The following is a 53071-nucleotide window of genomic DNA, read 5'->3' as shown; positions in this document are numbered from 1 at the left end:
CTAAACAGCGACGATCCGCAACAGGTCTGAATCAGTGGCCAGGGCGTCCGGAACGACGGGGCGGCCATTCCTTCCGAGCCACCGCGCGGCAGACATGCCATCAGCCACACCCCATCGCCCTGGGCATCCGGGGCACCAACCCCGAACAACATCAACCTTAGGGAACTGCCATGCGCACACCGCTCTCCGGCCTGGGCGTCGCCGCCCTGGCCGCCGTCACCCTCACCGCGCCGGCGCACGCCGAGGGCGCGGTGCTCCACGCGGGCTCGGCCACCGCCGTGCCCGGCAGCTACGTCGTCAAGCTCAAGGACGCCGTCGCGGCCGAGGCGGTGACCGCCCGGCTCGACGGCCGGGTCACCCGCTCGTTCCCCGCGCTGCACGGCTTCGCGGTCACGATGACCGCGAAGCAGGCCCGCCGCCTCGCCGCCGACCCGGCGGTGGAGTACGTCGAGCAGGACCAGGTCGTGCGGGCGCACACCACCCAGCCCAACGCGCCGTTCGGCCTGGACCGGATCGACCAGCGGGCGCTGCCGGTCGACACCGCGTACAGCTACACCTCGACCGGCGCGAACACCCGGGCCTACGTGATCGACACCGGCATCCGGACCACGCACACCGAGTTCTCGGGCCGCACCTGCGCGGGCTACGACGCGATCGACAACGACAGCGTGCCGCAGGACGACAACGGGCACGGCACGGCCGTCGCGTCGCTCATCGTCGGCACCGTGAACGGCGTCGCCAAGCAGGGCCGGGTGTGCGGCGTGCGGGTGCTCAACGGGTCGGGCAGCGGCACGACCGCCGGCGTGATCGCGGGCATCGACTGGGTGGCCCGCAACCACGTCAAGCCGGCCTCGGCCAACCTGAGCCTGGGCGGCGGCGCGTCGACCGCGATGGACGACGCGGTGCGCCGGCTGATCGCCGCGGGCGTCACCGCGTCCGTCACGGCGGGCGGCAGCAACGGCAACGCCGCCAACAACTCGCCCGCCCGCGTGACGGAGGCCCTGACGTCCGGCTCGTCCACCAACGCCGACGTTCGCGCGTCCTTCTCGAACTACGGCGCGGTGGTCGACGTCTACGCCTACGGGACCGGCATCACCGTCGCGTGGAACACCGGCGACACCGCGACGAACACGCTGAGCGGCACGTCCCTGTCCACCGCCTACGTCACCGGCGTGACGCTGCGGTTCCTCCAGCTGAACCCGGGCGCGACGCCGGCCCAGGTGCACGCCGCGGTGGTCGACGAGGCCACGCCGCTGTCCTGGGGCCGGCTGCTGTACTGGTCGCCCACCCGGTGACCTGCCGCCCGGGGGCCGCCGGGTGACGCGCCGCCCGGCAGCCCCCGGCAGCGGACGCGGCCGGTGCCGCGCTACTGCCCGGCGAGCTGCTCCCGGGTGAGGTGGGTCGACGGGGCGAGCTCGTGGCGCATCACGAGCTCGCCCCCGTCCACCTCACCCGTGTCGGTGAACCTGAACGCCGCGTACAGGCCCCGGGCCACCGCGTTGCCCGGCACCACGCTCAGCACCAGCTCCGCCCGACCCTCCGACCGCGCCACGTCGGCGATCGCGGCGAGCCCCCGGCGGCCCAGGCCGCGGCCCTGCGCCCGCCGGTCGATCATGAACCGCACGATGTGCAGCTCCCGCGGCCGCTCGCGTTCCAGCAGCGTGAAGCCGACCAGCCCGGTCTCGCCGACCAGCGCGAGCGGCTGCATCCTCGGGCGGTACACCCACGCGTCCGCGATCGACTTGAGGTTCGTCGCGACGAACGCGCGCTGCTCCTCGTGCACCTCCAGCCCGATGACGGCCTGGTAGTTCTCCTCGGTGACCGGTTCCAGACGCATGTCGGGACGGTAGCGCCGCCGTTGCGCCACCGCTTCCGGAGTGTGGGAACCCGCAGGTCACGCGGTTTATTGACGCAGCAGGTTTAACGTCAATTGTTCACTCTTCCGGATGAACGTTCCAGGTGCCTACCTTGTGACTGTCAGCGAGGGCAAGGTGGCCCACCGTCACCCCCGAGCCCTGCACAGCTCCTCGGGTGCGTCGGGGCCACCGTTCGAAGAACGGAATCCGCATGCGACAGTCACGACAGGTCCGGTTCCTGGCCGGGGTCGGGGCGACGGCGCTCGTCGTCACCGCGTCCTCCCTGTTGGCCGCCCCGGCGCAGGCCGCCGAGGGCGAGATCCGCGCCGCCGACGCCGCCCACAAGGTCCAGAACCACTTCATCGTGAAGCTGAAGGACGGTTCGTCGGCCTCCGCCGAGCGGCTGGCGGGCCAGTACGGCGGCAAGGTCGACACCGTGTTCCGCAGCGCGATCAACGGCTTCGCCGTGTCGCTGCCCGAGGCGGCGGCCAAGCGGCTCGCGGCCAACCCGGCGGTCGAGTACGTCGAGCAGGACCAGGTCTTCACCATCCAGACCACGCAGACCAACCCGCCGTCGTGGGGCATCGACCGGATCGACCAGCGCAACCTGCCGCTGGACTCGTCCTACAGCTACACCTCGACCGGTTCGGGCGTGAACGTCTACGTCATCGACACCGGCGTGCGGATCTCCCACAGCACCTTCGGCGGCCGCGCCCGCAACGGCTACGACGCCGTCCAGAACGACAGCGTCGCGCAGGACGGCAACGGCCACGGCACGCACGTCGCCGGCACCATCGCGGGCAGCCAGTACGGCGTGGCCAAGGGCGCGACCGTCTACGCCGTGCGCGTGCTGAACGACGCCGGCAGCGGCACCACCGCCGACGTCGTCGAGGGCATCGACTGGGTGACCAACAACCACGTCAAGCCGGCCGTGGCCAACATGAGCCTCGGCGGCGGCGTGTCCACCACGATCGACTCGGCCGTGAGCCGCTCGATCTCGGCGGGCGTCACCTACGCCATCGCGGCGGGCAACAGCAACGCCAACGCGTCGAACTACTCGCCGGCCCGCGTGGCCGCCGCCATCACGGTCGGCGCGACCACCAACACCGACGCCCGCGCCAGCTACTCGAACTACGGTTCGGTGCTGGACATCTTCGCGCCGGGCTCCTCGATCACCTCGTCGTGGAACACCAGCGACACCGCCACCAACACCATCAGCGGCACCTCGATGGCGACCCCGCACGTCGCCGGCGCGGCGGCCCGCTACCTGCAGAACAACCGGTCGGCGACGCCGGCCCAGGTGTCGAGCTACCTGGTCGGCCAGGCCACGCCCAGCGTGGTCGGCAGCCCCGGCAGCGGTTCCCCGAACCGCCTGCTGTACCTGGCGCCCAGCGCCTGATCGCACCGCGCGCACACCGGAGCCGTCCCCCGGCAGGGGGGCGGCTCCGGCCGTTCACCAGGGGCGGCGCGCCGCCGCGGGGAAACCTGGTGGCGTCGCCCACCACGCCGTTGGCTAGCCTTGACGACCAGTCGTCGGTCGAGCCGACCCCCAGAAGACCCGAACACCGAGGAGAGCAGTTCCCGTGATGCGCACGCACGAGGCCGGGAAGCTCCGCGCCGAGCACGCCGGGCAGTCCGTCACCCTGACCGGGTGGGTGGCCCGCAGGCGCGATCACGGTGGGGTGATCTTCATCGACTTCCGGGACGCCTCCGGCGTGGCGCAGGTCGTCTTCCGCGAGGGCGAGATGGCCGAACGCGCGCACAAGCTGCGCTCGGAGTTCGTGATCAAGGTCGTCGGCGACGTGACCCGCCGCCCCGAGGGCAGCGAGAACCCCGACCTGCCCACCGGTGACATCGAGGTCTACGCCACCGAGCTGGAGGTCCTCAACGAGTCCGCGCCGCTGCCCTTCCAGCTCGACGAGCACCTGGAGGTCGGCGAGGAGGCCCGGCTGCGGCACCGCTACCTCGACCTGCGCCGCAGCGGCCCGGCCAAGGCGATGCGACTGCGCAGCGAGGCCAACCGGATCGCCCGCGAGGTGCTGCACGCCGAGGACTTCGTGGAGGTCGAGACCCCCACGCTGACCCGCTCCACCCCCGAGGGCGCGCGCGACTTCCTGGTGCCGGCGCGGCTGCGCCCCGGCTCCTGGTACGCCCTGCCGCAGTCGCCGCAGCTGTTCAAGCAGCTGCTCATGGTCGGCGGCCTGGAGCGGTACTACCAGATCGCCCGCTGCTACCGCGACGAGGACTTCCGCGCCGACCGGCAGCCCGAGTTCACCCAGCTCGACATCGAGATGAGCTTCGTCGAGCAGGACGACGTGATCGAGCTCGGCGAGAAGATCATCTCCGCGCTGTGGCGGGGGTTGGCCGACCACGAGATCGCCCGGCCGTTCCGCCGCATCTCCTACGCCGAGGCGATGGCGAAGTACGGCACGGACAAGCCGGACCTGCGCTTCGACCTCGAGCTGACCGAGCTGACCGAGTACTTCAAGGACACGCCGTTCCGCGTGTTCCAGGCGCCGTACGTGGGCGCGGTCGTCATGCCCGGCGGCGCGTCCCAGCCCCGCCGCACGCTCGACGCGTGGCAGGAGTGGGCCAAGCAGCGCGGCGCGAAGGGCCTCGCGTACGTGCTGGTGCAGGAGGACGGCACGCTCGGCGGCCCGGTCGCCAAGAACCTGTCCGACGCCGAGCGCGACGGGCTGGCCAAGGCCGTCGGCGCGAACCCCGGCGACTGCGTGTTCTTCGGCGCGGGCGACCCGGACGGCGCGCGGGCGCTGCTCGGCGCGGCCCGGGTCGAGATCGCGCACCGGGTCGGCCTGGTCGACCCGAACGCCTGGTCGTTCGTGTGGGTCGTGGACTTCCCGATGTTCGAGGCGGTCGACAAGATCGGCGACGACGTCGCCGTCGGCAGCGGCAAGTGGACCGCGCTGCACCACGCGTTCACCTCGCCGACGCCCGAGTGGATCGACCGGTTCGAGGAGGACCCGGGCCACGCCCTGGCCTACGCCTACGACATCGTCTGCAACGGCAACGAGATCGGCGGCGGGTCGATCCGTATCCACCGCGCCGACGTGCAGCAGCGCGCGTTCCAGGTCATGGGCATCACGCCCGAGGAGGCGCAGGAGAAGTTCGGCTTCCTGCTCGACGCCTTCAAGTACGGCGCGCCGCCGCACGGCGGCATCGCGTTCGGCTGGGACCGCATCGCCATGCTGCTCGGCGGGTACGACTCGATCCGCGAGGTCATCGCGTTCCCCAAGAGCGGTGGCGGCTACGACCCGCTGACCGCCGCGCCCGCGCCGATCACCCCCCAGCAGCGCAAGGAGGCGGGCGTCGACTTCAAGCCCGCGCCGGAGAAGGCCGGCCAGTAGCGCCGTGCTGCACCTGCGGGCCATCTGCCCGGCCGGGCGCGCGGACGGGGTCCTGGCCGCGCTGCGCGAGCACGCCGGCGTCACGCACGTCGTCGTGCTGCGCGGCGCGGCCGTCGAACCGGCAGGCGACGTGGTCGAGGCCGACGTCGCCCGGGAGGCCGCCGACGCGGTGGTGGCCTCCCTGTGCGAGCTGGGCGTGGACCGGGACGGCGGCATCACGCTCGCGCAGGTCGACACCGCCCTGTCCGACGCGGCCGACCGCGCCGAGGAGGCCGCGCCCGGCGACGGCGCGGACGCCGTGGTGTGGGAGGAGCTGCTGGCCCGCACCGGCGAGGAGTCCCGGCTCAACGCCACGTTCCTGGCGTTCCTGACCATCGCGTGCCTGCTCGCGGCGGTCGGCGTGGTGACGAACTCGCCGATCACGATCGTCGGTGCGATGGTGGTGGGTCCGGAGTTCGGCCCGCTGGCCGCCTTCGCGGTGGGCCTGGTGCTGCGGCGGTGGGACCTCGTCGGCCGCGCCGCGCTGGCGCTGGCGGTCGGCTTCCCGGTGGCCATGGCGATCACCGCGGGTGCGGCGTTCGCGGGGTCGTTCACCGGGCTGTTCAACCGCGACATGGTGCTGTCCGCGCACGAGGTCGACTTCGTGTTCCAGGTCGGGCCGTTCTCGTTGATCGTGGCGCTCCTCGCCGGCGCGGCCGGGATGCTGTCGATGACGTCCGCCAAGTCCGCCGCGCTCGTCGGCGTGTTCATTTCGGTCACCACCGTGCCCGCCGCCGGCTTCGCCGCGGTCGCCGCCGTTCTCGGTGAGTGGGACATATGCCTCCAGTCGGTTGCGCAGTTGGCGGTGAACCTCACCGGGGTCGTGATGGCGGCGGCGCTGGTCCTGGCGCTGCGCAACCGCCGCGGCGCGGTCCGCGACCTGGGACGACCCCTCGCCGGCGGTTGACCGCGGGCCGTTTTCCACAAAAGGTGGAGCAGGGCGGCCCGTGAGCACTACCGTCACGGTGCCCGGACGGGTTCTGTCAGGACGGTCGGCACCGGGAGTAGGGTCGGAGGGGATGAGCTTGGAGATCACCGCCGGCCCGCAGGACATCGACGACGCCGCCCCCTCGGAGCTGGACGACGCGGTGGCGGCGGCCCAGTCGGTGTTGAGCAAGAGGTTCGGCGCACCGGTCCGGCTGGCCGACCCCGAGGACCTCGGGGGAGCGGGCCGGTCCGTGGTCGCGCGCGTCCGGGTGGCCCACACCCCGTTCTCCCTGCCCCGCACGCTGGTGGTCAAGCGCTACCCGTCGCCGGTCGCCGACCGCGACCCGTTCGCGCACGAGGTGGTGAGCCACAAGCTGCTCACCGCGCTGCCGTCCGAGGAACGCCTCACCCCCGAGCTGGTGGCGCAGGACAACGCCAAGCGGCTGGTCGTGCTGGAGGACCTCGGCAAGGCGCCGCGGTTGGCCGAGAAGCTGCTCGGTTCCGACGCGCGGGCCGCCGAGCGCGGGCTGCTGTCGTGGGCGCACGCGATGGGCCGGCTGCACGCGACGACCGCCGGGCGGGACGCGGACTTCGACGCGCTGATGCGCCGGCAGGGCTCGCAGTGCTGCGCCGACCCGATCGTGGTGGACGTGCACACCGCGTTGGCGGGGCTGCCCGGGCTGCTCGTTGAATCGTTGGAAGTCGACACGCCCGAGTCCGTGCGCGGGTACGCCGAGCAGGCCGTGCGGGGGTTCGTGACGTCGCGGCGCAGGGCGTTCAGCCCGTCCACGTCGTGCCCGGACAACCACCTCGTGACCAGCAAGGGCGTGCGGTTCCTCGACTTCGAGGGCGGGTGCGTGCGCGACATCGTGCTGGACGCGGCGTGCCTGCGGGTGCCGTTCCCGTCGTGCTGGTGCGCCTACGGGCTGCCCGCCGGCATGTCGGAGGCGATGATCGCGGCGTGGCGGGCCGAGGTGTCGTCGGTGTGGCCGGAGCTGGACGACGACGCCGTGTTCCTGCCGCGCCTGCTGGAGGCGCAACTGCTGTGGGTGTGGCTCGGCACGTGGCGCGGGCTGCCGGGCCTGGACTCCGCCCTGCCGTCCGGCCACCGGCCGCTGGACTCGCCGCCCAGGGTCGTCGTGCTGACCGCCCGGTGGGTCCGGCTGCGGGCCGACGCGCTGGCCGCGGGCGTCGACCACGTGGCCGCGCACGCCGACGCGGTGATCGCCGCGCTGGTGGCGAGGTACGGCGCGCGGGCCGCGCAACTCCCGCTGTACCCGGCTTTCCGGTAGCGGTCGGCTGGTGGTTCCCGGGACGTCCCCGGCCCGTCACGTGCCCGCGCGATCGTCTCCGCGTGACCAAGACGGTGCGCAGCCTGGTGGTCCTCGGTGACTCGACGACGGTGGGCGTGGGCGATCCCGTGCCCGGCGGGTGGCGGGGCGTCGGCCCGCTGCTCGCCGCCGCCTTCCCGCGCGCCCGGTACCTGAACGTCTCGTTCACGGGGGCGCGGGTGGCTTCGGTGCGGTACGAGCAGCTGCCGAGGGCGCTGGGAGCGCGACCGGACGCGGCCGTGGTCCTCGTCGGCATGAACGACACGCTCCGCTCCGACTTCGACGCCCGCCGGCTGCACGTCGACCTCGACGCGGTCGTGCAGGCGCTCGTGGCGGCCGGCTCCGCGGTCGTCACGGTCCGGTTCCACGACCACAGCCGGGTGTTCCGCCTGCCGGGGGCGTTGCGACGCGCGCTGCGGGCCCGCATCGAGGAGCTGAACGGCATCGTCGACGCGGTCGTGCGGCGGCACGGCGTCGAGTGCGTCGACCTCGACCTGCTGGACGGGGCCTACTCGCCCGCCACCTGGGCGGTGGACCGGTTGCACCCGTCGGAGCTGGGGCACCGGCGGCTGGCGGCGGCGTTCGCCGAGCGGTTGGCGCGGGCCGGGTGCGAGGTGCCCGGCCACGTGTCGCTGACCTGCACGGGCGGGCTCGCCACCACGCCGCTGCACCACCTCGGCTGGCTGGTGGTGAAGGGCATCCCGTGGCTGTGGCGGCGGGGCCGCGACCTCGTCCCGTACGCGGCCACGATCGTGTACCGCTCCTGGGCGGGCCGCCCCGAACCGGTCCGCTACGTCGCGACCGAGGCGGTGGTCGCGCCGACCACCGCCTCGCCGGGCCTGGGTCAGCCGAGCCTGTAGACCGTGGTCCCGCCGACCGTCGTGGCCGGGAAGTTCGCCGCGACCCACTCGCCGATGTCGCCCTCCCCGCGCATGCCGCCGGTGACGAAGTAGCCGACCCGCCCGTCCGCCACGTACCGCTGGAACTCCTCCAGCGTCGGCGCGGGGTCACCGCCGCTCCACCCGCCGATCCCGATCACGGCCTTGCCCGAGGCCAGCGACAGCTCCGCCGCGCCCTGCGCGCTCACCGTCGCCGCGGCCCACGTGCCGGTGGTCCGCCGCAACAGCTCGACCACCTCGTCGGACGCCTGGCCCATCGGCCCGCGCCCGCCGCCCCCGTCCACCGAGTAGGAGGCGGGGCCGGACATCGGGATGGACCCGGAGTGCGGGGTGGCGGCGGTCGCCACGCCGAACGCCGCCGTCGCCAGCGCCGAGGTGACCAGCGCCGGCACGGCCACCCGCCGCACGCCCATCACGACCGCCGTGGCCACCAGCACGGTCACCGCCGCCACGACCCAGCGCAGCGCGGGCAGCCACTCGCCGAACCGCTGGAGCAGCGCGAAACCCCAGAACCCGGCCGCCGCCACCACCGCCGCCAGCGCGACCCGCGCCGCGAGGTGCCTGCGGCCGCGCCACAGCTCCCGACCGGTGATGGCGACGAGCGCGGCCACGCCCGGCGCGACCGCCACGGTGTAGTAGGGGTGCGTGATGCCGCTCATGAGGCTGAACACGACCCCGTTGCCCAGCACCCAGAGCCCCCACATCACCAGCGCCGCGCGGGTGCGGTCGGTGCGCGGCAGCCGGCGGGTGAACCACAGCCCCGCCACCAGCCCGACCAGCGCGGCCGGGAGCAGCCACGAGATCTCGGCGCCCATGCTCGCCCCGAACAGCCGCCCGATGCCGGTCTCGCCGCCGAACCCGAGGTTGCCGCCACCGCCCGCGCCGCCGCCGGCGACACCGCCGAAGATGCGGCCCAGCCCGTTGTAGCCGACGGCCAGCTCCCACAGCGAGTCGTTCGACGACCCGCCGATGTAGGGCCGGGAGTCCTTCGGCCACACCTCGACCAGCGCGATGAACCACCCGGCGGACGCGGCCACCGCCAGGCCCGCGCCGAGCAGGTGCAGCAAGCGCCTGGGCAGCGTGGTCGGCGCGGCCAGCAGGTAGGCGGCGGTGAACGCGGGCAGCACCAGGAACGCCTGCCCCATCTTGGCCAGGAACGCGAACCCGATCGCCACGCCCGCCAGCGCGAGCCACCACCCCGACCCCTTCTCCACCGCCCGCACGGTGCAGTAGGCGGCGGCGACCATCAGCAGCACCAGCAACGAGTCGGGCAGGTTGAACCGGAACACCAGCACGGCCACGGGCGTGATCGCGAGCGCCGCGCCCGCGATCAACCCGGCCACCGCGCCGGACGTGCGCTTCACCGCGGCGTACAACAACCACACCGCCAGCACGCCCTCGACCGCCTGCGGGGCCAGCGCGGTCCAGCTGGAGAACCCGAAGACCCGCGCGAACAACCCGCTCACCCACAGCGCGGCGGGCGGCTTGTCCACGGTGATCACGCCACCGGCGTCCAGGCCGCCGAACAGCCACGCCGTCCAGCTCTGCGCGCCGGCCTGGGTGGCGGCGGCGTAGTACCCGTTGCCCCAGCCGGACGCGGTGATGTCCCACAGGTAGAGCACCGCCGTGCCGGCCAGCAGCACGACGAGCGCGGGCGTGGTCCAGCTCCGGCGCGGCGGTGGCGCGGCCGCGGTCGGTGCGGGGGCCGTCAGGGTTGCGGTGGTCATGGCAGCGGTCCCTACGGTCGGCGGTGTGGTCATGACGTGGCCCGGCGCGGGCGGAAGACCCAGTTGCGCAGCAACAGGAACCGCAGCACGGTGGCCAGGAGGTTGGCCCCGACGACGGCGGCCAGCTCGGCCGTCCCGCCGGGTGCGGTGAACGAGTGCAGCGCGGCGAGCGAGCCGCTGGTCAGCGCGAGGCCGAGGCCGAACACGAGCAGGCCCTCGAACTGGTGGCGGCCCGCGCCGCGCCGACCCCGCACGCCGAAGGTGAACCGGCGGTTGGCCGCGGTGTTGGCGATCGCGGTGACCAGCAGCGCCACCAGGTTCGCGCCCTGCGCGCCCAGGCCGCCGCGCAGCGCCACGAACAGCAGCAGGTACGCGAGCGTGCTGATCACGCCGACCGCGCCGAACCGGACGAGCTGGCGGAACAACCCGGCCGGCACGCCCGGGGTCCGCGGCTCCAGCGGTTGCCTGCCCAGCTGCCCGCGCAGCTCGCCGATCGGGATGCGGCCGGTCGCCAGGCCGCGGGCCACGCGCGCCACGCCCTTCAGGTCCGCGACCGCGGTCGACACGACGTCCACCCGGCTGTCCGGGTCGTCCACCCAGTCCACCGGCACCTCGTGGATGCGCGCGCCGGCGCGTTCGGCGAGCACCAGCAGCTCGGTGTCGAAGAACCACCCGGTGTCCTCGACGTGCGGCAGCAGCCGGTGGGCGACGTCGGCCCGGATCGCCTTGAACCCGCACTGCGCGTCGGTGAACCGGGTGGCGAGCGCGCCGTGCAGGATCAGGTTGTAGCAGCGGGAGATGAACTCGCGCTTCGGCCCGCGCACCACCCGGGCCCCGCGCGCGAGCCTGCTGCCGATCGCCAGGTCCGAGTGGCCGGAGATCAGCGAGGCCACCAGCGGCGCGAGGGCGGCCAGGTCGGTGGACAGGTCCACGTCCATGTAGGCCAGCACGGCGGCGTCCGACGCGCCCCACACGGCCTTGAGCGCCCGGCCGCGGCCCTTCTCCGCCAGGTGCACCGCGGTCACCGCGGGCAGTTCGCGGACCAGTTCCTCGGCGACGGCACGGGTGCCGTCGGTGCTCGCGTTGTCGGCGATGGTGATCCGGAACGGGTAGGGGAACGTCCCCGCCAGGTCGGCGTGCAGCTTGCGCACGCAGGGCGCGAGGTCGCGCTCCTCGTTGTGCACGGGCACCACCACGTCGAGCACGGTGGTCGTCGTGATCGTGGTCATGAGGTCACCCTCGGGCGCCGGGCTGGGCGGTTCGTGTGTCATCGCTGTGCGCCGGCTGTGAGGTCGTAGACGTCGACGCCGTCCACGGTCGTGGCGGTGAACGCGTCCGCCACCCACTCGGCGATCCGCTGGGCGGCGTCGCTGCCGGTCTCGGCGGGCATGAGCGCGCCGCCGAGGAAGTAGTGCACGCGCCCGTCGCGGACCAGCTCCCGGAAGCGCTCCAGCGTGGGCGCGGGATCGGTGCCGTTGAACCCGCCGACGGCCATCACGGGCTCGCCGCTGCCGAGCTGGTAGCCGGCCGCGTTGTTCGACCCGACGGCCGCCGCCGCCCAGGTGAAGCCGTCGCCGTCGCGCAGCAGCGCCACCAGGTCCGCTCCGGGCGTCGGCGCGTCGAGCAGGCCGCCCATGCCGCCCATGCCGCCGCCGCGGAAGGTGGTGGACCCGCCGCCCGGTCCCCGGAACACCGCGCCACCCGGCGCGTTCCCCCACGCCGGTCCCGCGCTGGGGATCGCGCCGGAGTGCGGTGTCGCGGCGGTGGCCACGGAGTACGCGCCCGGTCCGAGCAGCGCGGCGACCACGGCGACCGGCACCACCGCGGCGGCGGGCGCGACGGCGGCCAGGAACAGCCCCACCGCGCCGACCAGGCCGAGGACCAGCACGACCGCGGCCAGCGCCGCGGACCAGTCGAGCAGCAGCAGGTAGCACTGGAGCGCGGTCACGGCCAGCGCACCCGACAGCGCCGCCGCGGCGACGGGCTCCTGCCTCCTGCGCCACAGCGCCACCGCGCCGATCCCGATCAGCGCGCCGATCGCGGGTGCGAGCGCCACGGTGTAGTAGGCGTGGATGATCCCGTTCATGAAGCTGAACACCGCGGCCGTGACGACCAGCCAGCCGCCCCACAGCGCGAGCCCGACCCGTTCGCCCGCGCGGGCCGCCCACCACCCGGCGACCAGCAGCACCAGCGCCGTCGGCAGCAGCCAGGCGATCTGACCGCCCATCTCGTCGCCGAGCAGCCGGCTCCAGCCGCCCGAACCCCACCCGCCGCCGCCCACGCTGCCGACCTCGTCGCCGGTCAGCCGGCCGAGCCCGTTGTAGCCCAGGGCCAGCTCCAGCACGCTGTCGGTCTGCGAACCGCCGATGTAGGGCCGCGACCCCGGAGGCACCAGCTCCACCGCCAGCACCCACCAGCCGCCGGCGACGACGACCGCGCCGAGCGCCGCGCCGAGGTGCCACACCTTGCGCCCGACCGCCGCCGGCGCGAACACCAGGTACACCAGGCCGAACGCCGGCAGCACCAGGAACGCCTGGAGCATCTTGGCCAGGAACGCGAACCCCACCGCCGCACCGGCGAGCACCAGCCACCGCGCGGAGGCCCGCTCGGTGGCCCGGACCGCGGCGTACGCGCCGGCGACCAGCAGCAGCACCATCAGCGCGTCGGGGTTGTTGAACCGGAACATCAGCACGGCCACCGGCGTGAGCGCCAGCACCGCGCCCGCGATCAACCCGGCCGCCTCGCCGGCCGTGCGCCTGACGGTGGCGTGCAGCAGCCACACGCTCGCCACGCCCATCAACGCCTGCGGCACCAGGATGCTCCAGGCGTTCACGCCGAACAGCCGCGCCGACAGGCCCATCACCCAGGTCGCGGCCGGCGTCTTGTCCACGGTGATCGCGCCCGCCGGGTCGGTCGCGCCGAAGAACCACGCGCGCCAGCTCTGGGCACCCGCCTGGGCGGCGGCGGAGTAGTAGGCGTTGGCCCAACCGGAGTCGCCCAGCCGCCACAGGTACAGCACCGCCGTGCCGGCCAGCAACAGCAACAGGGGTAGTCGCGCTCGCATGCGGTCGAGCCTGTCGGCGGACCCTGGGCGGTCCTTGTGCCGCGCCTGTGAGCCGGCTGTGCGCGGTCCCGCGGCGGGATCAGCGCGGCAGGTGGACGGTGAACGTGGTGCGGCCCGGCCGGCTCGCCAGCCGCACCGACCCGTCGTGCGAGGCGACGACGGCGGCCACGATCGACAGCCCCAGCCCGGTGCTGCCCGCCGCCCGCGAGCGCGAGGTGTCGCCCCGGCTGAACCGCTCGAACACCTCGCCCTGCAACCCCGCCGGGATGCCGGGTCCGTCGTCGCTCACCGCGAACCGCGCCCCGCCCTCCACAGTGGACAAGGTGGTGGTGACCGTGGTGCCCGGCGGCGTGTGGGTGCGCGCGTTGGACAGCAGGTTCGCCAGCACCTGGTGCAGCTTGTGCCCGTCACCGGTCACCCACACGGCGTCCGGCGGCAGCTCCAGCCGCCACTCGTGGTCCGGCCCGGCGATCCGGGCGTCGCTCACCGTGTCGACCACCAGCCGGGACAGGTCGACCGGCTCCCGCGCCAGGGGACGGCCCGCGTCCAGCCGGGCCAGCAGCAGCAGGTCCTCGACCAGCGACGTCATCCGCACCGCCTCGGACTCGACCCGGCGCATCGCGTGCCCGATCTGCTCGGGCACCTCGTCGGACGTGCGGCGGGTCAGCTCGGCGTAGCCGCGGATCGCGGCCAGCGGGGTGCGCAGCTCGTGGCTCGCGTCGGCGACGAACTGCCGGACCCTGGTCTCGCTCTCGTGCCGGGCCGCCAACGCGCCGCCGACGTGCCCGATCATCCGGTTCAGCGCGAGACCGACCTGGCCGACCTCGGTGTCGGGGTCGGCGTACTCGTCGGGCACCCGTTCGGCCAGCGCCACCTCGCCCTGGTGCAGCGGCAGCTCGGCGACCCGGCTCGCGGTCGCGGCCACCCGTTCCAGCGGGCGCAGCGTGCGGCGCACGATGAGCGCACCGGCCAGGCTCACCGCGACCAGCCCGGCCAGCGCCACGCCGCCGACGACCCACGCCATCCGCGTCACCGTGGCGTCCACGTCGGCCATCGGCAGGCCGGTGATGAACTTCGACGCGTTCGGTGCGGTCGTCGCGACCATCCGGTAGTCGCCCAGGTCGTCGCCCAGCCGGATCGTGTGGGGCCTGCCGTCCGCGGGCACCGACTGGACCCGGTCCGCCACCTCGGGCGAGAGCATCGTGCGGTCGAGGCTGCCCGGGTTGATCAGCTCGCCGCTCGTGCCGGCGCCGTGCTCGATCACCACCAGCGTGCCGGGCCCGAACCCCGGCCCGTCCAACGGGTTGTGGACCACGCCCGGCGGTGGCCGCGGGGCGTTCTGCCGCACCTTGGCGGCCGTGTCGAACAGCTCGCTGTCCAGCCGGGCCACCAGGGTGTCGCGCAGCGCGAACCCGGTGGCCACGCCGATGATCGCGCAGACCACGGCCAGCAGGACCACCTGGGCGACCACCAGCCTGGTCCGCAGCGGCCACGCGCCGCGGCCCGGCGGGCGGTCAGGACGAGGGCTTGAGGACATAGCCCGCGCCCCGCATGGTGTGGATCATGGGCGTGCGGCCCGCGTCGATCTTCTTGCGCAGGTAGGAGATGTACAGCTCCACGATGTTGGCCTGGCCGCCGAAGTCGTAGCTCCACACCCGGTCCAGGATCTGCGCCTTCGACAGCACCCGCCTGGGGTTGCGCATCAGGAACCGCAGCAGCTCGAACTCGGTCGCGGTGAGGTCGATCGCCGCACCGCCGCGGCGCACCTCGCGCGTGTCCTCGTCCAGCACCAGGTCGCCCACCACCAGCTCGGTGCCCGCGCTCGCCTCGGTCACGCCGGTGCGGCGCAGCAGGCCGCGCAGCCGCAGCACGACCTCCTCCAGGCTGAACGGCTTGGTCACGTAGTCGTCCCCGCCCGCGGTGAGCCCGGCGATCCGGTCCTCCACCGCGTCCTTCGCGGTCAGGAACAGCACCGGCAGGGCCGGCAGGTCCGCGCGCAGCCGGCGCAGCACCTCCAGCCCGTCGAAGTCGGGCAGCATCACGTCCAGCACCACCACGTCCGGCCGGAACTCGCGGGCGGTCCGCACGGCGGACGTGCCGTCCAGCGCGGTGCGCACCTCCCAGCGCTCCATGCGCAACGCCATGGACATCAGCTCGGCCAGGGTGGACTCGTCGTCGACCACGAGGACCCGCACCGGACTGCCGTCCGGGCGGCGCAGTTCCGGGGAGTTCCCCGAAGCGGACACTGGGCGCATGCTCCCATCGTGAACCCGGCCCTTGAGCCGGACCTGTGCCGATCCTGTGTACCACCTGTGAGGCGGGCCGACCCGTCGCGGGCACGCACAGGCCCAGCCCAACGGCCGCACAGCCGGCTCACAGGCTCGGTCGCGATCGTGGTCGCATGACTACCGAAACCGAGCAGCAGCACCCGACCTGGGGCGAGGAGCCGCCACCGCAGGCCGCCGCCACGGGACCAGGCTGGAACGGCCGCAAGACCGTCGTCGCGCTCGCGATCGCGGTGGGCATCGCCGCCGTCGGCGGGGGCGTCATCTACGCGGCGAGCAACTCCGAGGCGGCCCAGGGCGGCATGCGCGGCCCCGGCGGCTACGGCATGCGCGGACCCGGGTTCACCATCATGGGCGGGCCGTTCGGCGACACCCAGCACGGCGAGTTCCAGAACGGCGAGGTCACCGAGGTCGGCGACTCGTCCATCACGGTCAAGAGCACCGACGGGTTCAGCAGCACGTACCGGATCGACGGCGACACGAAGGTCAACGGCGGCAACGGCGGTGTCGACGACCTGGAGGAGGGCGACCACGTCACCGTCGTCGCCTCCGAGGACGAGAACGGCGAGGCCACCGCGGACTCCATCATGAAGGGCGACGTGATGCGCGGCGGCCCGCAGCAGCGGAGGGGCGACGGCCAACCGCCCGGCGACGGGCAGCAGGGCACCCCGCCGACCCGGTAGAACTACCGCATGACCCGACTGGCGCTCTCGGCGCTGCTGGCGACCCTGGCCCTGCTCGGCGTCGCGACCCCGGCGTCGGCGCACACCGAACTGGTGTCCAGCGACCCGGCCGACGGCGCGACCCTGCCGCAGCGGCCGACGCGGCTCACGCTGACGTTCACCGAACCGGTGCCCGCCGAGAGCGCCACGGTCACCGTGGTCGGCCCGGACGGCGCGGCCTGGCCGACGGGCGAGATCACCGCCCAGGGCCCGGCCCTCGTCGTCCCGCTGGCGGAGACCGGCTCGCCCGCCGGCCGGTACGCGGTGTCCTGGCAGGTCGAGTCGCTCGACGGCGACTTCGTGGACGGCGCGGTGGCGTTCACGCTGGCCGCGCCCGCCCCGCCGGCCGCCACCACACCCGCCGCGCCGCCCGCGGCCACCTCGACCGACGCGCCGGCGTCCGCGACCACCACCCGGACCACCGCGCCCGCCGCCACGACCACCGCCGCGCCCACCGAGACGACCGCGCCCGCCGCCACCCCGGGGGCGAACGACGGCGGCGTGCCGCTGTGGGTGTGGGTGCTGGTCGTCGCGGTGCTCGCGGTGGTCGGCATCGCCGTCGGCGTGGCCCTGGCCAGGCGGGCCCGGGGCCAGGCGGCGGAGGACCGCGCCGAGTAGTCGGCCACCACTGGCTCCCGTGGGCTACCGGAGCGGCCGGTGGGTACTCCAGGGCGGTGACGACACCCGAACCCCCGGCGGGGGAGCAACCGTTGCCGGACGTCCTCGGGCCGGACCTGGAGGTGCTGTTCTGCGGCATCAACCCCGGCCTGATGTCGGCCGCCAAGCGGCAGCACTTCGCCCGTCCCGGCAACCGGTTCTGGCCCGCGCTGCACCTGTCCGGGTTCACGCCCCGGCTGATGGGCCCGGCCGAGCAGGACGAGCTGCCGCGCTACGGCCTGGGCATCACGAACCTGGTCCACCGACCGACCGCGCGGGCCGACGAGCTGACGCCGGAGGAGCTGCGGGCGGGCGGGGAGCGGTTGACGGAGCTGGCGCGGCGGCACCGGCCGAAGGTGGTGGCGGTCGTCGGCGTGACGGCGTACCGGGCGGCCTTCGGGCGCAAGGCGGCGGCGATCGGCCCGCAACCGGAGTCGATCGCCTCGTCGCGCCTGTGGGTGCTGCCCAACCCCAGCGGCCTGAACGCGCACTACCGGCTGGCCGCCCTGGCCGAGGTGTTCGGCCGGCTGCGGTCAGAGGTTGCGCAGGCCGACTAGCACCCGTTCCAGCAGCGTGAAGTCCGGCCCGCCGGGCGCGGCGGCGTTGTCGTGCGCCGCCACCACGCCCATGGCGATCAGGTCGCCGAGCAGCACCCGCACCACGCCCAGCGGCACGGCCAGCAGCGCGGACACCTCGGCGACCGACCGGGGCCGCGCGCACATCTCCACGATCGACCGCTGCTCGGCCGTGGTGTCGCGCATGGCGACCGCGATCCCGTCCTCCTCCAGCGAGATCAGGGTCTCCAGCCGCAGGTCGTAGTCGGGGGCCGTGCGGCCACCCGTCCACGCGTAGGGGCGGACCAGGGGACCGGAGAACTCCTCCGGGACGGGCTCCGGCTCCGGGGTCGGCGGGGTCGGCGGGGTCGGCGGTTCGTCGTAGTCGTAGGGTGCCTCCAGCGGCGCGGTGTCCTCCAACGGCTCCTGTTCGTCGAGGCTGCGCCGCAGCGCCGCCGAGCCGAACCGGGCGCCGGTGGCGCCGACCTCGCCGCGCAACGACCTCCTCCGGCGGGGTGGCTCGGGCGCCTCCGCCGGTTCCTGGTCGAGACTGCGCTGCAACGCGGGGGAGCCGAAGCGGGCGCCGGTCGTGCCGACGTTCCCGCGCAGGGACCGGCGGCGTCTGCGCCCGCCGCCGGTCGGCTCCGGATCAGAGCTGCCTGTGCTCACGATTCGGGAACCTAGACCGAACCACGTCCGGCCGATGACGGTCGTGTTTCGAGTCCGTGCAATCCTCGTTAACCGCGCCGCGCGCGGCCGGGCGGTGGGGCCTGGAGGATGATGGGACGATGCGCATCCGCGAGGTCGAGATCTCCGACGACATGATCAGGTTGGGCCAGTTCCTCAAGCTGGCGGGCCTGGCCGACAACGGCGCGCACGCCCGTGACCTGGTGGAATCCGAGGAGGTCACGGTGAACGGCCGGCTGGAGACCCGGCGCGGGGCCCAGCTGCGCGGCGGTGACGTGGTCGCCGTCGGCGGCGAGAAGGCCCGCCTGGTTACCGGTCGTTAGCACCCCGTCGGCCGGCCGCGGTCCCGCGGCCGGCCCGGCCCGGTCTCCGCGTCACAGCGGCGGGGTGCCCTGGCGGCGGTAGGCCCACTCCTCGTGCCAGCAGTGCGGGTAGACGCCCCGCCGGAAGTAGGCCGCCACGCCGTCGATCGGTGCCGCCGCCCGGTCGTGGTAGAGCAGCCAGTACGGGATCGCGGTGGCCACCACCCAGTTCACCGCCACCAGCGGCAGGTAGAGGGGACCGAACAGGCGCGCTTGGAGCACGTGCACGGCCTCGTGGTCGTCCACGCCCATCGCCACGCCGGCCTGCACCGGGCCCACCGTGGTGGCGAAGCCCTCGATCACCCCGTCCCGCAGCCCGAGCGTGCCGCGACCCCGGCTGAACGCCTCGTCCACCCGGTTGCCCCGGGCCAGCGCGCACGCCAGGAACACCGCTCCCGCCACCGTGTTCGGCAGGCTCCACGTGGCGTCCACCACGGCCAATCCGACCCCGCGCCACCCGCGCGGGTACAGCCGGGTCCGCCACGCCCACGCCCCGTGGAACGCCACCGACAACCCGCCGACCACCCACACGACGACCACGGGGCCATTGTGACCCCGAAAAGTGGCGACGGTCACTCCGGTCCGGTCGGCCCGGGGGAAATGCCCCACACCGGTCACCCGAAGTGCCCGAGCCGTTGCGCCGAATAGCTGCCCGCACACCGTGAAAGGGTGACCCCGACCCGCCGCGCTGCGGTCCCGCCGTCCCCGCCGGACCCCCTTTCCGGCCGTTTTCGGGCGCAGCTTCGACCGCCGTCGAAAACCCCCTGTAACGGATTGGGGCCCGCGTTCGATGAACGTGCCCGCGCGCTCGCGCGGCCACCCTCCGGCCACTGTGGACCGTGTGACCCCTCCCGGTGACAGGACATTTCCACAGCGCAAGTCGGTGACCCGAAGTCACGCGGCGACTCGCCTGGGTGTAGGCCAACTGTCGCACCGAGGAATGTCCACCAGGTGGACGTTCACTGTGTGTGTAACGCGCGCCGAGGGTTGGGCGAATGACGGTTTGGCTGGGCGAGAAATCACCGGTCGAAACAATTGCCGTACACACGCGGGTCCGTCGGGGATGCCCTGCGCACGTGCACGTCCGAGCCGGCCCAACCCGGGGGTTAACCACGATGAGCGAGCAGGTCCAGCCCACGCGACGCAGACCCGTCGCGGGTGCCGGCGACACCTACCGCACCACCAGCCCCACCGTCGGCAGCTGGGAACCCGCCTACCGCTACGGCGTGATCGCCGCCGACGTCCTGTGCACGGTGCTGGTGGTCGTGCTCGCCGGCTTCGCGCTGTCGGCCCGCCACGCCTCCTTCGCGCCGCTGCCGCTGGTCGCGCTGGAAGCGGTCACCGTCGCGGTGGTCGTGGGCTCGCTGTTCCTCAACCGGGTGTGGAACCCCATGGTGCTGGGCCAGGGCGCGGAGGAGTTCCGCCGCCTGGGCCGCGGCCTGTTCGGCTCCGTCGTCGCGCTGGGGCTCGGCGCGCTCGCGGCCGACCTGCCCGGCGCCCGCCTGTGGGTGTTCGTGGTCGGGCCGGCCGTCGCGCTGGTCGCCTTCCCGGTCCGCTACCTGCTGCGCCGCCCGCTGCACCGCGCCCGCGGCGAGGGCCGCTGCCTGCTGCCGGTGCTCGCGGCGGGCAACATCGACACCGTCAGCGACCTGATCGGCCGCACCCGCCGCGCGCCGCACCTGGGGTGGCGCGTGGACGCCGTGTGCACGGTCGACGGCCGCGCCGAGATCGGCCTGGAGCTGGAGGGCGTGCCGGTCGTCGGGCGCTTCGGCGAGCTGGGCGAGCAGGTCCGCCGCGGCGGCTACCGGATCGTCGCGGTCACCGCCGACGCCTACTGGACGCCCCGCCGGCTCCAGCAGCTCGCCTGGGACCTGGAGGGCACCGGCACCGAGATGGTCGTCGCGCCCGCCCTGATGGACTTCGCCGGACCCCGCCTGCACGTCACGGGCGTGCTCGGGATGCCGCTGCTGCGGGTGAGCGAACCGTCGTTCACCGGGTTCCGCCGCGTGGTCAAGACGGCGGTGGACAAGGTCGGCTCGGCCCTGCTGGTCGCGCTGCTGGGCCCGGTGCTGCTGGCGGTCGCGGTGGCGATCATGGTCGACACCAGGGGTCCGGTGCTCTACCGGCAGCGCCGCGTCGGCAAGGACGGCGTGCCGTTCACCATCGTCAAGTTCCGCACCATGGTCACCGACGCCGACGCGCTGCGCGCCAGGCTCGAAGCGGTGAACGAGGGCGCGGGCGTGCTGTTCAAGATGCGCCGCGACCCCCGCGTCACGACCGTCGGGCGGTTCCTGCGGCGCTACTCGCTGGACGAGCTGCCGCAGCTGTTCAACGTCCTGGCCGGGACGATGTCGCTGGTCGGCCCCCGGCCGCCGCTGCCGGAGGAGAGCGCGAAGTACGGCCCGGACATGCGCCGCCGGCTGCTGGTGAAGCCCGGCCTGACCGGCCTGTGGCAGGTCTCCGGCCGCAGCGACCTGTCGTGGGAGGAGTCGGTGCGGCTCGACCTGCGCTACGTCGAGGAGTGGTCGCTCGCCCTCGACGCGTTGATCTTGTGGAAGACGATCCGAGCCGTGTTCGGCGGTCAGGGCGCCTACTGATGAGGAGTGAGATGGACCAGCCGATCGGCATCGCCGTCATCGGCGCGGGGTACTGGGGGCCGAACCTGGTGCGCAACGCCCAGGCCACCCCCGGCCTGAACCTGCGCTACCTGTGCGACCTGGACGTGGAGCGGGCCCGGCGCGTGCTGGGCGACTACTCCACCGTCCGGGTGTCCGGCTCCCTGGACGACGTGCTCGCCGACCCCGCGGTCGACGCGGTCGCCATCGCGACCCCCGCCGCCACGCACCTGCCGGTCGCGCTGGCCGCGCTGCGGGCGGGCAAGCACGTGCTGGTGGAGAAGCCGCTGGCGGCGAACTACGCCGACGGCCTGGAGCTCGTCCGCGAGGCCGAGGAGCGGGACCTCACGCTGATGCTCGACCACACCTTCGTCTACACGCCGACCGTGCAGCACCTGCGGCAGCTCGTGCGCGGCGGCGGGATCGGCACCGTGCAGTACCTCGACTCGGTGCGCATCAACCTCGGCCTGGTGCAGCCGGACGTCGACGTGTTCTGGGACCTCGCGCCGCACGACCTGTCGATCTTCGACGCCGTCCTGCCCGACGACGTGCGGGTGACCCGGGTCGCCGCGCACGGCTCGGACCCGATCGGCGCGGGCCGCGCGTGCGTCGGCCACCTGACGCTGGAGCTGTCCGACGGCGTGCTGGCCCACGTGCACGTGAACTGGTTGTCGCCGACCAAGGTCCGCACCATGATCGTCGGCGGCTCGCGCCGCACGGTCGTGTGGGACGACCTGAACGCCGTGCAGCGCCTGTCCGTGCACGACCGGGGCGCGGACCGGATCGAGGACGACGAGGACCGCCGGCAGGCGATCATCTCCTACCGGCGCGGCGACACCGTCGCGCCCGCGCTGCCGGAGAAGGAGGCGCTGCGCGGGATGATGGCCGAGTTCGCCGCCTCGATCACCGAGAAGCGCGCCCCGCTCACCGACGGCTGGTCCGGCCTGCGCGTGCTGGCCATCCTCGAAGCCGCGTCCGCGAGCCTCGCCGCCGGCGGCGCGTTCGTCGCCGTCGCCCCGGTCGGCCGGCCCGACCTCGTCCAGCTCGCCACCGCGTGACCACCGAACCAAGCAGGGAAGGAACGACCACCATGTCGGACGCGGCCCAGCCGATCACCGGCCAGCGCGCCCTCGTCACCGGAGGGGCGGGCACCATCGGCTCCGCGGTGGTGGACCAGTTGCTCGCCGCCGGCGCCGCCGAGGTGGTGGTGCTCGACAACTTCGTCCGCGGCCGCCGGGAGAACCTGGCCGACGCCGCCGCCGCGGCGGGCGACCGGCTCACCGTGGTCGAGGGCGACATCAACGACCGGGCGCTGCTCGCCGACCTCAGCCGGGGGACCGACCTGGTCTTCCACCTGGCCGCGATCCGGATCACCCAGTGCGCCGAGGAACCGCGGCTCGCCCTGGAGTGCCTGGTGGACGGCACGTTCACGGTCGTCGAGGCCGCCGCCGCGGCCGGCGTGAAGAAGGTGATCGCCTCCTCGTCGGCCTCGGTCTACGGGCTGGCTGAGGAGTTCCCGACCACCGAGCGGCACCACCCGTACAACAACGACACGTTCTACGGCGCGGCCAAGGCGTTCAACGAGGGCGTGCTGCGCAGCTTCCACGCCATGTACGGCCTGGACTACGTGGCCCTGCGCTACTTCAACGTCTACGGGCCGCGGATGGACGCGCACGGCAAGTACACCGAGGTGCTGATCCGCTGGATGGAGCGCATCGCGGACGGCCGACCGCCGCTGATCTTCGGCGACGGCGCGCAGACGATGGACTTCGTGCACGTGCACGACATCGCCCGCGCCAACGTGCTGGCCGCCGCGGCCCCGGTCACCGACCGGGTCTACAACATCGCCAGCGCGCGGGAGACCAGCCTCAAGGACCTGGCCCACGCCCTGCTCGCCGCGATGGACTCCGACCTGCCGCTGGAGCACGGCCCGGAGCGCGCGGTCAACGGCGTCACGCGCCGCCTCGCCGACATCTCCGCCGCAGGCCGCGACCTGGGCTGGAAGCCCGACATCGAGCTGGTGGACGGCTTGCGCGGCCTGGTGTCGTGGTGGCGGACCGCGCGATCGGAGGTCTCCCGGTGATCCCGGTGATGAAGCCGTGGCTGGGTGCGGAGGAGGCCGAGGCCGCCGCCGCGGCCGTGCTCTCCGGCTGGGTCGCGCAGGGCCCCAAGGTCGCCGCGTTCGAGGACGCCTTCGCCCGCCGCGTCGCCGCGCTGCACGCCGTGGCGACGTCCTCGTGCACGACCGCGCTGCACGTCGCGCTGCACGTGCTGGACGTGCGCGAGGGCGACGAGGTCGTGGTGCCGTCGCTGTCGTTCATCGCCACCGCCAACGCGGTCCGCTACTGCGGCGCCACCCCGGTGTTCGCCGACGTGGAGGAGGAGACGGGCAACCTCTCCGCGGCCACGGTCGAGGCCGTGCTCACCGAGCGCACCCGCGCCGTCATCCTGGTGCACCAGGGCGGTGTGCCGGCCGACGTCGACGGGATCCGCGCGCTGTGCGCCCCGCGCGGCGTCGCCGTGGTGGAGGACGCGGCCTGCGCGGCCGGCTCCACCTACCGGGGCGTGCCGGTCGGCGCGGACGCCGAGGTGGCCGCGTGGTCGTTCCACCCGCGCAAGCTCATCACCACGGGCGAGGGCGGGATGCTCACCACCAACCGCGCCGACTGGGCCACCCGGGCCAGGCGGCTGCGCGAGCACGGCATGAGCGTGAGCGCGGCCGAGCGGCACGCGGGCGGCGGCGCGGTCGTGGAGAGCTACCTGGAGACCGCGTTCAACTACCGCATGACCGACATCCAGGCCGCGGTCGGCCTGGTGCAGCTGTCCAAACTGGACGCGATCGTGCGGCGGCGGCGGGAGCTGGCGGCCCGCTACCACGAGCTGCTGGCCGACCTGCCGGGCCTGCGCCCGGTGCGCGACCCGGAGCACGGCACGACGAACTACCAGTCCTTCTGGGTGATGCTGCCCGAGGACTCCCCGGTGGAGCGCAACGAGGTCCTGGCGCGGCTCGCCGCCCGCGGTGTCTCGGCGCGCCGGGGCATCATGGCCGCGCACCTGGAACCGGCCTACGAGGGCCACCCGCACGACGACCTGCCCGTGACGGAGGCGTTCACCCGCAGGTCGTTGATCCTCCCGCTGTACCACGACCTGACGGCCGCGGAGCAGGACGCGGTGGTCGAGGAGCTGGGCGCGGCGCTGGGCGCGCCGCTCGCCGCGCGGTAGCACCGCACGACCGCTCCACCGCACGACCGATCGCGCCCGGGCGGCCACCACCGGTGACCGCCCGAGCGACGATCACTTTGCGCTGTAACGCGAAGTGCGGTTAGCGCGACGATCGGAGCAACAAGGCTCCGCTGGTCGACGTAGTGCGCACGTCATCACTCGCAGTTACGGCCGTTTCGCCCGAAAGGTAGACATCCATGACCACCGACCGGATGCGGGTCAGACCCGTTGTCGCGGTAACACTGCTGCGCCTGGTCGTCGTGGCCGCCCTCGTGGCGTCCACCATCGTGGTCGTCGGCCTGCTGCGCGCGCCCGAGGCCGTCGCCGCTCCGTGCGACGTGCCGGTGGTCAACAAGGTGGCCTGCGAGAACACCAAGGCGGGCACGCCCGACTGGCAGGTGTCCTACCGGGACAACAACATCCTCGGCTTCACCACCGACATCAGCGCGATCCCCGGCGGCCGGGTCGACTTCAAGATGCTCACCAGCGCGCCCTCCTACTACATCGACATCTACCGGCTCGGCTGGTACGGCGGCGTCGGCGCCCGGTTCCAGGAGCGGATCACCCGCGACACGCCCCAGAACCAGCTCCCGTGCCTGCGCGGCACGGACGGCAGCGCGTTGATCGACTGCGGCAACTGGGACGTGTCGCTGAGCTGGAACGTGCCCACGACGGCGGTGTCCGGCCTGTACTACGCGCGGGCGCACCGCGACGACACCGGCGCGGAGAACGAGATCGTCTTCGTGGTCCGTGACGACACCAGCACCTCCAAGATCCTGTTCCAGACCTCCGACTCGACGTGGGTGGCCTACAACCGCTACGGCGGCAACAGCCTCTACTTCGGCGACGGACCCGGCCAGGGCGGCCAGGCGTACAAGGTCAGCTACAACCGGCCCTACACCGGCGGCGACGGCGACGACAACTTCATCTTCAACGCCGAGTACCCGATGCTGCGCTTCCTGGAGGCCAACGGGTACGACGTCAGCTACACCACCGACGCCGACTCGGCCCGGCGCGGCCACCTGATCAAGAACCACAAGGTGTTCATGGCCGTCGGCCACGACGAGTACTGGTCCAACGAGCAGCGCGCCAACGTGGAGGCGGCCCGCGACGCCGGCGTGCACCTGGCGTTCCTCACCGGCAACGAGATCTTCTGGAAGCACCGGTGGGAGAAGAGCATCGACTCCTCCCAGACCGACTGGCGCACCATCGCCTGCTACAAGGAGACCAAGGGCACCCAGAACGACGGCCTGGCCGACTGGACCGGCACCTGGCGCGACCCGCGCTACAGCCCGCCCCAGGACGGCGGCCGGCCGGAGAACGCGCTGCTGGGCAACCTCTTCACCGTCAACGGCCGCCGCGAGGACTCGCTGAAGGTGCCCGCCGCCTACGGCAGGATGCGGCTGTGGCGGCACACCTCGCTGCAGGGCATGGCCGCCGGCACCACCTACACCTTCCAGCCCGGCACCCTGGGCTACGAGTGGAACTCGGTGGAGGACAACGGCTTCCAGCCGGCGGGCGTGGCCCAGCTCTCCCGCACCACGGTGACCATGTCCGACGGCCCGTACGTGCTGCAGAACCACGGCGACCTCTACACCCCGGACACGAAGACCCACGCGATCACCTACTACAAGCACCCGAGCGGCTCGCTGGTGTTCGCCGCCGGCACGGTGCAGTGGGCGTGGGGCCTGGACGACGAGCACGCGTTCCTCACCAACACGCCGACCTCCGACGTGCGGATGAAGCAGGCGACGGTCAACTTCCTGGCCGACATGGGCGTGTCGGCGACCACGTTGCAGGCCGGCCTGGTGCAGGCGACCAAGAGCACCGACACCCAGGCGCCGGCGGTCGCGTTCACCAGCGTCCCGGCGATCTCCGGCGTCGGCGCGGCGTACACGTTCTCCGGCACGGTCACCGACGTGGGCGGCCAGGTCGGCGGCGTGGAGGTGTCCACCGACGGCGGCAAGCGCTGGCACCCCGCGGTGTGGCAGGCCGGTCAGAGCGCGTGGAGCTACACCTACACGCCCACCCAGTCCGGCCCGGCGAGCCTGCGCGTGCGCGCGGTGGACGACTCGGCCAACCTGTCCACCCCCGTGGTGGCCACGCCCGGCGTGAACCCGCGCACCTGCCCGTGCGGCCTGTGGACCGCGGCGGACAAGCCCGCCGTCGCCGACAGCGGTGACGCCTCGCCGCTGGAGCTGGGCGTGAAGTGGCGCGCGAACGGCGACGGCTACGTGCGCGGGGTGAAGTTCTACAAGGGCGCGGGCAACACCGGCACGCACACCGGCACGTTGTGGGACAAGGCGGGCAACCCGCTGGCCACCGGCACGTTCGGCAACGAGACGGCCACCGGCTGGCAGACGCTGACGTTCGCCCAACCGGTGGCGGTGACCGCGGGCACCACGTACGTCGCGTCCTACTTCGCGCCCAACGGGCACTACTCCTACGACCTGGAGTACTTCCTCCAGCAGCCGCGCTACCTCGAACCGCTCACCGGGTCGAAGAACAACGACGACGGCCCGAACGGCCTGTTCCGGTTCGGCAGCCCGGGCTTCCCGACGCAGTCGCACTGGGGCAGCAACTACTGGGTCGACGTGGTGTGGGCGCCGGACCCCGGGCCGGACCAGCGCGCGCCGCTGCTCGCGTCCACCGCGCCGGTCGCCGGCGAGGGCACCGTGGCGCTCGACACCGCCGTCTCCGCGACCTACGACGAGGCCGTCGCACCGGGCAGCGCCCAGTTCACGGTGACCGGCCCGGCGGGCGCGGTGTCCGGCACGGTGGCGCTGTCGAACGCCAACAGGACGGTCACCTTCACCCCGGCCCAGGCGCTGACCCCGAACACCGGCTACGCGGTGGCGGTGCGCGTCGCGGACGCGGCGGGCAACCAGACGCCGCAGTCGACCTGGTCGTTCACCACCGGCGCCACCCGGCCCGCCACGTGCCCGTGCACGATCTGGGACGACTTCACGAGGCCGGCCGTGCTCGCGGCGACCGACACCACGCCGACGGAGGTCGGCACCAAGGTGCGCTTCAACGGCAAGGGTGAGGTGCTCGGCGTCCGGTTCTTCAAGGGCGCGGGCAACACCGGCACGCACACCGGCTCGCTGTGGTCGTCCACCGGCCTGCTGCTGGCCACCGGCACGTTCGACAACGAGACCGCGAGCGGCTGGCAGAAGCTGACCTTCGCCTCGCCGGTCGTCGTGCAGGCCAACACGACCTACGTCGTGTCGTACTTCGCGCCCAACGGGCGGTACTCGGTCAGCAGCGGCTACTTCGCGGGCCAGGGCGCGGGCTACGCGAGCCTGCGGGCGCTCGCCGACGGCGTCGACGGCGCCAACGGCGTCTACCGCTACGGCAGCGGCGGCGGGTTCCCCAACGCGTCGTTCAACGCGACGAACTACTGGGTCGACGTGGTCTTCCGCAACGGCCTCAACGGCGACACCACGCCCCCGGCGCTGACGAACCGGTCCCCGGCCGCGGACGCGACGGGCGTCGTCGCCACCGCACCGGTGACCGCGACGTTCAGCGAGCCGGTCGACCCGGCCAGCGCGCAGATCTGGCTGACCGACCCGCGCGGCACCCAGCTGACCGGTTCGGTGTCGTTGTCCGGCGACCAGCGGACCGTCACCTGGACGCCGTCGGGCAAGCTGGTGCCGGGCACCCGCTACACCGCGAACGCGCTGATCGCCGACGCCAACGGCAACCCGATGGCGGAGCAGGCCACGTGGTCGTTCACCACCGCCGCGGACGTCATCTGCCCGTGCACGCTGTTCAGCGGGGCGACCGTGCCCACGATCACCTCCAGCGGCGACACCGGTGCCTTCGAGCTGGGCGTGCGGTTCACGCCGAACGCGGGCGGCCGGATCACCGCGGTGAAGTTCTACAAGGGCGAGGCCAACACCGGCACGCACACCGGCACGCTGTGGTCCCCGACCGGGCAGCAACTGGCCACCGGCACGTTCGGCAACGAGACGGCGAGCGGCTGGCAGACGCTGACCTTCGCCACCCCGGTGCTGGTGCAGGCGGGGCACACCTACACCGCCTCCTACACCACGACCACCGGCCGCTACTCCGTGGACCCCGGGTACTTCACCGGGTACGCGGCGACCGGCGGGCCGCTGACCGCGCCGGCGGGCCTGGACGGCGGCAACGGGGTGTACCGCGCGGGCGCCGGCTACCCGACGAACTCCTACGCGGGCGGCAACTACTGGGTCGACGTGGTCTTCCTGCCCAACGACGACACCACCCCGCCGGTGGTCAACGGGCGCACCCCGCTCGACGGCGCGAGCGCGGTGTCGCGCACCTCGCCGCTCACGGCGTCGTTCGACGAGCCGGTCGACCTCAGCACGGCGCGGTTCTCGCTCGCCGACTCCGGCGGCGCGAAGCTCGCCGGCACGCTGTCGCTCTCGGCCAACCAGCAGCAGGTCACGTGGACGCCCGCCGCGCCGCTGGGCGGCGGCATGACCTACACCGCGAGCCTGCGCATCGCCGACGTCTACGGCAACGCGATGCCCTCGCCCACGACCTGGTCGTTCACCACGACCACCGCCGGGAACTGCCCGTGCTCGCTGTTCAGCGCGGCGACCGTGCCCACCGTGGCGGCCGCCGACGACACGGGCTCCTACGAGCTGGGCGTCCGGTTCGTGCCGTCGGTGAGCGGCACCGTCACCGGCGTGCGGTTCTACAAGGGGGCGGGCAACACCGGCACGCACACCGGCACGTTGTGGGACGCGGCCGGCAACCCGCTGGCCACCGGCGCGTTCGGCGACGAGACGGCCACCGGCTGGCAGACGCTCACGTTCGCCTCGCCGGTCGCCGTGTCGGCCGGGACGACCTACGTGGCGTCCTACACCGCGCCGAACGGCCGGTACTCCGTGGACACCGGGTACTTCATGGGCAACGCCGTGACCAGCCCGCCGCTGAGCGCACCGGCCAGCGCGGAGGGCAGGCCGAACGGCGTCTACCGGTCCGGTCCCGGGTTCCCCGCGTCGTCCTACGCGGGCAGCAACTACTGGGTCGACGTAGTGTTCACGACCGGATGAGCGCCCCGCGACCGCTGCTGCTGGTGGGTGGCGGCGGACTGGCCCGCGAGGTCCTCGCGGCCGTCCGCCTCACCCCGGCGCTGTGGCGACCCGTGGGCGCGTTGGACGACGACCCGGCGCGGCACGGCGCGGACCTCGACGGCCTGCCCGTGCTGGGCGGGACGGAGCTGGTGCACGAGCTGACCGACGCGGCGGTGCTGGTGTGCGTGGCCAACGCGCACCGGCCGCTCGGCCGGCTGGCCGTCGTCGCCCGGCTGGGCCTGCCGGAGGACCGGTGGGCTACCGCCGTGCACCCGGCGGCCTCGGTGGCCGTCGGCGCCGAGGTGGGGCCGGGCTCGGTCCTGCTGGCCGGCGCGGTGGTGACGGCGCCGGTGCGCCTGGGGGCGCACGTCGTGGCGATGCCGCACGTGCTGATCACGCACGACGACGAGGTGGGCGACGGCGTCACGTTCGCCGGCCGGGCGTCGCTGGGCGGGTCGGTGCGGGTGGGGGAGGGCGCGTACCTCGGGCAGGCCAGTGCCGTCCGGGAGGGCGTGTCGATCGGGGCGGGCGCGGTGGTGGGCATGGGTTCCGTGGTGCTCGCCGACGTGCCCGCGGGTGAGGTCTGGGTGGGCAACCCCGCCCGGAGACTGCGAGAGGGGAGCGGTTCGTGATCGACATCCCGCTGGTGGACCTGCGTGCCCAGCACGAGCAGGTCGCCGACGAGGTAGCCGACGGCTGGGCGGAGGTGCTCAAGAACACCGCCTTCGTCGGCGGGCGGCAGGTCGCCGCGTTCGAGGAGGAGTTCGCCGCCTACCAGGAGGTGCCGCACTGCGTCGCCGTCGGCAACGGCACCGACGCCATCGAGCTGGCGCTGCGCGCGCTGGGCGTCGGGCCGGGCGACGAGTGCGTGCTGCCGGCCAACACGTTCATCGCGACCGCGGGCGCGGTGGCCCGGACCGGGGCCACGCCGGTGCTGGTGGACTGCGTGGCCGACACCGGCCTGATCGACGTGGCGCAGGTCGCGGAGGCCGTCACGCCCCGCACCAGGGCGCTGGTGCCCGTGCACCTGTACGGGCAGGCCGCGCCGGTGGAGCGGCTGCGGTCGTTCGGCCTGCCGATCGTGGAGGACGCGGCCCAGGCCCAGGGGGCGCGGCGGCACGGCGTGGCCGTCGGCGGGCTCGGCGACATCGCCGCCACCAGCTTCTACCCGGGCAAGAACCTCGGCGCGTACGGCGACGGCGGCGCGGTGCTGACCACGTCCGAGGAGCTGGCGGGCGCGGTGCGGTTGCTGCGGGAGCACGGGTCGCCGCGCAAGTACGAGCACTCGGTGGTGGGCTTCAACAGCCGGCTCGACACGCTCCAGGCCGTGGTGCTGTCGGCGAAGCTGCGCCGGCTGGAGCAGTGGAACGAGCGGCGGCGCGCGGCGGCCGACCGCTACTCGGCGCTGCTGGCCGACGTGCCGGGCGTGACGCCGCCAGCGGTGCTGGAGGGCAACGTGCCCGTGTGGCACCTCTACGTCGTGCGGGTGCCGGAACGCGACCGCGTGCTGGCGTCGTTGCACGCGGCGGGGATCGGCGCGGGCATCCACTACCCGACGCCGGTGCACCTGACCGGCGCGTACGAGGGCCTGGGCCACGCGCCGGGCGACTTCCCGGTCAGCGAGGCGGTCGCGGGGGAGATCCTGTCGCTGCCGCTGTTCCCCGAGATCACCCCGGCGCAGCAGGAGCGCGTCGTGGCGGCCCTCGCGGAGGCCGTGCGATGAGCGTCTACGTGCACCCCAACGGCCTGTGCGAGAGCTCCGACGTCGGCGACGGCACGCGCGTGTGGGCGTTCGCGCACGTGCTGCCCGGCGCGCGGGTGGGTCGGGACTGCAACATCTGCGACGGCGCGTTCGTGGAGAACCGGGCGGTGCTCGGCGACCGGGTGACGGTGAAGAACGGCACGCTGGTGTTCGACGGCGTGGTCTGCGAGGACGAGGTGTTCCTCGGGCCGAACGTGCTGTTCACCAACGACCTGCGGCCGCGTGCGGCGATCAAGCGCACCGGTGGCGCGCTGCTGTCGACCGTCGTGCGCCGGGGCGCGACGCTGGGGGCGGGCACGGTGGTCGTCTGCGGCGTGGAGATCGGCGAGCACGCCTTCGCCGCCGCCGGCTCGGTGATCACGAAGGACGTCGCGGCGCACGCGTTCGTCGCGGGCAACCCCGCCACGCACAAGGGCTGGGTCTGCACCTGCGGCCAACGCCTGGACGCGGGCCTGATCTGCCCCGACTGCCACAGCGCCTACACCGAGACCGACAAGGGCCTGACCAAGACCCCCTGACCCCCGGCCGGCACCGCTGCGGACCGCACAGGTCCGCAGCGGCCCACCCCCGTGAGTCCTACGCCCAAGCCTCGTGAGTCCTACGTTCAAGCCTCGTGAGTCCTACGTTCAGGACCCCCGAGTTCAACGCTCGGACCACGCCGGCGGGGCGTTCACGCCTCCGCAGCCGGCTCCGCCGCCCCGCGCGAGCGCTCCTCCTTGGCGATCCGCAGCAACGCCCCCGTCACGCCGATCATGGTGAACACCAGGCCGGTCGCCACGCCGAACCCCAGCAGGTCGAACGTCACCGACGCGATCCCACCGGCGATCACGCCCGCCACCAGCGCGCTGGCCAGGCTGCGCAACTGCTCGTCCTTGCTGATCATCCGCACCCGGATCGCCGCGAACGCCGCCGCCAGGAACATCCCGATCAGCGCGAACAGCCCCAGGTAACCGTTCTCGATCAACGTCAGCAGGAACTGGTTGTCCAGGATCGTGTACTTCGTCGGCAGGTAGGTGCCGAACCCGCGCCCCACCCACGGGTGCAGGTCGATCTGCTCCCACGCCGCCTCGTAGTCCGCCGTGCGCGCCTTCACGCTGGGGTCGTCCTCGATGTTGGAGAACATCCCGCGCAACGTCCCGAACAGCCCCGGCACCACCAGGCTCGCCCCGAGGAACGACCCACCGCCCACCAGCGCCGTGGTGATCTTCCGCCGCCGCGGCAACGTGATGATCATGATGATCGCGCCCACCGCCATGCCCAGCAGCGCGGTCCGCGACAACGACGTCAGCGCGCCCAGCCCCACCAGCGCCAGGCACACCACCCAGCGCACGTGCGGCGTCCCGTCGTCACGCGCCTTGAACACGTAGTGCACCCCCAGCGGCACGGCCATCGCGCACACCAGGCCGAACTCGATGGGGTGGTTGGTGGTGCCGGTCGGCCGGCGGAAGATCGACCGGGCCTCCATCGCGGAGTACCCGTTGTCCTGCACCCGCAGCCCGGGCAGCGACACGTACGACGCCAGGTCGACGCCCAGCCCGAACTGCACCAGCCCCACGAACGCGATCACCGCCGCGCACGCCAGCAGCAGCCTCAGCACCCGGTCCAGCCGGTCCTTGGTGCGCACCGCGTCGCACACGAACACCGCGACCGCGATCATCGACGTGATCCGGATGATGCTGCTGTCGGCCACGGTCAGCTCGTCGGTCGGCAGCCACCGCCGGGTGGCCACGCCGTAGGTCGCCAGCTGCGACGCGAGGTACAGCGCCAACGCCGTGCGCACGACGTTGCGCCCCTTGCCCATGCCGACGGTGTCCACCATCTGCCCGGACACCCACAGCACGCCCAGCAGCAGCGCCACCACCAGCGCGGGCGGCAGGGTCATCGGCACGAACGACAGCACCAGCCGTGCCGGGATGATCAGCAGCGCCAGCAGGAACAGGCTGACCAGCGTGGCGCCGTCCGCTTGCCGCCGCACCGGCAGGAACTGCTCGGTCACGGTCAGGGTCGGTCGTCGTTGGTCGGCCACGCGGGCCCGCCCGGCTTGCCGGCGTTGCGCGGCGCGGCGATCTTCACCGTCTGCTCGCTGGCCGTGGGCTGGGGGCGGCGGACCGGCGGGCCCGGGGGACGGCGCGGCGCGCCGTTGTGCGGAACCGGCGGACCCTGCGGCGCGGCCTGGGGCGCCGCGCCCTGCGGAGGCGCGGCCTTGGGAGGTCCCCCCTGTGAAGGCGAGCCCTGTGAAGGCGAGCCCTGTGAAGGCGAGCCCTGTGAAGGCGAGCCCTGCGAAGGCGAGCCCTGCGAAGGCGAACCCTGGGACGGCGAGCCCTGGGGTGGCGAACCCTGCGGCGGGTGACCGCCCTGCGCGGGCACGCCCTTCGCCGGGGTGGCCGGCGGCGCGGCGGCGGCCTTCGGCGTGCCCTCCGGCTCCGCCTCGCCCCCGCCCGCCCGGGCCTCCCGGCGGCGGCGCAGGTGGTTCAGCACGCTGTCACCGCCGAACGTGGCCGCCGTCGTCAGCAGCATCAGCAGCACGAACGCCGCGCCCGCGTACCGGACCTTGCCGCCGATCTGCGCCTCCGCCGCGGTCGGGTTCACGATCACCTGCGAGGTGATGAACGTCGACGCCGGCGCCTTCAGCGCGGTCTGCTGCTTGTCCAGCTCCTTGGTGGCGAACTCCATGACCGTGGTCACCAGCCGCTCGGCCGCCTCGGGCGTGCTGCCGTCCGCGGTGACGAACAGGAACGGCCCGCTCATCCCGCCGCCCGACGCGGTGAAGTTGTCCGGCGAGTCCTTGTCCAGCCCGAGCGAGTCCTTGCGGGTCTTCGGGTCCGCCAGGATCTGCGCCAGGATCTGCGCGGTGGTCGTGAGGCTGCCGTCGAACGCCAGCAGCGGGTTGACCCGCACCGCGTCCTCCGGCGACAGCTTCTGCGAGAACGTGCCGCCCGCCGCCGGCGACGTGAGCACCATGACACCGGAGGACTGGTAGCGCGTCGGGATGGACAGGAACACCCCGGCGGCCACGGCGACCGCCGTGATCGCCGCGGGCACGGCGATGTACCACCGCCTGCGCAGCGTTCGCACGGCGCCCCAGAAGTCCATCCGCTCCCCGATCCACGTTTACCCTGCGTGCGTGCGCGCAGGGTGTTGTTACTCTGAAATCGGCCGACTCGCGCCTAGTCGTTACAGGTGGTGATGGACTTGGGCTACCGGCGGGTCGTGTTCGCCGTCGCGGCCATCGTACTGGTCGTCGCGGCCGGGGTGGGCTACGTGACGTCGGTCGTGCGGGACACCTCGGCGGCGCCGGCGGCCGAGGTCGACGGCGACCTGGTGTTCGTGGCCCTGGCGGACGGGCGCAGCCGCGTCGAGCAGGTGCGGCTGGCCGAGCCCGCCGCCCGCAGCGCGACTCCGCTGACGTGCCAGCGGGTCTACCGCGCGGGTGGCACGACGGTGTGCCTGAAGCTGGCCGGGCCGGGCCCGACCTACGCCGCCGAGGTGTCGCGGGACGGGGCCGTGGTGCGGACCGTGCCGCTGCCGGGCGTGCCCAGCCGGGCGAAGGTCTCGGCGTCGGGCCAGGTGGTCTCGTGGACGTCGTTCGTCACCGGCGACTCGTACTCGGTGCCCGGCGGCTTCTCCACCCGGACCGGGTTCTTCGACCTGCGCACCGGCGAGGTGGTCGAGTCGCTGGAGGGCTTCTCCGCCGTGGTCGACGGGCAGCCGCACGGCGCGCAGGACGTGAACTACTGGGGCCTGACCGTGGGCGCGGACGACCGCACGTTCTACGCGACGCTGGCCTCCGGCGGCTACACGTGGCTGGTGAAGGGCGACCTGGCGGACCGCCGCCTGGAGTCGCTGCGCCGTGACGCCGAGTGCCCGTCGCTGTCCCCGGACGGCACGAGGGTCGCCTACAAGAAGCGCATCGGCAGGCTCGGGCCGTGGGACCTGGCCGTGCTGGACCTGCGGACCGGCGAGGAGCGCAGGCTGCCGGGCACGGCCGGGGTGGACGACCAGGCGACGTGGCTGGACGACCGGCGGATCGCCTTCGCCGCCGTGCCGAGGGACGCGAAGCTCGCCGCGATCCACGTCGTGCCCGCCGACGGCTCGGCCGCCGCGGCGCTGGTGATCCCCGACGCCGCGTCCCCGTCCCCCGCCTGAGACCCGCCCGCTCAGGTCGACAGCTCCCGCCGGAGCACCTTCTCCAGGTCGTGCCCGGCCGCGTCCCACGACCGCCCGGACACGCTGCCGGACGCGGCCCGCGCGACCGCGCCGAAGTCCGGCAGGGTCACCACGTCCGACAGCGCCCGGGCCAGGTCGTGCGGGGTGGCCGGCGCGTAGCGGACGTGCTCGTTGTCCAGCACGACCCGGTTGTGCGGTGCGTCGTTGACCACCGGCAGGCAGCCCGCGGCCAGCATCTCGTGCGGCACGAGCGAGACGTTCGTCATGGACAGCGTGAGACCGGCGTAGCACCGGTTGTAGATGTCGTTGAGCCGGTCGGGCGTGACGAGGCCGTGGTCCACGTGCCGCGGGCCCAGCGACCCGATCTTCTCGCCGTAGGTGTGGATCACCACGTCCGGGTGCCGCTCGGCGAAGACCTCCAGCGCCAGCAACCCGACCTCGATGGCCCGGCGGGGCGCGAGCCGGCGCGCGTAGAACACCACGCCGTCGCGCGGCACGCCCTCGCGCAGGTGGTAGCGGTCGGTGTCGCAGCCGAAGTCGAACGAGTCGGCCGCCATCCCCGTCTCGTCGCGCAGCTTCCCGGCCAGGAACCGGCCGGCGGTGAAGCCGTGGAACCCCATCCGGTAGGTGTTCTCCGCCAGCGCCGACAGCCCGCCCACGGGGAAGAACCACGGCTCGTAGTCCTGCACGAGGTAGAACCGCTTGCCCGCGCACGGGTCGTTGAACGCCGGGTAGGCCGTCATCCACGCGGTGGCGAACACGGCGTGCGCGTCGGCCATCCCGTCCAGCACGTCGCGCACCGGGCCGCGGAAGCCGGGGAACGCCGAGCGGATCACCGGCTCGTGGTCCGCCGCGCGGCTGCCGTACACGTCGTACAGGTACAGCCGGCACGTGTGCCCCAGCGACTCCAGGTGCTCGATCAGCCGGAACATCGTGGTGTGCCCGCCCGAACCGGGGGACGGCGGCGTGCTGATCCAGTTCACGGTCAGCCGACCGTCCGCCCCGACCGGCGGCACGACCACCGGCCGCCGCACGCCGAGGTCGGCCGCGCGCACGTCCTCCAGCCGCACCGGGAACACCTCGGCGTCCGCGCCGAACCGCCGCGCCGCGCGCCCCAGCGCCCGCGCGCCGACCTGGCGCACACCCTGCTCGCGCACGATGCGCGTGACCTGGTGCGCCCGACGCCGCAACTGCTGGACGACCTTCACGCGCCACTCCTCCGCACCAGGCCCAGCACCTCGTGGCGCAGGGGGAACACCACGGCCGCGTACGCCAGCGACGACGCCGCGCCGCCGACCAGCAGCCGCACCAGGGCGTCGTCGACGAGCCACTGCACGCCCGACGCCACCAGGACCATCACCACACCGCCGAGCACCGGGCGGGCCAGGGCGGCTCCCAGCGCCCGCGCCCGCAACCCGTAGGGCCGGAACGCGACCAGGTACGCGGGCACGACCACGGCCAGCACCACCACGCTCTGCGCCAGCGCCACGCCCCGGATGCCGTCCAGGTGCGCGCCCAGCGCGAGCAGCGGCACGAGGGCCACCAGCCACACCAGGTGGATCACCAGGATGGCCCGCGACCGCCCGGCGCTGGCCAGGTAGTCGTAGCCCAGCTCCAGCGCCACCCGCAGCGCCCCGAGCAGCACCAGCAGGGCCAACGCCTGCGCGGCCGGCGCCCACCGCTCGCCGTACACCGTGCGCACGAGCGGGTCGGCCAGCGCCGCCAGCAGCACGCACGCGGGCACGGTCACCAGCGCGAGCAGCCGCAGCGCGCGGGCAAACGTCCGAGAGAACAGCTCCGGGTCGTCCCGGACCTGCGAGAACGCGGCCAGCGACACGCTGCGCACCGGCTGCGAGAACGCGCCGACGGGCCAGTTCGCGAGGTTGAACGCCAGCAGGTAGAAGCCCAGCGGCACCGTGCCGAGGATGCCGCCGACGACGATGTAGTCGACGTTGAGCACGCCGAACACGAGCAGGCTGGCACCCGCCAGCGGCAGCCCGAACGCCAGCAGCCCGCGCGCCTCGGCGGCGTCGAAGCCCGGCCGGTACCGCTTCGGCGTGTAGGCGAACATGACCGCGGCGGCCACCAGGTTCGTGGCGATCCGCGACCACGCCAGGCTCCATGCGCCGAACCCGAGCAGCGCCAGCACCACCACCACGGCCGTGCCGACGACGAACGCCGACGTGTCGGCGGCGAACTTGTGGTCCTGCCGGAACTCGCGCTGCAGCAACGCGCCCGGCACCGCGGACGCGCCCGCCACCACCAGCGACAGCGCCATGAGCTGGATCACACCGGTGGCCTGGGGCGTGTCCATGGCCCGCGCGAACCACGGCGCCCCGACCACGCACAGCAGCGCGAGCAGCGCGCCGGAGGCGATGGACAGCGTCGTCACCGTGGGCGCGAGCTCCCCGACCGGCCGCTCGGTGCGGACCAGGGCGACGCTCACGCCCATCTCGCTGACGCTCATCACGATGTTGAGCACCACGAGCGCCACGGCGAACACGCCGAACTGCTCGGGCGCGATGAGCCTGGCCAGCAGCACGCCGACGCCGACCTGGCCGAACCGCTGCACGAGGCTGTTGACCGCGCTCCACCGGATCGCCGAACCGACCCGTCGCCGCAGCTCCGGGCGCTCGACGGCCCCGGGCGGCCCCACGTCGGCGGTCACTGGCCGCGCCACTTCCAGACCTGCTTGCCCACCAGGCCCGCCCCGCGCTTGGCGAGGTGGCTGCCCAGGAACAGCTGCGTGCGGCTGCACACCTTCGGCCCGAACGCCTGCCGCCGCTTCAGCGCCCGGTACTCGGGCAGCCGCACCGCGTCGGGGTACGCGTGCAGGGCGAACACCACCAGCTCGTCCACCGGGATCTCGTCGAGCCGGTCCCGGTCGTACGCGCGCACCGCCCGCCACAGGGCGTCCTTGGCGACCGCGCGGTTGGCCAGCGCCCGCAGCCGCGGCGGCAGGTCGGGGTGGTCGGCGAAGAACCGCTCGAACACCGCCCGCCGCTGCTCCAGGTCGGCGAACAGCGACGAGAACCGGGTGCGCATCATGCTCTGCTGGTGCACGCGGTAGTAGGCGGCGGGCTTGCCGCGCACGTACCCGATGTCGGACACCGCGGCGATCCGCATCCACATCTCCAGGTCGCCCGCGTGCGGCAGGTCCGGCCGGTAGCCGCCGACCCGCTGCTGCACCGACGTGCGCACCACCGCCTCGGGCGAGGACAGCACGTTCTGCGCGGTGCGGCAGCGCGCCTCGATCCAGTCCACACCGGACCACACCGTGGTGCCCGCGGGCGGCGCGACCACGGACGGCAGGGCGTCGTGGTCGGTGTAGTACACGACCCGCCCGTACACCATGCCGACGTTCGGGTGCGCCTGGAAGACCTCGGCGGCACGGGCGAGGGCGCCCGGCGCCAGCAGGTCGTCGGCGGACAGCAGCACGGTGTAGTCGGCCTTGGCCCACTCCAGCAGGCCCTCGTTGTAGGTCGCGATGTGGCCCTGGTTGACCTCGTGGCGGCGGCCCTCGACGCGCGGGTCCTGCCGCACCAGCTCGGCCACCACCTCGGGCGTCTCGTCGGTCGACGTGTCGTCGATGATCAGCACCCGCACGTCGACGCCGGGTTGGTCGAGCACGCTCTTCACGCACGCCCGCAGGAACCGCGCGTAGTTGTAGCAGGGGATGACGACGTCGACCGTTGGTCGTGCCGGGGGCTCAGTCACGACCTACTCATCGTGCGCGACCGCCGATCGTTAACGGCGCGGCCCCGATCCCGATGTACGGGACTGAGGGAAGGGGTTCCATGGACCACGTCGTGCTGACGCGCTTCAACCTCCCGTCCGTCGGCGCGGAGAGCGTCGTGCGGGCGCGGGAGGGGTGGTTGACCGAACGCGTCGCGTTGTTCGAGCGCTACTGCCTGCCGTCGGTGGCGGCGCAGACGTCGTCGGACTTCCGGTGGCTCATCTACTTCGACCCCGAGAGCCCGCGGTGGCTCAAGGACCGCATCGAGGCGCACGGCGACGCCTACACGCCGGTGTTCCGCACGCAGGTCAGCCGCGAGGAGCTGATCGAGGACATCTCGAAGCTCTTCCCGGTCAGGGGCGAGCACCTGATCACCACCAACCTCGACAACGACGACGGCCTGGCCGCCGACTTCGTGGCCCGGCTCCAGGCCGACCGCCCCACGGGCCGCCGCACGGCCCTCTACCTGGCGAACGGGCTGGTCAAGAGCCCGACCGGGCTGTTCGCCCACCACGACCCGGACAACGCGTTCGCCTCGATGCGGGAGAGCTGGGACGCGCCGGTCACGTGCTGGGCCGACTGGCACAACCGGCTGCACCGGCACGCCGAGGTGGTCTCGCTGGGCGGGCCGCCCGGGTGGCTCCAGGTCGTGCACGGCGGCAACGTGAGCAACCGCACCCGCGGCAGGCTGGTGTCGCCCGCGCCGCACCGGTCGCTGTTCGGCGCGGCGCTGGACGACGTGCCGGAGCCCGCCGGGGGAGTGCTGGTCCGGGACCGCTTCGTCGGCCACCCGCTGCGCACGGCCCGCGACGGCGCGCGGTACCTGGCCAAGACGGCGGCGCAGCGGCTGCTCGGCCCCGACGGCTTCGAGCGGGCGAAGCGGCTGCTGGCCGCGCGCGGCCGCGCCCGGACGACCAGGTGAGGCGCGGCACGGCCGCGGTGGCGGCACTCGCGCTGGCCCTGACCGCGTGCACCGCCGAAGCGCGGCAGCCGGTCGGCCCGGGGGCGCCGCCCCTCCTCACCATCCCGTCGGTGGACTACTACAAGAAGTGGGTCAACGGGCCCAACCCCGCGGGCGACCCGGCGGTGTTCCCGATCACCGTGTGGATGCAGGACCCGTCCGGCGTCGAGAACGGCGAGAAGCTCGGCCGGGCCTTCCCGAAGATCGGCATCGACGTCGGCATCGGGCTGTGGGAGGACGAGTGGTGGCACCTGCGCCAGGAGGGCCTCCAGGAGACCGACTGGCGCGTGTACGTGGACGGCACCCGCGTGGACGACGTGCTGGCCGACACCGCGCACGCCCGCAACTACGTCGGCTACCTGATCGCCGACGAGCCGGACATGACCAAGGTGTACGGCGACGTGTTCCACCCCGACATGCAGCCCTCGGCGATCCTGAAGGCCGCCGACGCGGTGCGCGCCAAGGACCCGACCCGCCCGACCTACCTGAACTTCAGCCCGTGGATGGGCACGCCGACCGGCGAGGTCGGCTACGGCCACGTCGAGCAGTCCTACGAGCAGGACATGCGGACGTACTGCTCGGCCGCGGACATCGCGTCGGCCGACTACTACGCCTGGACGCACCCCGACCGCAACCACACCGTCGGCGCGTACAGCTACGGGCAGGTGATCGACACCATGCGCAAGTGGTGCGGGCCGGACAAGCCGCTGTACGGGTTCGTGGAGACCGGGCACCCGCACGACCGCGGCGAGATCATCCAACCGGACCAGCTCGAATCGGCCGTGTGGAACACCGTCCTGCACGGCGCCACGGGCGTCAACTACTTCGCCCACAGCTTCTACACCGACGGCACCGGCGAGTACAGCAGCGTGCTGACCAGGCCGGAGATCACCGCCCGGGTCGCCGCCGTCAACGCGCGGCTGAAGTCCCTGGCCCCGGTGCTCAACGCGCCGAACCTGCCGGGCGTGACGGCGCTCGCCGACAACGGCACCCCGGTCGCGGTGCTGCACAAGCAGGTGGGCGGTGAGCGGTGGGTGCTGGCGCAGACCGACGGCACCAAGGACGACCCGCGCAGCCGCGCCGCCCGCGTCGCGCTCACCGTGCCGGTGCCGTCGGGCACGGCGGTCGTGGTGGGCGAGGACCGGACCGTGCCGATCGCGGACGGCCGGATCGTGGACGACTTCGGTCCGTACCAGGTCCACGTGTACCGGTTCTGACCGGCTGACGGCGCAGCGCTCCCCTCCGACCGGGGCACTGCGGGACCCGAACCCCTGGAGGTCGACAGTGCTGCTCGGACAGATCCGCAAGGCGCCGGCGACGTGCGGCGCGCTCGTGCTGGGAGCGGCGCTGCTGCTCGGGCCGGCCGGGACGGCGGCGGCGCAGGACCCGGTGCGCGTGCTGGGTTACGTCGCCAACAACGGCGGCGGGGTGTCGGTGCTGGACACCGCCACGAACGCCGTCACGACCACGCTCCTCGACTCCGCGGGCGACTCGCCCTACGGCGTCGGGGTGGCGTTCGACGGCACGCGCGGCTACGTGACGAACGTGCGCGACGACACGCTGACCGTCATCGACACGCCGACCAACACCGTGGACGCGGCGGTGCCGGTCGGCGACGGGCCGGCCGGTGTCGTGGTGTCGCCGTCCGGCGGGCACGTGTACGTGTCCAACTACGCGGCGGGCACGGTGTCGGTGGTGGACGCGGCGACGTTGACGACCACCGAGACCATCCCGGTGGGTGCGAACGCGGACGGCATCGCGATCACCCCCGACGGCCGGCGCCTGTACGTGGCGCACGACGTGGTGGGCGCGGGCACGGTGACCGTCGTGGACACCACCACCAACACCGCGGTCACCGACATCCCGACCGGCGACACGCCGACCGCGGTGGCGGTCACGCCGAACGGCGCGAAGCTCGTGGTGGTCAACAAGTTCTCCAACAACGTGGCCGTGGTCGACACGGCGTCCAACGCGGTGGTGGGCACCGTGCCGGTCGGCTTCATCCCGCACGGCGTGGCGATCTCGCCGGACGGCGCGCGGGCGTACGTGACCAACAGCGAGGGCCACGACGTGTCCGTCGTCGACCTCGCGACCCTCGCGCCGGTCGCGCGGGTCCCCGTCGGCAACCGGCCGATCAGCGTGGCCCTGACGCCCGACGGCGGCAAGGCGTACGTGACCAACTACAACAGCGGCACGGTGTCCGTCGTGGACACCGCGACCCTGTCCGTCGTCGGCGTGGTGCCCGTGGGCGCCAACCCGGTCGGCATCGCGGTCCACGCCGTCCCGCCGGCGCCGACCGAGCTCGAGGCGGGCTCGGCGCAGCTCCAGTTGCGCCTGCTCGGCTTCACCGTGCGCGGGCTGGACGCGACGCTCACCGAGGCGCACACCGGCAACCCGGTCGTCGGCAAGGTGGTCTCGTTCCGCACGGTCAAGGGACACCCGCTGTGCACGGCGACCACGAACGCGTCCGGCAAGGCGCAGTGCGACGCCACCGTGCCGCTGCTGGTCGGCCTGTCGACCCTGCTCCAGGGCTACACGGCCGGGTACGCGGGCGACCCGACCCACGGCCGCGCCGCGGCGCACGGCGGGATCGGGCTGCTCTGACCGGGCGCCTGGCCGGCCCGGGGCAGGGGTCGGCCAGGCGTCAGCGCCCGCCGGCGGCGTTCAGCCGCCACGCCACCGCGACGGCCACGAGCAGGGAACCGATCGCCGTGCCGACGGCGGCGCCGAACGCGGCGTGCTGGAGCAGCAGGCCGAACGCCACGGACGACACGAGCCGCGCCAGCGCCTGCCCCGTCTGCACCACCGCCAACCCCGACGCCCGCAGCGACTCCGGCACGAGCGCGCTGACCCGGGCGGACAGGACTCCGTCCGTGGCGGCGTAGAAGAGGCCGTGCAGCACCAGGGCCGCGCCGACGCCGGCGTAACCGGTGCCGGGAGCCAGCAGCAGCACGTACACCGCCAGCAGCAGCACGTGCCCGCCGAGGAACACCGGCCACCGGCCGACGCGGTCCGCCAGGCGGCCCACCGGCGCGGCGGCGAGGAGGAACACCAGCGCCGTGCCCAGCGGCAGCAGCGGCAGCAGGTGCAGCGGCGCGTCGGTCGCCTTCTGCACCAGGATGAACACGAACGCGTCCGACAGCGTCGCCAGGCCCAGCACGGCCGCGCCGACCGCGAGCCGCCGGTAGCCCGCCTCCCGCAGCAGCGCGAGCCCCGCCCGCACCGAGGGACGCGGCCCGGTCGTCACCGGCGCCGGGTTCTCCCGCACGAACGCCACCAGCACGATCAACCCGACCGCGGCGAAGCACGCGCTCACCGCGAACACCGGGCCCGCGACCGTGCCGATCGCGTACAGCAGCAGGAACGTCACCAGGGGCCCGAGCAGCGCGCCCACCGTGTCCATGCTCCGGTGCAGACCGAACGCCGCGCCCAGCCGGTCCGGCGGGGTGGCCAGCGAGATCAACGCGTCCCGCGGCGCGGTCCGCAGGCCCTTGCCCGCCCGGTCCGCCGCCATCGCCGCGCCGATCCCGAGCGCCGACGCGCCCACCACCGGGAAGATGAGCTTCGTCACCGCCGACAGCCCGTAACCGACCGCGGCGACCGCCTTGTGCCGGTGCGTGCGGTCCGAGACGTGACCGCCGACGAGCCGCAGCACCGCCGTCGCGCCCGTGTACAGTCCGTCCAGCACGCCGAACTGCGCGTAGCCCATGTTGAGCGTGAACAGCAGGTAGACCGGCATGAAGGCGGTGACCATCTCGGCCGAGACGTCGGTCAGCAGGCTCACCGCGCCCAGGGCGACCACGGTGCCGGGTACCCGACCCCTGACCCGCTCCCGCGGCCGGGCGGACGCAACGTACATGCACCCGTTATCGGTCACGGGCGGTGACCGTTACCGGTGGTCGGGACCGTCGTAACGGGGACCACCCGGAACCCGATGACGCGGGTATGCCGGACATCCCGCAGCCCCGCGTCCGCGTGGGCGCCGTCGACGTGTGGTCCGTCCGAGAGTCCGGTGTCGCCGACCACGTCGTGGGCGCGTGGCGGCGGGCCGAGGGCGGGGCGATCGTCACCGCCAACGTGGACATCGTGCGCGCCGCGACCCGCCGCCCCGAACTCGCCGCGTTGATCGCCGAGTCCGAGCTGGTCGTCGCCGACGGCATGCCGGTCGTCTGGGCGGGCAGGCTCGCGGGCGTCCCGATGCCCGAACGCGTCACCGGGTCGTCGCTGGTGTTCACCCTCGCCGAGGCCGCCGCCCGCGAGGGCCGCTCGGTCTACCTGCTCGGCGGCGAGCCGGGCGTGCCGGAGAAGGCCGCCGACGTGCTGCGGTCCCGCTTCCCCGGGCTGCTCGTCGCGGGCACCGACTCGCCGGCGTTCGGGTTCGACGCCTCCCCCGAGGCCACCGCCGAGACCGTGGCCAAGGTCGTGGAGGCCAAGCCGGACCTGGTGCTGGTCGGCCTGGGCTTCCCCAAGCAGGAGCGGCTGATCCGGCTGCTGCGCGCGGAGCTGCCGCGGTCGTGGTTCCTCGGCTGCGGCGCGGGCATCCCGATGGCCGCCGGCGAGTTCCGCCGCGCGTCCGGCGTCGTGCAGAAGCTCGGCGCGGAGTGGCTGCACCGGCTCGCGCTGGAACCGCGCCGCCTGGCCAAGCGCTACCTGCGAGACGACCTGCCGTTCGCGTTCCGCCTGCTCGGGGGCGCGCTGCGCACCCGGTTCCGCCGCTCGGCCGCCACCCAGACCGGGGAGTAGAAGTGCCGCTTGCCGTCGTCGTCGTGACCTACCACAGCGCCGAGGTGGTCGAGGACTGCCTCAGGTCGGTGGCCGCGGCGCTGGAGTCCGTCCCGGACAGCCGGGTGGTGGTGGTCGACAACGCCTCGACCGACGCCACGCTGGAGGTCGTCGCCCGCGTCGCGCCGCACGCGCGGGTCGTGGCGCGGGCGACCAACGACGGCTTCGCCGCCGGGGTCAACGCCGGGTTCGCCGCCGCGCCGGACTGCGACGTGCTGGTGCTCAACCCGGACGTGCGGCTGCACCGGGACGCCGTCGTGCTGCTGCGCGCCGCCCTCGCCCTGCCCGGCACCGGCATCGCCGTGCCGCGCCTGGCCGGCCCCGACGGCGCGCCGCAGCTGTCGTTGCGGCGCGCGCCGAACCCGGTGCGCGCGTTGGGCGAGGCGGTCCTCGGCGGCCCGCGCGCCGGCCGGTCCGAGGCGCTCGGCGAGCTGGTGGTCGACCCCGTCCGGTACGAGACGGCGGGCACGGCCGACTGGGCGACCGGCGCGGCCTGGCTGATCTCGCGCGAGGCGCGCGAAGCGACCGGGGTGCTGGAGGAGCGGTACTTCCTGTACTCCGAGGAGACCGAGTACATGCTGCGGGCGGGCGAGCGCGGTTACGCGGTCCGCTACGAGCCGCGGGCGCGGGCCGTGCACCTCGGCGGCGAGCAGTCCACGTCGCCGGTGCTGTGGTCGATGGCCACCACGAACCGCGTCCGGATGGTCCGCGAGCGGCGCGGCCGGGTGGCCGCGTTCGCGATGTGGTGGGCCGTGCTGCTCAACGAGCTGCTGCGGCTGCCGCGCGGCGTGAAGCACCGCACGGCCGTGCGCGACCTGCTGCGCTGGCGGAGGTGGCCGCAGCGCCCCGGCGCGGGCGACGAGCCGGGCTGGATCTGCTTCTCGGCGCAGGACTGGTGGTACCACAACCGGGCGCACTCGGACTTCCAGCTGATGCGGTCGATGGCCGCGCACCGCCGGGTGCTCGTGGTCAACAGCATCGGGATGCGGATGCCGACCCGGGGCAACAGCACCCACGTGGCCCGGCGCATCCTGCGCAAGCTGCGCAGCGTGGCGAAGTTCGTGCGCCGGCCGCTGCCGGAGTTCTACGTGATGTCGCCGCTGCCGCTGCCGTTCTACGGCTCGCCGTTCCTGCGCCGGGTCAACGCCGTCCTGGTCCGCGCCCAGGTGCGGCTGGTGGCGGCGGCCCTGCGGCTGCGCACGCCGGTGATCATGGTGACGATCCCCACCGCGTGGGACGTGGTCGCGCCGATGCGCCGGCGCAGCCTGGTGTTCAACCGCTCGGACCGGCACTCGGACTTCCCGGAGGCCGACCGCGCGTCCATCGAGGCGTTGGAGGAGCGGCTGCTGGCCAACGCCGACCACGTCGTGTACGTCAGCCACGCGCTGATGGAGGAGGAGCTGCCGCGCACCGGCTCGCGGGCGTTCTTCCTCGACCACGGCGTGGACGTCGACCACTTCACGCCCCGGCCGGAGCACGAGTGGCCGGAGGACGTGCGGGCGATCCCCGGCCCCCGCATCGGCTTCTTCGGCGCGCTGGACGACTTCGTGGTGGACTTCGACCTGATCGAACGCGTCGCCGTCGAGCTGCCGCACGCGTCCCTGGTGCTGATCGGCGACGCCACGCACCCGATGGAGCGCTTCGACAAGTACCCGAACGTGCACTGGCTGGGCTTCCGCGACTACGGCCTCGTCCCGGCCTACGGCTCGGCGTTCGACGTGGCCGTGATGCCCTGGCAGGACAACGACTGGATCAAGCGGTCCAACCCGATCAAGCTGAAGGAGTACCTGGCGCTGGGCCTCCCGGTGGTCAGCACGGACTTCGCCGAGCTGGCCGGCTACACCGACCGGGTCCGCGCCGCCCGGTCGCACTCGGAGTTCGTGGACGCGCTGCGGATCACCCTGGCCACCGGCCCCCTGCGACCGCCCGCCGCCCTGCGCGCCTCCGTCCAACCCCACTCCTGGCGGTCCCGCACCCGCACCCTCCTGGCCCTGACCACCCCGTGAGTCCCACCCCCACGTCCCGTGTGTCGTACCTCCAGACCTCGTGAGTCCTACGTTCGCGCCTCGTGAGTCCTACATCCAGGACCCCCGAGTTCAACGCTCAGGACACGTGACCCGGCCCTGAGGCACCCTCGACTCCGCGACCGAGCCCGAGGTTGCGCGGCTGTGTGTTGCGCCGCGAACCGGGCCGTCCCGGCCAACCCGGGCGGCCGGCACATCTAGTGTGGGTGTCGTGCAGCCACTGCCCCCGAACGCACCGTCGCGGATCGGCGACTACACGCTGCTCGCCGCCCTCGGCCGCGGCGCGATGGGGTCGGTCTACCTGGCGCGGTCACGCGGCGGGCGGCCGATCGCGGTCAAGGTCGCGCGCGCCGAGCTGGCCGACAACCCGCAGTTCCGCGAGCGCTTCCGCCGCGAGGTCGAGATGGCCCGCGCGGTCGGCGGCTTCTGGACCGCCACCGTCGTGGACGCCGACCCCGACGCCGAACGGCCGTGGATGGCCACCGAGTACATCGCCGGCCCGAGCCTCCAGCAGGCCGTCGAGGACCACGGCCCCCTGCCCGAACGCGCCGTGCGCCGCCTCGCCGGCGGGCTGGCCGAGGCGCTGGTCGCGATCCACGGCGCCGGCCTGGTCCACCGCGACCTCAAGCCGTCGAACGTCCTGCTGGCCGACGACGGCCCGCGCGTGATCGACTTCGGCATCGCCCGGGCGCTGGAGCACTCGGCGCTCACCGAAGCCGGCATCGTCTTCGGCACGCCCGGCTACCTCTCGCCCGAGCAGGTCGTCGGCCGGCAGATCACCGCCCAGAGCGACGTGTTCGCGCTGGGCTCGGTGCTGGTCTACGCGGCGACCGGCGGTGGGCCGTTCGGTGAGGGCGCCACGTCCGCCCTGGTGTACCGGGTGGTCCACCAGGAGCCGGACCTGTCCCGCGTGCCGCCGGGCCTGGTTCCGCTGATCGTGCCGTGCCTGGTCCGCGAACCGGCGCACCGGCCCACGCCCGCACGCCTGCTGGAGGCCATCGGCCCGCCCTCCGCCGAGCCGTCCTGGCTCCCCGCACGCGTGCGCACCATGGTCGAGCAGCGGCACACCGAGCTGAGCAAGCTGCCCGCCAAGCCGCCGACCAGGGTGATGGTGGACGACCCGCCGCCCAAGCCCCCGACCCTCGTCACGCCCCCGGCCGTCGTCGCACCCCCGGCCGTCGTGGCACCCCAGGCCACGAACGCCCCGACGCCGGTGCGCGCCGAACCCGTGCGCACGGAGGTCCGCCCCACCGGCGTGCGGTTCAAGACCTCCCGCGCGGTGGGCCTGAGCTGGGCGGGCGCGAACGTGCTCGCGGCCGTCGTCACGGGTTCCATCTCCGACCCCGCCGCCGGCGCGCCCGCCGTCGTGCGGCTGGCCGCGTTCATCGCGTTCCTGGCCTTCGCGCTGGCCGCCGTCCGGCTCCTGGTCGGCGTCGCCCGCTCGCCGCTCACGCTGGACGTCGGCCCGGACGGCATCACGCTGTCCGGCAACGCCGGGTCGCGCCGACTGCCGTGGTACGCGATCGCCCGCGTCAAGGTCGAGCCGCACCACGCCCGGCCGTGGCTGACGGTGTGGCTCGTGCCCGCCGCCAAGACCCCGGAGACGCTCGGCCGCGGCAGCTTCACCAAGCACAAGGGCGGCCTGCGCGTCTACCCGATCTCCCACGAGCGCTACCGCAAGCGCCGCGACCGGGACGTGGTGGAGCTGCGCTCGGCCCTGGCCTGGTACGGATCGGCCGCCTACGACCCCCGGTGATCCCTAGGATGCCGGACGTGGAGCAGCCCGAGGAGCGCCCGGCCGTGAAGTCCGGCCTGACGCCGCACGAACTCGCCCTCGACCTGCTGGAGCGGGTGGAGGGCGCGCGCCGGTTCGGCCGCTCCCGCAAGGAGGGCTTCCGCCGCCGCTCGGTGGCGCTCAAGGTGAGCCTGCTGGCGATGTCGGCCACCGCGACGATCATCCTGGGCTGGCAGGACCTCGACTTCTGGACGGGGCTGGCGTTCTCGCTGGTGGCGCTGTCCACGGTGTTCGCCGGGCTGGAGCCGTTCTTCGCCTGGCGGTCGCTGTGGGTGCTGATGGAGGAGTCGCAGGCCGGGTTCAACCGGCTGCGCGACGACGTGGCGCACTACCTCGCCGCCACGGCCGCCGCCGACGTCGACCCGGAGGTCGTGGACGCGTTCTACCGCCGGTACCAGGGCGTCTGGCAGCAGCAGAACGCCCGTTGGATGGAGTTCCGCCGGGTCAACGACCGCTGAACGTCGCCCGACCCGGGCCGTCGGTCAGGAACGACCGCACCGCCCCGCGCAGGTCCTCGGTGCCGAACAGCTCGGCCGCGATCGCGGTGACGTGCTCGTTCGCCTCGGCCACGCCGCCGTTCTCGAAGTGCGCCAGCACCCGCTTGGTGGCCGCGTGCGCCCGCGTGGGCCCGGTCGCCAGCGCCACCGTGAACTCCAGCGCCGCGTCGTCGAACCCCTCGTCGGGCAGCACCCGGTTGACCACGCCCCAGCGCTCCAGCGTTTCCGCGTCGTAGCGCTCGCCGGTCATCACGAACTCCTTGGCCCGGCCCACGCCCGCCCGGGCGGCCAGCCGCTGCGTGCCGCCCATGGTCGGGGTCAGCCCGACGACCTTCTCCACCAGCCCGAACTCCGCCCGCCGCGCGGCCAGCACGACGTCGCACGCCATGGCGACCTCGAACGCCCACGTCAGGCACAGCCCGTGGGCGGCGAACACGGTCGGGAACGGCAGCGCCGCCACCCGCTCGGTCAGGTCGAGCATCCGGTCCAGCAGCGCCTTGGCCTGCGCCGGCGTCTTCTGCGCGGCGAACAGGCCCACGTCCACGCCACCGCTGACGACCTTGCCCTCGAAGCGGACCAGCAGCGCCCGCGCGGGCCGTTCGACCAGGTCGTCGACCGCGGCCTCCAGCAGGTCCTGCAGCCCGGCGGTGTAGAGGTTCAGCGGGGGAGCGTCGACGGTGAGCACGGCGAGGCCCACGGCGTCGCGCTCCAGCCGGACCTGTTGCGCTGCCACGGCCCCGGACTTTACACGCGTCCGGAATGCCGAAAACCGGGTGTCCGAATGGACCAGCGCGGGTGAAAATCTCGCAATGAGTTACTGGACCGTTCAGCCCGAACCGGTTGACAGCCCCGTCGCCGTCGCGGTGATCCGCACCTACCTGACCGACATCATCGGCCGGTACTACGGGCGGCCGGCCACGCCGGCGGAGGTCGACCGGGCGATCGCCGACGACCCGACCGACGACCTCGTCGCCTTCTTCGTCGGCCGGCGGGGCGGCGCGGTGCGAGGCTGCGTCGGGTTCCGCCTGGTAGACCGCGAAACGGCGGAGATGAAGCGGATGTTCGTCGATCCGGCCGCGCGCGGCACGGGCGGGGGAGCGGCGTTGCTCGCCGCGGTCGAGGAGGCGGCTGTCTCATTTGGCGCTTCGGCCATTCGCCTCGACACCCGTACTGACCTGGTCGAAGCGCGAGCGCTCTACGCCAAGCACGGCTACCGTGAGGTGTCGCCGTTCAACGACGACCGCTATGCGGAGCACTGGTTCGAAAAGCGGCTATAGCTGCCATCGGGTTCCCATATCACCGTTGTGATCTGTCTCACTTGACAGTGAATAAACGCCACAGTTGAGTATGTGGCGAAAGTCGGCCGCGGAATGAAATGGGGATCAGTCCAGTGGCTTTCGCCGTTGAGTTGACATTTCGTGATGCGCGCCAGGTGCGGAGATCCATTCATCTCGCACACCGGGAATATTGGCGTCCGCTCGCCGAGCAGGGTGTGCTCGTCGGAACCGGCCCCTGGGCCGACGGTTCCGGCGTGCTGCTGATCGTGCAGGTACCGGACGACGCCGCTGCCCGGGACCTGGTGCGCGGTGACCCGTACGTGCGATCGCAGTCGATCGCGGAGGTGCGCATACGCCAGTGGCACGTGCTGCTGGGTGTGCCGGAAGGTGAGCGCGTGCCGGGCATCGTCCGGCCGCGCGACGGGCAGAGCGCCGACTCGCGCTCGCGCGAGCCGTTGACGCCGCACGAGCACCGGATCGCGCTGATGATGTTGGAGGGGATGACGAACCGGCAGATCGCCGAGCACTTCTCGGTGTCGACCCGGGCCGTCGAGCTCCACATCACCCGCATCTACCGCAAGCTCGACATCGGCAGGCGGGCCCAGCTCGCCGCGGCGATGCCGTGGGGCCAGCGCTCCTACCTCTAGCACGGGCACCGGTCACGCTCGGGCCGACGGGGCGATCCCGTCGGCCCTTGTGGCTTTCTTGCGCGCCGCGACGGCGTTATGCGGCTGATCGGGTGGCAATCGCGGCAACAGCGCGCGCACGGGCGGTGAAAACGTCACCGACCGTGCGGTATGTCACATGATTAGGCGATCCGGGTGACCTCTGTCAATACTGCTTACTCATCGGTAACGTGAGCGGTGGAGGCCCGGGTGATGCGCAGCTTCGTGGTTGGTGCCACCGTGCTGGCGGTGCTGCTCGGCGGCTGCGGGACGCCGGACCGGCCACCGGTCAAGACCGGACCCGGCGTCACGGACGACAAGATCTCGCTGGGCGTGCTCACCGACATGACCGGACCGTTCTCGGCCACCTCGCTCATCCGGATCAAGGGCTACGAGCTGTTCCTGAGCGAGCTGAACGCGCGCGGCGGCATCTGCGGGCGGGAGGTCGAGCTGAAGCAGGCCGACCACGGCTACGACGTCAACCGGGCGTTGGACGCCTACTTCGACCTCGAACCGCAGGTGCTCGGGTTCATCGACGTCACCGGCGCGCCGATGACCGAGGCCATCGAGCCGGACCTGATGCAGACCCGCGCCATCGCCGCGCCCGCGTCCTGGTCGGCGAGCCTGCTCGGCAACCCGCACATGGTCGTCGTCGGCACGACCTACGACCTCGACGTGATCAACGCGCTGGACCACGTGAAGCGGTCCGGCGCGATCCACGAGGGCGACACCATCGGGCACGTCTACGTGGACAGCGACTACGGGCGCAACGCGGTGGAGGGCAGCGCGTTCGCCGCCGAGCACTGGGGCATGCGGCTGGTCGCCAGGGCCGTGCCGGAGACCGCGGACGTGGCCGCGCAGGTCGGCGAACTGCGCGCGGCGGGGGCGAAGGCGGTGTTCCTCAGCACGTCGCCGCAGCAGACCGCGACCGCCGTCGTCACCGCCGAGCGGCTGGGCTGGGACGTGCCGTTCCTGGTGAACGCGGCGGGGTACGACCCGTCGATCCTCGACTCGCCCGCGGCGGCGGCCGTGGTGAAGCGGGTGCTGGTGGTGTCACCGATCGCGCCGTTCGCCACCGACCTGCCGGGGCCGCGCGCGGTGGCCGAGGCGTTCACGCGCCGGTACCCGGACCTGGTGCCGACGGGGTCGGTGGACCACGGGTACGTGATCGGGATGGCGTTCGCGGCGATCCTGGAGAAGGCGTGCGGCGAGCGCGACCTGACCCGGGACGGCGTGCTGCGGGCGTTCCAGGACACCAACGAGGTGGACACCAGGAGCCTCACCGGGAAGCTGCGGTTCTCGCTCGTGGGCCGGCCGTCGGCGACGCAGTCGTACGTGTCGCGGCCCGACCCGGCGACCCCCGGCGGGCTGGCCGTGGTCGCCAACCTGTTCGAGTCCGAGCTGGTGAAGCTGAAGGGGACGCGCGCCAGGTAGCCCCGCGGGTTGTTTCCGCCGGTCCAGGCGGGGAATCCGAGGCGCATGATCGAGGTGCGCTGGGCGGTGCCCACGTCGGTGGAGCGGGTGTTCGCGGTGCTGGCCGACGGCTGGTCGTACGCGGGCTGGGTGGTGGGTGCGGCGCACATCCGCGAGGTCGACCCGGGGTGGCCCGGCACCGGCACGCGGATCCACCACAGCATCGGCGCGTGGCCCGTGGCGGTGAAGGACGTGACCAAGGTGCTGGACGTCGACCCGCCGCGGATGCTGGAGCTGGAGGCCCGCCTGTGGCCGCTGGGCGCGGCGCGGATCCGGTTCGAGCTGGAGCCGACCGCCGACGGCACCCTGGTGACCATGCGCGAGGAGGCCGTCAAGGGCCCGGCGGCCCTGCTGCCGGAGGCGGTCCAGTCCCTCTACCTGGTCCCCCGCAACCGCGAGACCCTGCGCCGCCTGGCCGACCTGGCCACCCGCCAGGGCACCCTCTGACCGTCGAGAGTCCTACCTCCAGCTCGCGTGAGTCGTCCCCTCAGCTCGCGTGAGTCCTACGTTCAGCGCTCGAGAGTCCTACGTTCAGGACCCCCGAGTTCAACGCTCAC

Annotated in this window: 44 protein-coding genes and 1 pseudogene; 30 read left to right on the top strand and 15 right to left on the bottom strand. The window is 73.4% G+C overall.

Annotated elements, in window-relative coordinates:
* The first annotated feature begins 170 nt into the window (after window positions 1-170).
* Complete coding sequence (locus ACIGNX_RS19540; protein WP_396541920.1) at window positions 171-1295, top strand: S8 family peptidase; 1125 nt, start codon at window positions 171-173, stop codon at window positions 1293-1295.
* A gap of 71 nt (window positions 1296-1366) precedes the next feature.
* On the opposite strand, the gene ACIGNX_RS19535 is transcribed toward ACIGNX_RS19540, so the two are convergent.
* Window positions 1367-1837 (bottom strand): GNAT family N-acetyltransferase, encoded by a 471-nt coding sequence (locus tag ACIGNX_RS19535; RefSeq protein WP_396541918.1) that lies wholly within the window; start codon window positions 1835-1837, stop codon window positions 1367-1369.
* Between the two features lie 230 nt (window positions 1838-2067).
* Between ACIGNX_RS19535 and ACIGNX_RS19530 the strand changes: the two genes are divergently transcribed.
* From ACIGNX_RS19530 to ACIGNX_RS19510, 5 genes are all read left to right on the top strand, one after another.
* Window positions 2068-3255 (top strand): S8 family peptidase, encoded by a 1188-nt coding sequence (locus tag ACIGNX_RS19530; RefSeq protein WP_396541916.1) that lies wholly within the window; start codon window positions 2068-2070, stop codon window positions 3253-3255.
* A gap of 184 nt (window positions 3256-3439) precedes the next feature.
* Complete coding sequence (gene aspS, locus ACIGNX_RS19525; RefSeq protein ID WP_396541914.1) at window positions 3440-5221, top strand: aspartate--tRNA ligase; 1782 nt, start codon at window positions 3440-3442, stop codon at window positions 5219-5221.
* Window positions 5222-5225: 4 nt separating this feature from the next.
* The gene (locus ACIGNX_RS19520; RefSeq protein ID WP_396541912.1) at window positions 5226-6167 is read left to right on the top strand and encodes a DUF389 domain-containing protein; all 942 of its coding nucleotides are present in this window, start codon (window positions 5226-5228) and stop codon (window positions 6165-6167) included.
* A gap of 112 nt (window positions 6168-6279) precedes the next feature.
* Window positions 6280-7479, top strand: a complete 1200-nt coding sequence (locus ACIGNX_RS19515; RefSeq protein WP_396541910.1) for a hypothetical protein — start codon at window positions 6280-6282, stop codon at window positions 7477-7479.
* 62 nt (window positions 7480-7541) lie between these two features.
* The gene (locus tag ACIGNX_RS19510) at window positions 7542-8378 is read left to right on the top strand and encodes an SGNH/GDSL hydrolase family protein (protein ID WP_396541908.1); all 837 of its coding nucleotides are present in this window, start codon (window positions 7542-7544) and stop codon (window positions 8376-8378) included.
* Here the strand turns inward: ACIGNX_RS19510 and ACIGNX_RS19505 are convergent.
* The 5 genes from ACIGNX_RS19505 to ACIGNX_RS19485 form a co-directional block, all read right to left on the bottom strand.
* A complete protein-coding gene (locus ACIGNX_RS19505; protein ID WP_396541906.1) occupies window positions 8363-10144 on the bottom strand; it encodes an ArnT family glycosyltransferase in 1782 nt (593 codons plus the stop codon). The two genes, ACIGNX_RS19510 and ACIGNX_RS19505, sit on opposite strands and share 16 nt — an antisense overlap.
* Window positions 10145-10173: 29 nt before the next feature.
* Window positions 10174-11373: a glycosyltransferase gene (locus ACIGNX_RS19500; RefSeq protein WP_396541904.1), complete on the bottom strand. Its 1200-nt coding sequence runs from the start codon at window positions 11371-11373 to the stop codon at window positions 10174-10176.
* A gap of 38 nt (window positions 11374-11411) precedes the next feature.
* Window positions 11412-13208 carry a glycosyltransferase family 39 protein gene (locus tag ACIGNX_RS19495; protein ID WP_396541902.1) on the bottom strand — a complete coding sequence of 599 codons (1797 nt, stop codon included), beginning with the start codon at window positions 13206-13208 and terminating at the stop codon, window positions 11412-11414.
* 79 nt (window positions 13209-13287) lie between these two features.
* Window positions 13288-14745 carry a sensor histidine kinase gene (locus ACIGNX_RS19490; protein ID WP_396541900.1) on the bottom strand — a complete coding sequence of 486 codons (1458 nt, stop codon included), beginning with the start codon at window positions 14743-14745 and terminating at the stop codon, window positions 13288-13290.
* Entirely contained in the window at window positions 14723-15463 is a 741-nt protein-coding gene (locus tag ACIGNX_RS19485) for a response regulator transcription factor (RefSeq protein WP_396541898.1), read from the bottom strand. Before ACIGNX_RS19485 ends, ACIGNX_RS19490 begins: the two co-directional genes overlap by 23 nt.
* A 146-nt stretch (window positions 15464-15609) precedes the next feature.
* Between ACIGNX_RS19485 and ACIGNX_RS19480 the strand changes: the two genes are divergently transcribed.
* From ACIGNX_RS19480 to mug, 3 genes are all read left to right on the top strand, one after another.
* The gene (locus ACIGNX_RS19480; RefSeq protein WP_396541896.1) at window positions 15610-16176 is read left to right on the top strand and encodes a DUF5666 domain-containing protein; all 567 of its coding nucleotides are present in this window, start codon (window positions 15610-15612) and stop codon (window positions 16174-16176) included.
* 9 nt (window positions 16177-16185) lie between these two features.
* A complete protein-coding gene (locus ACIGNX_RS19475) occupies window positions 16186-16833 on the top strand; it encodes a copper resistance protein CopC (RefSeq protein WP_396541894.1) in 648 nt (215 codons plus the stop codon).
* A gap of 92 nt (window positions 16834-16925) precedes the next feature.
* Window positions 16926-17429: a G/U mismatch-specific DNA glycosylase gene (mug, locus tag ACIGNX_RS19470; RefSeq protein ID WP_396541892.1), complete on the top strand. Its 504-nt coding sequence runs from the start codon at window positions 16926-16928 to the stop codon at window positions 17427-17429.
* Here the strand turns inward: mug and ACIGNX_RS19465 are convergent.
* Window positions 17406-18095, bottom strand: coding sequence for a DUF742 domain-containing protein (locus tag ACIGNX_RS19465; protein ID WP_396541890.1), 690 nt, complete (start codon window positions 18093-18095; stop codon window positions 17406-17408). The genes mug and ACIGNX_RS19465 overlap by 24 nt on opposite strands.
* 119 nt (window positions 18096-18214) lie before the next feature.
* On the opposite strand from ACIGNX_RS19465, the gene ACIGNX_RS19460 reads away from it, so the two are divergent.
* A complete protein-coding gene (locus tag ACIGNX_RS19460; RefSeq protein WP_396541888.1) occupies window positions 18215-18436 on the top strand; it encodes an RNA-binding S4 domain-containing protein in 222 nt (73 codons plus the stop codon).
* A 51-nt stretch (window positions 18437-18487) separates the two neighbouring features.
* On the opposite strand, the gene ACIGNX_RS19455 is transcribed toward ACIGNX_RS19460, so the two are convergent.
* Entirely contained in the window at window positions 18488-19015 is a 528-nt protein-coding gene (locus ACIGNX_RS19455; RefSeq protein ID WP_396541886.1) for a hypothetical protein, read from the bottom strand.
* Between the two features lie 575 nt (window positions 19016-19590).
* On the opposite strand from ACIGNX_RS19455, the gene ACIGNX_RS19450 reads away from it, so the two are divergent.
* From ACIGNX_RS19450 to ACIGNX_RS19415, 8 genes are all read left to right on the top strand, one after another.
* Window positions 19591-21072: a sugar transferase gene (locus tag ACIGNX_RS19450; RefSeq protein WP_396541884.1), complete on the top strand. Its 1482-nt coding sequence runs from the start codon at window positions 19591-19593 to the stop codon at window positions 21070-21072.
* 11 nt (window positions 21073-21083) lie between these two features.
* Complete coding sequence (locus tag ACIGNX_RS19445; RefSeq protein ID WP_396541882.1) at window positions 21084-22148, top strand: Gfo/Idh/MocA family protein; 1065 nt, start codon at window positions 21084-21086, stop codon at window positions 22146-22148.
* Between the two features lie 32 nt (window positions 22149-22180).
* Entirely contained in the window at window positions 22181-23173 is a 993-nt protein-coding gene (locus tag ACIGNX_RS19440) for an SDR family NAD(P)-dependent oxidoreductase (protein WP_396541880.1), read from the top strand.
* A complete protein-coding gene (locus tag ACIGNX_RS19435) occupies window positions 23170-24312 on the top strand; it encodes a DegT/DnrJ/EryC1/StrS family aminotransferase (RefSeq protein ID WP_396541878.1) in 1143 nt (380 codons plus the stop codon). Before ACIGNX_RS19440 ends, ACIGNX_RS19435 begins: the two co-directional genes overlap by 4 nt.
* 197 nt (window positions 24313-24509) lie before the next feature.
* On the top strand, window positions 24510-29354 hold the full coding sequence (locus tag ACIGNX_RS19430) for a DUF4082 domain-containing protein (protein WP_396541876.1): 4845 nt from the start codon (window positions 24510-24512) through the stop codon (window positions 29352-29354).
* A complete protein-coding gene (locus tag ACIGNX_RS19425) occupies window positions 29351-30007 on the top strand; it encodes a NeuD/PglB/VioB family sugar acetyltransferase (protein WP_396541874.1) in 657 nt (218 codons plus the stop codon). Before ACIGNX_RS19430 ends, ACIGNX_RS19425 begins: the two co-directional genes overlap by 4 nt.
* Window positions 30007-31098 (top strand): DegT/DnrJ/EryC1/StrS family aminotransferase, encoded by a 1092-nt coding sequence (locus ACIGNX_RS19420; protein ID WP_396541948.1) that lies wholly within the window; start codon window positions 30007-30009, stop codon window positions 31096-31098. Before ACIGNX_RS19425 ends, ACIGNX_RS19420 begins: the two co-directional genes overlap by 1 nt.
* Window positions 31095-31655 (top strand): acyltransferase, encoded by a 561-nt coding sequence (locus tag ACIGNX_RS19415; RefSeq protein WP_396541872.1) that lies wholly within the window; start codon window positions 31095-31097, stop codon window positions 31653-31655. Before ACIGNX_RS19420 ends, ACIGNX_RS19415 begins: the two co-directional genes overlap by 4 nt.
* Window positions 31656-31807: 152 nt before the next feature.
* Here ACIGNX_RS19415 and ACIGNX_RS19410 read toward each other — a convergent pair whose 3' ends face one another.
* Complete coding sequence (locus ACIGNX_RS19410) at window positions 31808-33133, bottom strand: O-antigen ligase family protein (RefSeq protein WP_396541870.1); 1326 nt, start codon at window positions 33131-33133, stop codon at window positions 31808-31810.
* Between the two features lie 73 nt (window positions 33134-33206).
* Window positions 33207-33398 (bottom strand): annotated as a pseudogene (locus ACIGNX_RS19405) (hypothetical protein); the annotation flags it as partial.
* Between the two features lie 925 nt (window positions 33399-34323).
* On the opposite strand from ACIGNX_RS19405, the gene ACIGNX_RS19400 reads away from it, so the two are divergent.
* The gene (locus ACIGNX_RS19400) at window positions 34324-35283 is read left to right on the top strand and encodes a TolB family protein (RefSeq protein ID WP_396541868.1); all 960 of its coding nucleotides are present in this window, start codon (window positions 34324-34326) and stop codon (window positions 35281-35283) included.
* Between the two features lie 11 nt (window positions 35284-35294).
* Here ACIGNX_RS19400 and ACIGNX_RS19395 read toward each other — a convergent pair whose 3' ends face one another.
* Genes ACIGNX_RS19395 through ACIGNX_RS19385 form a run of 3 tightly spaced genes read right to left on the bottom strand, consistent with a single transcriptional unit; the run spans window position 35295 to window position 39021 of the window.
* Entirely contained in the window at window positions 35295-36512 is a 1218-nt protein-coding gene (locus ACIGNX_RS19395; RefSeq protein WP_396541866.1) for a glycosyltransferase family 1 protein, read from the bottom strand.
* Complete coding sequence (locus tag ACIGNX_RS19390; protein ID WP_396541864.1) at window positions 36509-37984, bottom strand: lipopolysaccharide biosynthesis protein; 1476 nt, start codon at window positions 37982-37984, stop codon at window positions 36509-36511. The genes ACIGNX_RS19395 and ACIGNX_RS19390 overlap by 4 nt, the downstream gene beginning before the upstream one ends.
* Window positions 37969-39021, bottom strand: a complete 1053-nt coding sequence (locus ACIGNX_RS19385) for a glycosyltransferase family 2 protein (RefSeq protein ID WP_396541862.1) — start codon at window positions 39019-39021, stop codon at window positions 37969-37971. Before ACIGNX_RS19385 ends, ACIGNX_RS19390 begins: the two co-directional genes overlap by 16 nt.
* Window positions 39022-39101: 80 nt before the next feature.
* Between ACIGNX_RS19385 and ACIGNX_RS19380 the strand changes: the two genes are divergently transcribed.
* The 3 genes from ACIGNX_RS19380 to ACIGNX_RS19370 all read left to right on the top strand — a co-directional run bounded on the left by ACIGNX_RS19380 (window position 39102) and on the right by ACIGNX_RS19370 (window position 42605).
* Window positions 39102-39962, top strand: a complete 861-nt coding sequence (locus ACIGNX_RS19380) for a glycosyltransferase (RefSeq protein WP_396541860.1) — start codon at window positions 39102-39104, stop codon at window positions 39960-39962.
* The gene (locus ACIGNX_RS19375; RefSeq protein ID WP_396541859.1) at window positions 39959-41218 is read left to right on the top strand and encodes a hypothetical protein; all 1260 of its coding nucleotides are present in this window, start codon (window positions 39959-39961) and stop codon (window positions 41216-41218) included. Before ACIGNX_RS19380 ends, ACIGNX_RS19375 begins: the two co-directional genes overlap by 4 nt.
* Window positions 41219-41285: 67 nt before the next feature.
* The gene (locus ACIGNX_RS19370) at window positions 41286-42605 is read left to right on the top strand and encodes a cytochrome D1 domain-containing protein (RefSeq protein WP_396541857.1); all 1320 of its coding nucleotides are present in this window, start codon (window positions 41286-41288) and stop codon (window positions 42603-42605) included.
* A 40-nt stretch (window positions 42606-42645) separates the two neighbouring features.
* On the opposite strand, the gene ACIGNX_RS19365 is transcribed toward ACIGNX_RS19370, so the two are convergent.
* Window positions 42646-43860, bottom strand: a complete 1215-nt coding sequence (locus ACIGNX_RS19365) for an MFS transporter (protein WP_396541855.1) — start codon at window positions 43858-43860, stop codon at window positions 42646-42648.
* Between the two features lie 86 nt (window positions 43861-43946).
* On the opposite strand from ACIGNX_RS19365, the gene ACIGNX_RS19360 reads away from it, so the two are divergent.
* From ACIGNX_RS19360 to ACIGNX_RS19345, 4 genes are all read left to right on the top strand, one after another.
* Window positions 43947-44744, top strand: a complete 798-nt coding sequence (locus tag ACIGNX_RS19360) for a WecB/TagA/CpsF family glycosyltransferase (protein ID WP_396541853.1) — start codon at window positions 43947-43949, stop codon at window positions 44742-44744.
* A gap of 2 nt (window positions 44745-44746) precedes the next feature.
* Window positions 44747-46789, top strand: coding sequence for a glycosyltransferase (locus ACIGNX_RS19355; RefSeq protein WP_396541851.1), 2043 nt, complete (start codon window positions 44747-44749; stop codon window positions 46787-46789).
* Between the two features lie 229 nt (window positions 46790-47018).
* On the top strand, window positions 47019-48563 hold the full coding sequence (locus ACIGNX_RS19350) for a serine/threonine-protein kinase (protein ID WP_396541849.1): 1545 nt from the start codon (window positions 47019-47021) through the stop codon (window positions 48561-48563).
* A gap of 17 nt (window positions 48564-48580) precedes the next feature.
* The gene (locus ACIGNX_RS19345) at window positions 48581-49060 is read left to right on the top strand and encodes an SLATT domain-containing protein (protein ID WP_396541847.1); all 480 of its coding nucleotides are present in this window, start codon (window positions 48581-48583) and stop codon (window positions 49058-49060) included.
* On the opposite strand, the gene ACIGNX_RS19340 is transcribed toward ACIGNX_RS19345, so the two are convergent.
* A complete protein-coding gene (locus ACIGNX_RS19340) occupies window positions 49047-49832 on the bottom strand; it encodes an enoyl-CoA hydratase/isomerase family protein (protein ID WP_396541845.1) in 786 nt (261 codons plus the stop codon). The genes ACIGNX_RS19345 and ACIGNX_RS19340 overlap by 14 nt on opposite strands.
* 76 nt (window positions 49833-49908) lie before the next feature.
* Between ACIGNX_RS19340 and ACIGNX_RS19335 the strand changes: the two genes are divergently transcribed.
* The 4 genes from ACIGNX_RS19335 to ACIGNX_RS19320 all read left to right on the top strand — a co-directional run bounded on the left by ACIGNX_RS19335 (window position 49909) and on the right by ACIGNX_RS19320 (window position 52961).
* A complete protein-coding gene (locus tag ACIGNX_RS19335) occupies window positions 49909-50376 on the top strand; it encodes a GNAT family N-acetyltransferase (protein ID WP_396541843.1) in 468 nt (155 codons plus the stop codon).
* A gap of 113 nt (window positions 50377-50489) precedes the next feature.
* Window positions 50490-51023: a LuxR C-terminal-related transcriptional regulator gene (locus ACIGNX_RS19330; RefSeq protein ID WP_396541841.1), complete on the top strand. Its 534-nt coding sequence runs from the start codon at window positions 50490-50492 to the stop codon at window positions 51021-51023.
* A gap of 231 nt (window positions 51024-51254) precedes the next feature.
* The gene (locus ACIGNX_RS19325) at window positions 51255-52475 is read left to right on the top strand and encodes an ABC transporter substrate-binding protein (protein WP_396541839.1); all 1221 of its coding nucleotides are present in this window, start codon (window positions 51255-51257) and stop codon (window positions 52473-52475) included.
* A 45-nt stretch (window positions 52476-52520) separates the two neighbouring features.
* Window positions 52521-52961, top strand: a complete 441-nt coding sequence (locus ACIGNX_RS19320) for an SRPBCC family protein (protein ID WP_396541837.1) — start codon at window positions 52521-52523, stop codon at window positions 52959-52961.
* Window positions 52962-53071 lie beyond the last annotated feature (110 nt).

It is taken from the genome of Actinosynnema sp. NPDC053489 (assembly GCF_044544865.1).
Taxonomy (GTDB): Bacteria; Actinomycetota; Actinomycetes; order Mycobacteriales; family Pseudonocardiaceae; genus Actinosynnema.
Note: the sequence above shows the minus strand (reverse complement) of the source record. Positions and strands in the feature narration are given on the sequence as shown.

Bases quoted from the DNA above. Each gene is read 5' to 3' on its own strand.
- ACIGNX_RS19320 (WP_396541837.1), top strand. From the start codon at position 52,521: ATGATCGAGGTGCGCTGGGCGGTGCCCACGTCGGTGGAGCGGGTGTTC.
- ACIGNX_RS19535 (WP_396541918.1), bottom strand. From the start codon at position 1,837: ATGCGTCTGGAACCGGTCACCGAGGAGAACTACCAGGCCGTCATCGGG.
- ACIGNX_RS19335 (WP_396541843.1), top strand. From the start codon at position 49,909: ATGAGTTACTGGACCGTTCAGCCCGAACCGGTTGACAGCCCCGTCGCC.
- ACIGNX_RS19530 (WP_396541916.1), top strand. From the start codon at position 2,068: ATGCGACAGTCACGACAGGTCCGGTTCCTGGCCGGGGTCGGGGCGACG.
- ACIGNX_RS19415 (WP_396541872.1), top strand. From the start codon at position 31,095: ATGAGCGTCTACGTGCACCCCAACGGCCTGTGCGAGAGCTCCGACGTC.
- ACIGNX_RS19500 (WP_396541904.1), bottom strand. From the start codon at position 11,373: ATGACCACGATCACGACGACCACCGTGCTCGACGTGGTGGTGCCCGTG.
- ACIGNX_RS19425 (WP_396541874.1), top strand. From the start codon at position 29,351: ATGAGCGCCCCGCGACCGCTGCTGCTGGTGGGTGGCGGCGGACTGGCC.
- ACIGNX_RS19495 (WP_396541902.1), bottom strand. From the start codon at position 13,208: ATGCGAGCGCGACTACCCCTGTTGCTGTTGCTGGCCGGCACGGCGGTG.
- ACIGNX_RS19515 (WP_396541910.1), top strand. From the start codon at position 6,280: ATGAGCTTGGAGATCACCGCCGGCCCGCAGGACATCGACGACGCCGCC.
- ACIGNX_RS19445 (WP_396541882.1), top strand. From the start codon at position 21,084: ATGGACCAGCCGATCGGCATCGCCGTCATCGGCGCGGGGTACTGGGGG.
- ACIGNX_RS19440 (WP_396541880.1), top strand. From the start codon at position 22,181: ATGTCGGACGCGGCCCAGCCGATCACCGGCCAGCGCGCCCTCGTCACC.
- ACIGNX_RS19400 (WP_396541868.1), top strand. From the start codon at position 34,324: ATGGACTTGGGCTACCGGCGGGTCGTGTTCGCCGTCGCGGCCATCGTA.
- ACIGNX_RS19380 (WP_396541860.1), top strand. From the start codon at position 39,102: ATGGACCACGTCGTGCTGACGCGCTTCAACCTCCCGTCCGTCGGCGCG.
- ACIGNX_RS19505 (WP_396541906.1), bottom strand. From the start codon at position 10,144: ATGACCACCGCAACCCTGACGGCCCCCGCACCGACCGCGGCCGCGCCA.
- ACIGNX_RS19485 (WP_396541898.1), bottom strand. From the start codon at position 15,463: ATGCGCCCAGTGTCCGCTTCGGGGAACTCCCCGGAACTGCGCCGCCCG.
- ACIGNX_RS19450 (WP_396541884.1), top strand. From the start codon at position 19,591: ATGAGCGAGCAGGTCCAGCCCACGCGACGCAGACCCGTCGCGGGTGCC.
- ACIGNX_RS19460 (WP_396541888.1), top strand. From the start codon at position 18,215: ATGCGCATCCGCGAGGTCGAGATCTCCGACGACATGATCAGGTTGGGC.
- ACIGNX_RS19540 (WP_396541920.1), top strand. From the start codon at position 171: ATGCGCACACCGCTCTCCGGCCTGGGCGTCGCCGCCCTGGCCGCCGTC.
- ACIGNX_RS19365 (WP_396541855.1), bottom strand. From the start codon at position 43,860: ATGTACGTTGCGTCCGCCCGGCCGCGGGAGCGGGTCAGGGGTCGGGTA.
- ACIGNX_RS19360 (WP_396541853.1), top strand. From the start codon at position 43,947: ATGCCGGACATCCCGCAGCCCCGCGTCCGCGTGGGCGCCGTCGACGTG.
- ACIGNX_RS19325 (WP_396541839.1), top strand. From the start codon at position 51,255: ATGCGCAGCTTCGTGGTTGGTGCCACCGTGCTGGCGGTGCTGCTCGGC.
- ACIGNX_RS19475 (WP_396541894.1), top strand. From the start codon at position 16,186: ATGACCCGACTGGCGCTCTCGGCGCTGCTGGCGACCCTGGCCCTGCTC.
- ACIGNX_RS19490 (WP_396541900.1), bottom strand. From the start codon at position 14,745: ATGTCCTCAAGCCCTCGTCCTGACCGCCCGCCGGGCCGCGGCGCGTGG.
- ACIGNX_RS19480 (WP_396541896.1), top strand. From the start codon at position 15,610: ATGACTACCGAAACCGAGCAGCAGCACCCGACCTGGGGCGAGGAGCCG.
- ACIGNX_RS19430 (WP_396541876.1), top strand. From the start codon at position 24,510: ATGACCACCGACCGGATGCGGGTCAGACCCGTTGTCGCGGTAACACTG.